The sequence below is a fragment of the Paenibacillus germinis genome (assembly GCF_013141785.1).
GTDB classification, from domain to species: Bacteria; Bacillota; Bacilli; order Paenibacillales; family NBRC-103111; genus Paenibacillus_E; species Paenibacillus_E phytorum.
In genome coordinates, this window is the sequence record NZ_WHOC01000068.1 from 1 (window position 1) to 57671 (window position 57671).

The following is a 57671-nucleotide window of genomic DNA, read 5'->3' on the forward strand; positions in this document are numbered from 1 at the left end:
CACCATATGCGAACATGTATTCGTATTAAATATTATATACCGAACACGTATTCGTTATGCAAGTGAATTTCATGGAATGAACAGAACATTTTTTGGGGCTTCCTGCGCTTCGATGCATAGATTTCTATATTCTTTACAAATTCTTAACTTTATCTATATAATCAAATAATTATATAATAATAAACAAATGGAAGGGGTTGATTATCGTGAAGAAACCTGTACGTATTTACTTCTTGTGCATTCAAAACCGCTGTAGAAGTCAAATTGCTGAAGCATTCGCCAAACATTACGGGAAAGAGAATGTCATTGCTGAAAGTGCTGGACTAGAAGCGAGTGAAATACATCCCCTGACTATAGCGGTTATGAAAGAAGTCGGCATTGATATCTCAGATCATGCTTCCAAAAAGATTGATATGAAGACCTTTTTAGCCTCCAATGTCATTGTTAAATTGTGCGAGAATTTAATTGAACGTTGTCCTGTTGTTCCTTTTGGGATCACGAATGTACAATGGAATATCCTAGATCCTTTAGTACATAGTGATGGAGACATTGAAGAACTGCACAAAACAAGGGATGAAATTGAGAAAAAAGTTATCGATCTGCTAAAAGGCATGAATGTAACATTGTAAGGAGGCTAATGATGATTGAAATTGAAAATATGGTCGATACTTTAAAATTAGTTGGTGATAAATGCAGACTATCTATCCTTCTATTGCTACAAGAAAGAGACCTATGTGTATGCGAATTTGTAGAAATATTGCAGACCAGTCAGCCAAATATTAGCCAGCATATGCGCAAATTAAAAGATGGCGGTCTCGTTAAAGAAACAAAAAAAGGTCAGTGGGTGTACTATTCACTTGCTACCCAAGATAAGCCTTTCCTAACCGAATTATTCAAGTACCTCCCTTCCCAAAAAGATAAAGTAGAGAAGCTAACCTGTGAAGATTCAAATTGCTGTGATTAAGGGGATAATTGAATGTTAAAAAAGAAGTTGATTGCTGAGTTTATTGGTACTTATTTTTTAATTTTTGCAGGTCCAGGAGCGATGGTTATTGACGATATCACGAAAAGCATCTCCCATGTTGGTGTCGCAATTACTTTTGGACTTGTCGTTATGGCTCTGATTTATACGTTTGGACATATTTCAGGCGCTCATTTTAATCCTGCTGTCACTATTGGCTTTTTGGTTAGAGGAGATATCTCTTTGCGAGACAGCATCTTTTATATTGTCATACAATTTGCAGGGGCGCTTTTTGCAAGTTTTACAACGTTGCTTCTTTTTGGCAATGTCGCCAACTTGGGGGCAACTCTTCCCAGCTTTTCGGAAGGGCAATCCTTCATTCTGGAATTCATTTTAACCTTTGTTCTAATGATGGTTATTTTGGGTTCTGCTGTACATGGTAAAGCAATTAAAGAATTTGCTGGTGTTGCTATTGGAGGTACCGTTGGTCTAATGGCTATGTTTGCAGGTCCGATTTGCGGAGCTTCCATGAACCCAGCACGTTCCCTTGGACCCGCTATAGTTTCAGGTGCAACACAACACTTATGGTTATACCTAGTTGCAACAGTTCTTGGAGCTGTCTTTGCTTCACTAGTTTATAAAACAATACAGGAATAAGGAGATGTTCGAATATGGACAAAAAATTAGTATATTTTCTTTGCACAGGTAACTCTTGTCGTAGCCAAATCGCAGACGGATTTTTAAAAGCACTAGGTAGTGACAAATATGAAGTTAAAAGTGCAGGACTAGAAGCACACGGTTTGAATCCACGTGCTGTTGCAACAATGAAAGAAGCAAGAATCGATATCTCGAACAATACATCTGACGTGATTGACACTGAGATTTTAGGCCGCGCTGATTACATTATTACGTTGTGCGGTCATGCTGACGAACACTGCCCTGTTGTACGTAACGATAAGGCTGAAAGATGGCATTGGGGATTTGATGACCCTGCAAAAGCAACCGGAACAGAAGAAGAAATTACAGCTAAATTCAGTGAAGTACGTGATTCCATTAAGAGCCGGATTGAGCAATTCTTGAAGGAAGGCAAGTAATATGATCAAAAGAATGCACGTTGCGATTAACTGTTCAGACCTTCAAAAGTCGCTTGATTTTTATCGAGCTTTCTTTGGTGCGGAACCTTCTAAAGTAAAAGACAATTACGCTAAATTCGAGTTAGACAATCCATCCCTTCACTTCTCTTTAAATGTACGCCCTTTTGAGAAAAAAGGCGTCCTCAATCATTTGGGATTTCAAGTGGATAACACCGAAGAGGTTCTGGCTATGGGTGAGCGTTTGAGACAAAGCGGGCTTCTTCTCATCGATGAAATGAATACGACTTGCTGTTATGCGGTTCAAGATAAAGTATGGGTTTATGACCCAGATGGAAACGCATGGGAAATATTCTACACAAAAGAAGATTCTGAATTTGAATCTGCTGGAGATTTGCAGGATATGTCTTTATGTTGCGCTCCTCCATCCGCGCCCTCCGCACCTGTAACGATTGAATTCACATCTTTTAAGAAAAAATAAGGAGTTCGTTCATTATGCAGAAAAAACTATCAGGCATTAGTCGAAGATAAAATTTATTTGGGCGGAGCTTCTGACGTCGAGGATATGGTTATTAATGAAGGCGTTGAACTAATAGTTGATTTGCGTGGAGAAGCTACCGAGTGTGCCTATCCTGCAGGCAACGTAGAATGGCTCCGAGTCCCCCTAGGAGATAATGCAGAGGGACCACAGGACCAACTATTCCAACAAGCCATTAATCACGTTGTAGAGGCTTATAAAGACGGTAAAAAGGTTGGGTTCCATTGCGGTGGTGGAAAAGGTCGCACTGGCGCCGTGGCCATTGGCACGTTGTTAGCCTTAGGTAAGAGCCAAACTATCGAAGAAGCTGAGAAATTAGCGCAAAGCATTCGCCCTGTTGTTAGTATTAAGCAACCCCAGCGTGAGGCATTAGAGAAATTATTTAACAAATGATCTAAATTGATTTGGCCCCCCGGCAAATAATTTTGCTAGGGGGCCTATAATATTTTAAAGAACATAAAAATTTCTCGAGAAAGTGCATCCATTTGCAAATTCGTACGTCTCTGTAATAAAACAATTCTGGAGGGAAGAGTATGAACACCGAGGAAGTATGGAGATCATTTTACAGTCCTTTGCGGAATTTCATTATTAAACGGGTAAAAAGTGAGCACGATGCTGATGACATTTTACAGAATGTTTTTATGAAAATACACGCTAATTTAGATACTCTAAAGGACGATCAGAAACTGCAATCTTGGATCTATCAAATTACGCGAAATAGCATCATTGATTATTACAGAAGAGAGCAATTCCAACCGAAGGTTGAATTACCAATAGATGTACCTTTAGTGGAAACTGAGGATCTAAATGAGGCTATTAAGGAAATAGCCTCTTGTATCAGACCAATGGTGGGGCAGCTCTCAGATAATTATAAGCATGCCCTTGAACTAACCGAGTTAGGCGACTACACTCAAAAACAACTAAGTGAGCAACTAGGTATTTCTTTTTCCGGGGCAAAATCTAGAGTGCAGCGCGGCAGGGAGAAGTTAAAAGAGCTCTTGCTTAATTGTTGTAATTTTGAATTTGACCGGTTAGGTAATATCATTGATTACACTTCTCGAAATAATAACAAAACAAAATGTAGCACATCCGATTGCCAATGGCTGCCGCGATCAAGACAGCATGATATTCATAGCCGTTGGCTGTTGCCCAGGACATTTGACGTAAAACGGAACCCACAATTATCTTTTACGATAGAGTGGATAAGGAACCGTCGTTGGAACCTTGATGAGAATCAGCCGCATTATCTCTTCGTCCGAGTTCGTAATTGCTACCTCTGTCTCTGATTCAGTAGCAGCAAGGATGAAATCTTTATGATGGAACTGTACAGGTTGCTTCGATGTACCTGACTCACCCCATGTTCCCTGCCCGCGTATGACTAAAGCCGTTAATGAATAACCGGCATCAATCTTATGTTGATAATGGGCGCCGCTATTTATTTCAACATCCCACATTTCAATATCAGTAACCAATTGTACGGGAGCATCTGTACCAATTACCGTTTTCACTTTATACCCTGCTGCATGGCTTACTTGTGGAAATTCTTCATGCTCATACTGGCGATAGGTTGGCTTTCTCCGAACCGCTTCCGTCAATTCAGGTTCAAACCAAATTTGAAAAAGCTCCGCATCGGCACTTATTTTTTCTTGATGACTAACACCAGAGCCTGTTTGCATGACCTGCGCCCCGCCTGCACCCACTGTGCTGTCAGTACCCAAGGTATCCCCGTGAAAGGCACTGCCTTTTACCACATAAGTCATAATCTCAAAGCCTTGATGAGGATGCAGGCCGATCATGGCTTCGGCACTTGAAGTGGCCCATGCCCAATAAAATAAGGGGCCCACTCGCTTGATAACCGATCCTTCACCTGGAAAGCCAATCGGCTTTTGTTCTTTGATTTTCCCACCGTCAAATTCACCAATTCCCTGCATGGCAGGTGTGTACACTCGTGCTTGCATATTGAACAACCTCCTAAATTTTAATTTTATCTCATGCGTCCAGCCTACCCCTCCAGCACTCCTTTTCCCAATTTCTTGAGCAGTTCAATCGCCACTTGCTGCTCCTCTTGCGTAACAGCCTTCATTAAAGAATGGATTTTAGCGGCATGTTCGGGAAAGATCCGATTAAACAATTCATTTCCAGCGTCCGTAATTTCAGCATAGATCACCCTACGGTCTTCATGTGAAGGCACGCGTCTTAGAAGATCTTTTTTTTCCAATTTGTCGATATTGTAAGTGATACTGCCGCTTGTAATTAATATTTTCTCTCCAATTTGCTGCAGAGGAATTTTCCCCTTCGCATATAACACTTCAAGAATCATAAATTCTGAAGGTGACAAACCGTATTGTTTCGCATCCTTTATAGCTTGCTCCGTGATCGCTTTGTAAGCCTTGGAAAGAACAACAAACAGCTTAAGGGAAGTCTCGTGAGCATCATCTAATGGAATAGGCATAAAAATCACCTCCCGAAAATATCTTTGATTAAAATATCTTTAATTTAAGATAAATATATACCTTGAACCTATTATTGTCAACATGTATGAGGAAAATACTTAGCACGTTCCTCACCGGTGTGCTTCCCAACTAAAATAAACACGAAGGAACAGGAACTGTTCCAATTTCGTCGAACCCTAATAAAGAATAACTTCTTTAGGGAGCAAACGAGATGAATGATGAGAAGCACCTGATGATCATAAAAAAATATAAAAATCAGATTATTGCGAAGTGGATTCGTGAGTTCATTCATAGTTATCCTGAATATAACAGAAAAGTTCTGAAAAAAGATGCGGATGTCTTCTATAAATTCATGTCAGACCTTCATATTCCCGCGGCAGAGCATTCTACCTTCCTAGCGATCCCTGAGTCCCAAAAGCTGTTTTTGATGAGAAATGTTTCAATTAGCCATGTTGTGCATAGCGGTCAACTGTGGATTGATGCCATATTATGGTTCATTCAAGAAAACCCTAGAGGAAAAACGATTCCCATGAGTCTGACTAGGAAAATCATTGCTCGGGTCAGCTTATATGAAAGACATTTTCTCCATCAATACAATACCGTTACCAAAGAGCTGCTGTCGGGGCAAGAAAAGACGATCACGGAGCTGCATGAAGCTCGCCTGACGATTATCGGGAAGATGGCGGCAAGCATGGCGCATGAAATCAGAAATCCACTGACAGCCATACTTGGTTTTTTAAAAATCTTACGCAACCAAATATCGATTCAGAATTACCAAAAAATCAACTCCTATCTGGATACGATTGAAAGTGAACTTCTGAGCATTCAAATGCAGATCGCAGGATTCCTCAGTTTTTCAAAAAAGGATACCATCGAGGAAAGATTTGATGAGGTGTCTTCTACATCTATCATCGACAACGTCCTAGCATTGATTTCGCCTAGATTGGTAAACGATAATATTGAGTTAATTTTTCAGCAAGGGGAAGACATTAAGCTCGAGGTTCAAAAAATTGCCATTCAACAGGTTCTTTCAAATATTCTGAATAATAGCTTAGACGCTTTGTCAGAAAAGGAAGGCGAGAAAAGTTTAATGATCGCTTCCAGGCTGGAAGAAGATGAATTCTTAATTATCATTTCCAACAATGGACCTGAAATCCCCCCTGAGATAAAAGACTCCCTATTCATTCCTTTTGTGACAAACAAAAAAGATGGCACCGGTCTTGGACTAGCCATATGTAAGCAAATTATGACCAAAAATAATGGAGACGTCACGTTTGATTCTAGTCCGAATGAAACGTCATTTCGCTTAAGTTTCAAACAAAGGTGAGATCGACTTTTGCTAATATAGATTAAATTGACCATTCGTCAAAAAAAGAATGGAATCGACATCACATTTGGTTCGACCAACCCATGTTATTCATGTATTCTTTCACTTACAATTTATTAGAACGGCAATTTCTCTTAAATTGAAGGAGGGCTATTATGAAGCGTAAGTGGACAACCCTGGTCGTATCCAGCATCTTGGCTGTCTCAACAGTAATGGGTGGCGGCATATCTGCAATGGCTTCATCGAAGAGCAGCACAGGTGGAACAACAGTTTCAGCCAAAACCTATGTAATCGCATTCTCGAACCAGCTTCCGACTGGTTATGCTGCAATGATTCAAGCGGCAGGCGGGCAAGTTGTTCGGGCCATTCCTGAGATTGGAGGATTGGAGGTACGTTCGTCCAGCACCGAATTTATGACCAAGCTGCAGGCATTCAAAGATATCGCTGCTGCCAACGTTCAGATGGTACATAAGCTAAGCGATGGTACCGTAGATCCCTCCGCAGCTGACGGTCAACCAGTTACAGATATTCCCCAGCCGGAAGCAACGAGCAGCTACTGGGATTATCAGTGGGACATTAAGAAAGTGACGAATGACGGAGCTTCGTTTGCGATTGAAACCGGCGGCACAGGCGGCACACATAAGGCCGTTGTTGGCGTTATCGATAGCGGTATTGATGCCAATCATCCCGACTTAAAAGCTAATTTCCTCGGAGGCATGAACTTTGTACCCGCAGGAACAGATACCAGCGAAACCGGTGATCCTAACGATCTACTGGACCGCGAAGGACACGGAACGCATGTGGCTGGATCGATTGCCGGGAACGGTAAAGTAAGAGGGGTCGGCCCAAATCTTGGCATTCGCTCCTACCGCGTATTCCCCGGCGGACAAGGTGCGCCTACGGCCTGGATTGTAGCTGCTATCATTCAGGCGGCGAACGATAAGGTTGACGTCATTAACATGTCGATCGGCGGATTTGACTCCCAAAAGTATTATGTAGATGGAACCAAATATTCGGATGTTGCTGACATTTTGCTTTGGAAACGTGCCATTCAATATGCTGTGAACCATAATGTAACGGTGGTAACGGCAGCTGGTAATGAAGGCCTCAACCTACGCGATAACAAAGCGATGACCGCTTATCTAAACGCTACCTACGGTTCCCCTGGCGTCGTATTTAAAGGGAAAACAACAGAAACACCTGGCCAAATCAATGGTGTCATCAATGTTTCATCCTCGAACAAGTGGTCGACGAACAGTATCGCATTTTACTCCAATTATGGGTTAAATCAAATCGATGTAGCCGCACCAGGCGGCGACAACGGGCCCGTATATGCTGCAACTCTGGATTTGAACCAACGGGATTTCCATTATCGCGCGCTAAGCACATGGCCTACTTATTTGCCTTCGTACTTCACTTCTAACCTGCATAGCTACGCGCTGCTCCACGGTACATCCATGGCAGCTCCGAAAGTGGCTGGTATTGCAGGCGTCATTAAAGCGGCTCATCCGGAGCTGAAGCCTGCTCAAGTAGCTGCGTTAATTGAAAAAACAGCAAACGATTACGGCCAAACCGGCAATGATGCTTTATACGGCGCAGGTGAAGCGAATGTTTTCAATGCTCTAGTCAAATAAGTTCATGATCAAACAAGCCCAGTGCCAAAAACGGCACTGGGCTTGTTTGATCTCATTCATACCTTAAGTATAACTCCCTACTCAATACCAACTTGTAAATACAGAAGAAGTCCCATAAGCTAACGGAATTGCGGCACCGACCATCAGTACAGGTCCCCACCAGGTGAAGAAAGAGATCCCCATGCATAGGCTGATTAAGATCAACGCCGGCATCACAAGGATAGGAATTGCAGTTTGGAGAGCTTGATGTTTAGCTGTGTCCTGTATTGGAAAAAGAGTCAAAAACGGAGCTGTTAATTCATCTTTACAAAATGATTTTCTCCAAAATACCAATAGGCATGCAGCAACGATCCAGACTGTAATTTTAAGGGCGCCCGGCAAAATAAACATAGCTCCACTGATCACAGCGACGAACTGTATCGTTTGCTTCCACTGTGTACCATTTCTAAAAAAGGATTTCGTTAATAAATCAGCGATTCCGTTGCTGGCACCTTTCCCTTTGAACAAGCGCTGCGATTTCCCGAATAAAAGGGGATACTTCCGTGTCGGTTTCCTTTTCCGCTCGATAACACGAATTAACATCAGAGAGACAATACGCATCCGTGCATCTCTTTCTCTGGCGATATCAGCGAAGAAAGCCCCTTTCTCTTCCAGCCGTATTCTGCTTAAGAAAACAACCAGCACTAGTAAAAGAAGAATAGCCGTCCAACTATAGTAAGAGTTATGACTAACCTTCGTAACTAACACTTGATACAAGAAGAATAGACCTCCAAAAACCACAATCCGCAACAACCATAGCACAATGCCATATAAACGAAGTGCAAGCAATTGGCGAAGCAAACCTAAGTTAATTTTCAGCAAATAGGTAAGCAGCCATAAACAAATAACTTGTAACACGCTATAGGAATACGATTGAACTAATAAAGGAAGAAATACGAGCATCAATATTAACGTCGTGATTCCCTGCAGCACAAGAGAGTATCTATAGCCGAGCAGCATGAGATGCCGAAACCATTTTTGGTTCTGACGGAGGAAAAGTTGATCCCCCTCCTCAACAAAGTATCGAATGGTTCCAAGCCAAGAGAATACATAGAAGACCATGGTAACTAAAAACATCGATATCCAACTAAACCAAGAAGGCTGAGTCGCCCACCAAGAGTAATATTGATAACCAGCCACAATCATCAGTGGAATGACAAAATAAATCGCAATAACCCAATCCACAGCCATTCGCAAAGCCCGATACTGGAAATGCCAATCCGAACGCACTCTTCGTGTGAAAACCTGAAAGCTGCTCTTCAACCCATTGTCCCCCTTCATAGTAAGGAATGGAAGCAGTCGAACAATGGCGCTTCAGGCATGCCGCATTGCTGCCTAATATCCTGCAGTGTTCCATTTGCTACCAATCTGCCACCTGAAAGAAGTACAAACGAACTACAAATTCGTTCTGCTGTATCTAACACATGGGTACTCATCAAAATACCTGCACCGCGTTTGCGTTCCTCATCCAACATCCCTAAGAAATCTTTAATCGCTTTCGGGTCCAATCCTATGAAAGGCTCGTCTACAATATACACATCTGGTTTATTCAAAAAGCCGAGGATTAGCATAATTTTCTGCTGCATCCCTTTGGAAAATTTCCCAGGCAGTTGATGCTTTTCATCCAATAGTCGGAACCGATGCAAGAGATCATCTGCACGCTCTAGGAAAACCGTTCGATCCAGATCGTAGACAGAAGCTGCAAATTCCATATGCTCCCACAACGTCAACTCATCATACAGAATCGGATGCTCCGGAATGTAACCATAGGTTTTTCGTTCACCCATAAAGGAGATTTTACCCTTAAAATCCTTCAATAAACCAAGGATGCTCTTAATTGTCGTGCTCTTCCCAGCTCCATTTGGGCCTAATAGACCCACCAGTTCACCTTGTCGAACATCAAAGTGAACATTTTTAACAATATCTGGCACCTCATCATAACCAGCCTGATCGATATGTACTTCTAATACAGCTAATCGTTCTTCTGACATTCTCGGTCACGATCCCTTCTATCCCCATCATATATCACGGATCTACACATTTCCAATATCATATATTGGATTGATTTACGGAATATGAATGTCGGGGCTATACACCAAATCCAAACCTGATGTTAAAATAAAGGAAATGGTTCTTTAGTCCTGGGAGGTTATTATGTTTTCCTTTGTCCGTCTGCTCTGTTTCTCTTTCCTTCAGTACAAACTGCAGACTACACTTCTGCTTGCCGCTCTCCTTGTAGAGCTGGCCTTCGAAACGTTCATGCCGCTCAGCTACAAATTCATTATTGATTTGGCCATCGTTCCGCAGCAGTATAACCTGCTTCTACTTATTCTTTCATTGATGGTTTCAGGCGCTCTAGCATCCGTCGTGGTGGGTATGTACCGCGATCGCATGTTCGCAAGTCTCGGCTCCCGCATCGTGACGAATTACTATAAGCAGCTTTTTGAGAAGCTGCAGAGCCTTTCTACCGACTTCTTCCATCGAATGGGCGGTGGCGACATCGTTTCTAGGTTCAATAATGATCTCATTTCCATCGATACGTTTATTAAGCTGATCCCCTACGCGCTTTTATCTATACTAGGGCTTATTTTGAATGTAGCGGTGCTATTCGTCCTGCAATGGCAGCTTGCGCTGCTTGCGGTGATTGGACTGCCGCTCTGTTTGATCGGTCCGAAATTATTCGGTCAGAAGGCTTATGATGCCAGTTATCAGTTAAAAGAAGAGCAGGCCAGTATTGCCACAACCGTACAGGAAAATGTGAGTGCTCAACCGGTCATTAAAGCGTTCGGGCTTCAGCCGTTAATGATTGGACGCTTTGCCGACCGTATGTTGCAATACGGGAAGTTATCAACCCGATCCAGCTTTTTAAATTTCCTGATCGACCGTACGACCAATTTGGGCACGATGATTTTGAACTTGATGACGATTTGCGTGGGATCGGTGCTTGCTTACTATGGCATCCTCTCTATCGGTTCGCTGCTCGCCTTCAGCGCGATTCTACTGAGCCTGAGCTACTTGGTTGCGGCGATAACCTGGCTTGCCCCTCAATTTATCGAGGCGACATCCGGTATGCAGCGGGTCCGTGAGCTGCTCGATGAGCAGCCGAGCGTTCCCAGCAACGAACAAGCCGATCATCTGCCGCATTTTGAACGCGACATTGAATTTCGCAACGTCACGTTCGCTTATAGCCCGGAGCAGCGCAGTTTGAACGGCATCAGCCTGACGATTCCCAAAGGCACCTTTGCTGCATTTGTTGGAGCCAGCGGCTCCGGCAAAAGCACGATCATTAACTTGCTGATGCGCTTCTATGATCCGCAGATGGGCTCCGTGCGCTACGATGGAACCGACATCCGTCAAATTGCGCTGCCATCGCTCCGTTCTCAAATCGGCATCGTGTTTCAAGAAAGCTTCCTCTTCCGATCCTCCATACGTGAAAATATACGCCTCGGCAAGCCCGAAGCTAGTGACGAGGAAGTGATGGAGGCAGCACGCTTAGCCGAAATTCACGATTTCATCGTGAGCCTTCCAGATGGGTACGATACAGATGTCGGCGAGCGTGGTGGACGACTATCCGGCGGTCAGCGGCAGCGCGTCGCGATCGCCCGTGCCATCATTCGGGGCCCGGCCATTCTTATCCTGGATGAAGCGACCTCGGCGCTTGACCCGTCCACAGAGGCGGCGATCAACAAGACGTTACAACAAATAACGGCTGCTAGAACCGTCATATCCGTGACCCACCGTCTCGCATCGGCCGAGCATGCCGATTGTATCTATGTGCTGAATCAAGGCGAAATTGCCGAGCAAGGCAGTCATCAGGAATTACTCAAGCTGCCGGAAGGACGTTATAAGCAATCGTGGACGAAGCAGACTGGCTTCGACATTAGCGAGGACGGCTATCACGTGGAGGTTAGTTCGGGGCGGCTGAAGCTGTTTCCGATTTTTTCAGAAATGGATGAATCGCTATTACGAGATATATCCCACTTTTTCGTTACGGAATCCTATGCCAAAGAGCGAACGATCATCCACGAAGGGGATCTGGGGGATAAGTTTTACATTATTGTGAGGGGCAAGGTCGAAGTGTTGAAAAAGAACAGCACCGGAACCAATGATCGGCTTGCCGTCCTGTCCGACGGCGATTTCTTTGGGGAAGTGGCGTTACTTCGCAACATTCCCCGTACTGCTACAATTCACACACTAACACCCGTCGTCTTTATCACGCTGCAGCGTGAATTTTTCCAAGACTTAATGAAGCGTGCTCCTCATTTGACAACATTCTTGGAATCACGGTCAAAATGAATGGCTCGAATGGAATCCACCAATCGCTGCTCTTTCGCAGCGATTTCTACTTTATCTTGAAATTCCGGCCTTATGAGATGCGCCAGTGGCTGTACGACCTCATAATAGTGCTGGAAAGCGTCTAACGCCTGAGCATCCCAGACATCAGCGTAGTGTTGCAAATCGCCGGGCATCACTCGCGTTCGGTCGGTCCCTTCCTCCGGGAAGCATTCAAAGGGTTCATCCACATTCAGCGAGCCGTAATCATCCGTTAATTGCTCCCCAGGATGAATGTCACGGACCGCGATTTCAATCTCGTACGCCGTTCCAATACAGTTAGCATGGAAGCTGTGATTCACGTAGCGACCATTATCCCAACAAAGAATGTACTTCCCGTCCTGATTGCGGTAGGAGTACTTTAGAACTAGCTTCTTCCTATCTTCCTCGAGCGTCTGTACCGCTTCCGGCTCCAGAATTTGATCCAAATCATCAAGCGCCCAAGTAATCGTCCCTTTGGGAATGAGCCTGGTAGCGAAAACCCCGAAACCGATCTTGTCATCAATGTATCGCAGTTCCGTATGCGGATGCATCATGTTTGTACACTCCTTGTCGAAAATGGGCGGTATTTGTCTTTTTATATTATATTATCGATTAACACGTCAATTCCTTCTTTTCCCAAGTAATTCATGATTCAAAAATCTCAAGAAGGTTCCGGTTCCCGATAAGCATCGACAAGGAACGCTGCGTGATCTTTGATGCTCTCGCGCAACGATTGTGGCTGTAACACGCGTGCGTACCGCCCCCAACTGAGTACCCATTGCAGAATATCTTGTTCATTTCGACAATGCAGCGTCGCAAGGACGTCGTCCTCTCGTTCTTCCAAATTTGTTAAATAGAAAGAGGGATTTTCTCGAACCCAAGGAAGTGCCTCTTTCGCGAACGATACGGTCACTTCTACTAGAAAGTTTTGTTCTGGCTCATACTCGCTCATCCGAAATTCGGAGGGACGCTCAAAGTTGCTTGTCAACAGAGTAACAGACTCCATACGTTCCAAACGAAATTGACGCAGTTCATTGCGCATGGTGCAATGACCTACAAAGTACCAGATTCCTCTCAGATGAACGAGTCCGTAAGGATGAGCGTTTCGTGCACACGAGGGTTCTTCGGATGCATAAGGGGAAGATCGGCGGCTTCTATACGTAAAAGAGAGCTCACGTTGTTCCAAAACGGCTCTGCGTACAAGCCCTAATATTTCTTGATCGGATTCCGTGATGTTCGGGGCATGAAAAGCTTCGTCCAAGTTCAGAAGATGAATACTGTCACGCAGCTGTTGAACCTGTATCCGTTGCTTTTCAGGCATAATTGCCTCTATTTTCTCTTGTGCTGCATGCGCAACTTCAGCATATGTGCTGTCAAAAGTATTGGCTACATAGTCGCTTCCGAGTAACAGCATAGACGCCTCTAGAGCCGTAAATTGAATTGGAGGTAAAAAGAACCCTTCCATGAGCTCATACCCAATACCTGGTGTTGAGCGGAGTGGTATGCCTGATATCGAGAGGGCCTCCATATCACGGTACACCGTACGGACGCTCGTTTCGAAGCGCCTTGCCAAATCTTCGGCACGCACTACCCCTTTTCTCTGTAGTTCCAGAAGAATCGCAAGCATACGATCAGAACGTTTCATGAAAAAACCTCCGTCTTGCTCCTGACAATACGTTGTCAAGAGCAGGTTGTTATAATGAACATATTCTCACTTCAAGTAGGAGAATCCTACATCAGAAAAGGAGAAATATCTCAAGACAATCAAAATTGGCACCGTTGGCCCGAGAATTTACAGCTGACTAACCATAAAAAGAGGAGCAATTAAAATGTGGAAATTCGAACACAGCGTTACAACCGATGCGAAGGCGGAAACCATTTGGGATCTCTACAGCAACATCGACACATGGAAAGAATGGGATGAATTTGTTCACGTTGAACTATTTGATGAATTTAAAGAAGGAACAAAAGGCACATTACAGCCGAAAGGGCGGGATGCGCTGGCATACATGATCGTGGAAGTAAAGCCTTTACGGTCTTTTTCAGACATAACGCATATGCCTGCAGCTGGCATCAGTATTAGTTTCTCACATGACATCGATTCGAAAGAAAATGGTACGAGGGTAACTCACACGATGACCATTACCGGTCCAAATGCTGAAACTTTAGGGCCACAAATCGGAGGAGAAATTTCACAACGTATCCCTCATACGGCCCAATCACTTGTCCGGTTGGCCAGAAAAATTGAACTCGAGGCTGTGTGATGGATATGGAAAATAATAATCTTCGTTATTGGATCGGAGTCGTCTCTAAATCGCACGTCATGAGAGGAGTAAAAGGCGGCTTTGCACAATTATGTCACGGAAAAGCCGCTCCCTTAAAGCGAATGAGACAGGGAGATTGGCTAATCTATTACTCCCCAAAAACGGATTTAAACGGCGGTGAACCTTTACAAGCATTTACAGCAATTGGACAAGTGAGAGATGACAAAGTGTACGAGTATCCTATGAGTGAATCCTTCATTCCATATCGGCGCAACATAGATTATTATGAGTGTACTGACGCTCCCGCCCATTCCCTCTTGGAGAGAATGAGTTTCACCAAGGGAAACCGAAATTGGGGATATCGCTTTCGCATGGGACACTTTGAAATTGATCTCATGGATTTCACAATTATTTCAGAGGCTATGAGAAAGCAATGAGTTTTCTACAATTGAATGCTCAAATGAATAAAGTGGGATCCCTTATTAAAATAATGGATTCCACTTTTGTGTTTAGAGTTTATCCCTCATACTTGCAAACAAAAAAGGCCCCTCGGGGGCCTTTCTGTTAATAATTATAGATGATAGCAAGATAATAGGATAGATCGATTTATACTGGTTGAGTCTTTTTCAAATACGCACGCCAAGTAATGCACCATTGCTTCGGATCATCTAAGGACGATTCATCGTTCCGGTGAACGGTGCTGTTATGCGGAGCTGACCGAACAATTTCCGGCTGTGTATAGGCTTCATTCGAGATATGCTCCAGCGCATGGATGTATTCGTCCAGATCCTCTTTGGAATACGACTCTGTCGGCTCCAAGGTAAACGGCTGCTTCACGATATACGGGTGATGGGACGTCCAATAATGCAAGCCGAAATCACACATGCGGCGAGTAATATCCTCTGTTGTGACACCAGTCTCATCTGTAAGCTGCTTCCAACTGTAGCGAACCTGCTCGAGGCGGCGTCCTTTGATATAAGGTGCGCTCGCACCGCGGATTTGCAGGATTTTATGATAGAGATAATTGTTGTTCAGAACCGCAATTTGGGCGACATCCTTCAGACCATCTGGACCGAGGCTCATAATCCAAGCATAGGAACGCAGGACAGTCTGTGCAACCCCGTGGAAGCTGCGTACTTTGCCAATGCTGTCTGCCGTCTGATTCTTCAAAACATAACGGCTTCCGTCGTAATCTACAAGCGGTCCAGGTAAGAAACGTTTCAGTTCCTCGCTTACACCAAGAGCACCCGTAGCCGGACCGCCGCACATATGAGGAGCTGCAAACGTCTTATGCAGATTGAAGAAGCACATGTCGAAGCCCGCTTCCTTCGCTCTAGTGATGCCAAGCAAGCCGTTTGCGTTGGCCTGATCGTAGAAGCAGACTCCGCCCGCTTCATGGACAATGTCAGTAAACTCGCGAATGCGGTGGTTATAGATACCCGTATCCTCTGGGTTCGCAACGACAAAACCAGCTGTTCGCTCGGAGATGACACTCTTCAGCTTCTCTATGTCTGGGAAGCCGTCTTCGTCTGGGTGCAGCGTAATGATTTTGTAGCCCTTGACCGCAGCTGTCGCAGCTTGGGAGGGGTGGGAGAAAATCGTCGTAATGATCTCATCCCGTTGATCTCCCTCACCCCGCGAATCATGATAAGCACGAACGATCGATGCCATCGCAAGCAAAGCCTGCGTACCGCTGCTCGGTTGGAACGAGAAGGCATCCATCCCGCTGATCTCACGCATCGCAAGGTCTAGCTTATAGAAAATCTCCAGCATGCCCTGAACGGAGTCTGCTTCCTGTAAGGGATGAAGCTCCATCATATGGGGCGTACGGATAAGCATTTCGTTGATGCGCGGAATATACTTCATCGTACAGGTGCCTTGTCCGATCTCAACATTCATATCGGAGCCAAGAGTCTCCTGGGACAGGCGTAAATAATGCCGAAGTACTTTGGCTTGACCGATCTCGGGTAAAGCCGGCGCTGATTTTCTCTTCATAGAAGAAGGTATACGTCCAATGCCATCTCCCACCTCAGCTGCAATGGCAGCCTCCGTTCCTGGCGGAATTACCCCTCGCTCACCCTGACGGTGAAGCTCAAATATAACCGGCTCATCCCATTTGGCTTGATGAAAATTACGGACTTTATGATCTCTGCGAATTCGTTTCATGGCGTTCCGTCCTTTCTTTATATAAGTCGATCACGGTTTGCGAACGATGGTTTGAATGGTGTCTGCTAAACGATCTAGATCAGCCTGCGAATGAATTTCAGTTACGCAGTAGAGGGCACATTGTCCCCATGCCGGGAAAGAAGTCGATAAATCTTTGCCTCCGAATATTCCCGCTTCTGACAGACGCGCATTAATTTCAGCGACGGTTAGGCCTGTATCGTTGAAATCAACAACAAACTCCTTGAAGAAAGCTGTTTCTGCGAACCGAAGGGAAATGCCTGGAATGGCGGAAATTTTCTTGGCCGCGTATTGCGACTTCTGCATGATGGTCTCGCCGACCTCCTGCATACCGGTTGGCCCAAGCAAGGACAGATAAACACCTGCGGTTATACCCCATAATGCCGTCTGGGTACCAACGGACTCCTTCCCTTTCTCACGAAGCGCGAAGGATGTGCGCTCATAGGCCACGTCGCCGAAGCCATATTCGCCTTCAACCTCTGTCGGCACGATGCCGAACAACCGTGAAGGATATTCCATGACGTAGGTCTCTTCATCTCGCGTCGCGATAAATCCGGCTTGCCCGCCGCCGTAGTTCATGTGCATCCCCAGAGGCTGCAAATCTCCACAGACGATATCTGCGCCATATTGGCCCGGAGGCTGAAGAACGCCAAGTGAAATCGGGTCCACACCAACGATGGAGATGGCATTCACGGAATGAGCAAGCTCCGAAATTTCATGTCCTTGGTCTTCGATGATGCCAAGGTAACCCGGATTCTCGAAGTATACCGCAGCTATTTCACTGGATAGCTTGCTGCGTAAATCATTCAAATCCATCTTGCCGGTTGCCTCGTTGATTTCAACAAAACGCAGCTCCATCACAGGTGTGCAGTAGTTGTTGATGATCATGACTTTGTCAGGGTCGACTGACTTTGGAAGCAGTGCAACACTGCGACCTGTGATGCGGCCCGCCATCCGAATCGCTGTTGAAGCCGCTTGTGCCCAGTCGAAGGTAGGGACATTAACGACGTCCATATCAACCAACTCAGCCATTAGACTTTGATACTCGAACAGGGTTTGGAATCGTCCATGATCTTCATAGGGTTCACCGGCATAAGCCGTAACGAACTCGGAACGCTGATTGATTTCGTCACATACAGCCGGAATAAAATGCTGCCAGCAGCCTGCTCCGAGGAAATTTAAATATGCGGCACCGTGTTTGTTCTTGGCGAGCAGACCATCAATATGACGGCGCAGCTCATATTCCGTCATTGCTGGCGGGAGGTTCATCTCCCGATTCAGCTTCAAGCTGTCTGGAATGGCGTCATGAAGCTGATCCATCGAGGTTAGGCCGATTTCCTTCAGCATCGCATCACGAACCTCAGGCACGGTATTCGGTATATAAGGATGGGCATAAGTTCTGTTATTAGGCAAAGGTAACGCCTCCATTCATCGTTGTATAACTTATAGATTCTTAACTGCAAAGCGGGAGCTGGACGGAATCGCCCTTAAGCAATGCCCCCGCCATCTACAACAAGCACGCTTCCCGTTACCCAAGAAGACATGTCACTCGCTAGAAACAGGACCGCATTCGCGATATCTCGCGGTGTTCCGAGCCTCTCCAGCGGACGGCCACCGGCAGAGGCGATTAAGAATTCGGCCTCGTTTCGCTGAAGCTGCTTCGCTTCATCACGCAGCAGCGGCGTGTCCGTATCGCCTGGCGATACGCAGTTCACGCGAATGTTAGCGACGCCGTGATCGATAGCCATAGCCCGCGTTAAATTCACAACGCCTGCTTTGGCAGCGCAGTAGGCAGCAGCGCGGTCTCCGCCTTTTAGGCCCCAACCAGAGCCTGAGTTAATGATGCTGCCTCCGCCCTCTCGCTCCATGATCGGAATGATATATTTGGACAGGAGATAAACGCCCTTCAAGGAAACATCTATAACCAAGTCCCAATCACGTTCTTCCAGCTCAACGACCGTTTTACGACGAATAATTCCAGCATTGTTGAACAAAATATCTATTCGTCCGTGTGCAGCATCAATTTCTGCTGCAACACGCTGGCAATCAGCAGAGGAAGACACATCACAGCGGTAGAAACTTGCTTGGCCTCCCTGCTGTTTAATTCCAGCCACTGCTTGTTCACCCTGAGCTTCGTTAATATCTAGAAGGACGGAATATGCTCCAAAGCTGGCAAGCAGTTCAGCCGTCGCAAGGCCAATCCCTGAGGCTCCGCCGGTCACAACTGCTATTTTTCCCGTTAAGTTCAATACGTCTTGTGCGTTAAGCATGATTTGTACCCTCCTGTTGTAGATGTTTCACTTTCGCTTCTAGTCTCATTTGATGGCTCAACCGCTCTGGTGAGGCATCTTCGGATAGATAGGGCTTAAGCAGCATCTGGAAACGGAATGCTTCTGATGTGACTGTGTTCTCAGGGGATTGAGCTGGTCCACAGCTGTTGCTGCCCAGACCATTCTGCCTGTAATCCAAGTTGAGTGTAATGAAATCCCGCGGAACAAGATCACTCGCATGTTTGGCTGCTTCTAAGTCAGCATCGGTATAGCGTCGTGCACTGAATTCAAGTGTTGGTGCTCCTACCGCGAGTAGGCCGATTCCAGCACCATCTGTAATGGATACCCACCTTACATCTGTTCGGTTACCGTTTTCCTGCGGATAAATATATGGCGTGAAAAGTTCATCTACAGACTTCCGATACACACCGAACCGTCCTGCTTCTTTACTGTCAGAGTAGTTCTCTCCCGGACCACGTCCGTACCATTTAACAGCTTCCATGTCTCCCGGTATCTCCATTTGGAGTCCAATCTTCGGAAGCATAGCAGGCGGCTTGCCTTCTGGAACGCCATGTACGTCGATCACGATAAGACCCGAGCCCGTTATGGTGTAAGTCGTTTCACATCGGAAGCCCCAGTCGAATACTGGAGGTGCAATGCGAGACGTCCAATTTATCCGAATCGTTCCCTCATCCAGCCGCTCCCAGCGACAATCATCAATGCGTTCGCTGAGCCTATTGAGATGCGCCTTGTACCAATCAGGCAGGACATACATATCGTTATCAATCGGCGCACGCCAAAAGTTAAGTCGCGGCCCTGTATTCACTAGCTCTTGGCCATTCATTCGCAGCGAGATGATTCCTGCCCGCCGGGTGTCGAATGCGATTCGGAAAGAATCGTTTGCGATGACGAGCCGACGCCCTTCCTCTGTGCAGGATAAACTCCGCATAGGCAAACTAGCTGCTTCAGGAGCGGACGAATCATTTGCGTTCCCAACTGCTTCTAGAGCGAGCTGTGCCCAAGCTACCTCATGACCTTGCTCACCCCAGATGCAATTTGCCGCAAGCGTGAAGCCGATATTCAACCAGCGCTCCGCACCCTGATCCAATAAGATTAGCTGCAGATCAGCTCCTAAAGGAACATACAGCTCTGCACTTTCGCCAGGCCCAATTCGCGGCAGAACAAGCACACCGCTTTGGACGGTTCGCCCCTCAACGGTCACGCTCCAATCTGCATAGAGGTGATCAAGCGTTACAAAATCGTAGCGATTCATGATACGTATGCGATTATCTTTTATATACTCGACCCTTACAGGCTCAATAATTTTCTTGTATTCAATAAGACCTGGGGAAGGTGTCCGTTCCGGTCGAACAAGACCGTCAATGACGAAATTGCTGTTGTTCGGCACATCGCCGTAGTCTCCGCCATAAGCGTAGTCGTCTTTACCATCAGCCGTTTTCCTGCGGATACCGTGGTCGATCCATTCCCAGACGAAGCCGCCCTGCAGTCTTCTATAAGTATCGAAGGTATCGAAATACGGCTTGAGTCCGCCTGGGCCATTCCCCATGGCATGGGCGAATTCGCATAGGATATGCGGTTTAGGATGATCAACTAGCTGACCGAAGCCTACCATCTTCTCGACAGAAGAGTACATGGTGCTCACAATATCGCACACTTCCGCTTCGCGATCTTCTTCATAATGAATGAGCCGGGTTGGATCTGCTTGTTTGCACCACGCCGACATTGCTCGGAAGTTGCAGCCGAAGCCGGACTCATTGCCAAGTGACCAGAACAGGACGGAAGGATGATTCTTATCGCGCTCTACCATACGGCGTACGCGGTCGACATATGCTTCCTGCCAAGCAGGATCATCGCTTAGCCGTGAAATATTGCCCAGAGGCTCAAAGCCGTGAGTTTCCAAATCCGTTTCTTCCATGACATATAAACCATATTCGTCGCAAATATCGTAGAACCGCGGATCATTCGGATAATGAGCGGTTCTGACCGCATTAATGTTATGCTGTTTCATCATCTTCACATCTTGAATCATAGTCGACAGCGTCACTGTGCGTCCCGTATCCGGATGGTGATCATGACGGTTTACACCTTTCAGCATGATCGCCTTGCCGTTCACCAAAAACTGGCCGTCCTTCACTTCAATCTTACGGAAACCTACTCGCTGAGCAACCGTCTCCACTACTTTATCGTTCTGATCCACTACGCCTATCGTCAAATGATATAGAGTAGGAGCTTCAGCGCTCCAAAGCGCAGGTTTCGTGACTGGAATTGAAAATTCCAGAATCGTCTGATCAGCAGCGGCGACTGTGATCTGTTCTTCAGCTGAAACCACGAATGAACCTTCATTATCCAGCAGCTGCAGTTGGAGTTTCCCTTGCAAGGCATTTCCATGCAGTTCAACTTGAACTGCTAAAGTCGCATCGCTATAGTTAGCGTCCAGTTCAGTAACGATTCGATAGTCCACGATCCGTGTGGCTGAGGGCTCCGAAATCAGATACACATCCCGGAAAATACCGCTCATATACCACATGTCTTGGTCTTCCAGATAGCTGCCGTCTGACCATTGATAGACGCGCACCGCCATACGATTGATTCCTTGCTTTACATACGGGGTCAGATCAAATTCTGACGTCAATCGGCTTCCTTGGCTGTAACCTACGAATGTCCCATTGACCCATACATGGAATGCACTATCCACGCCATCGAATTTCACGGCCAGTTTTCTGCCGTCCCAATGCTGTGGAAGCTCAAACTCTCGCACATAGCTGCCTGTAGGATTATCGTTAGGCACATGCGGAGGATCTACCGGGAACGGATAATATAAGTCCGTATAATGCGGATTGCCATAACCCTTCAACTGCCAGTGGCTCGGAACTTGGATCTCATCCCAGCCAGACATGTCATAATTCTCTAGGTAAAAATCATCCGGCGCCCATTCAGGCCCCTTCGCATAATGAAACTTCCAACTGCCATTCAATGACTTGAACCAAGGGGAGCTCCCTCGGTCATAGCTTAAAGCTCCGGCTTGATCGGAATGTGGGATGAAATATGCCCGGCTCTTCGCGCGGTTGCGCTCTAACACCGCAAGATTATCCCAATCACGTGCCGCTTTCTCGTTACGCATGGCTGCTTCTCCTCTCGAATTTCTCTCTATATGTCTCTATTGATCTTCTGTTCAAAAAAAACCTAATCTGGTCCACACGACGCGTATCCATTGGAATAAGGAGACCGTCGATTCATTCATCTAATCTTGCTCTGCATTGAGGTGTCTTAGATCGGGTTCAATCTTCAACTATGCTCAATTGAGGTTGCTAGATGAATGAATCCATGTTCGCGGATGAATGATGTTGTAGAAAGTGCAACAATTGCTACCTAAATGTCGCCTTTTTCCATTAGTTGTTGCATCATGTACAACAATTTGCTCCTATACAGGCCATTTCTTAATAAATGGGCTAAAAATGTTGTACAAACTGCAACTTCAAGTTGCAAAATAGCCTTTAGGCGTGTGAATTGTTGTATGAAATACAACATTGGTAATCTCCTGAAGCCTATCTACCTCACGAAAGCTTAACAGTACCGCCACAAGGTACCGGATCTCGTCAAGCTTAAAGTGACCTTCCGCTCCTCAGCCATCTACCCCTTAATCCCCGTACCCGCGATTCCACCGACAATGTAGCGCTGCGCGAAGAAGAACACGGCCAGCGGCGGAATGGAGATCAAACAGGTTATTGCCATAATGGACTGCATATCGACGCCAAACATCCCTTTGAACTGCGACAATCCGAGCGTCAGTGTATATTTCGACTGATCATTGAGGAAAATTAGCGGTCCCAGATAATCGTTCCAACAGCTCATAATCTGAAACACGCCGACTAAGATGAGCGATGGTCCCATGAGCGGAACAATGATCCGCACAAGGATAGCAAATTTGTTAGCCCCGTCGATCGTTGCCGCCTCATCTAACTCGCGAGGAAGCGTCAGAATGAACTGTCTCAGCAAGAAGATATAATAAGCCGAACCGAACCATGACGGAACAATAAGCGGTTTGAGCGTATTAATCCAGCCGAGGTAGTTAAACTCCATATACTGCGGGATCATGGTGACTTCCCAAGGGATCATCATCGTAGCAAGCACAATCAGAAACAGCAGATCGCGCCCTTTAAATTGGAATCTCGCAAACCCGTAGGCTACAAGCGTACAAGATATCAGTTGGCCGAGCGTTGACATCAACGTCACGATGACGGTATTTTTCAGGAATAAGTTAAAAGGCTGAATCGTCCACGCATCGGCGAAATTACTGAATTTCCAAACCGAAGGAATCCATTTTGGCGGGAAAAGGTACAGCTCCGCTGGCGATTTCACCGCCGTCGTCACCGCCCAGAACAGCGGAGCGACGAACAGCAGCGAGCAGATAATCAGCAACATATATACGATTATCCGTTTCATGCAGACCGCCTCCTTCCGCCGGATTTCACTTTCTTCTGTGACTTCTGCTTCATTTCGCCTTCATAGAACACCCAAGCCTCTGACGACTTGAATACAAGGAACGTCAGACTGAGCACAATAAGGAACATGAACCATGCGTTTGCTGCGGAATAACCCATTTTAAAAAACTTAAATGCATTCTCGTACATATACATCGCGTAGAAATACGTCGATTTCATCGGACCGCCTCCAGTGAGAAGGAGTGCAAGGGTCAACTGCTGGAACGCCGCGATAATGGACGTAATAAGATTGAAAATAATTGTCGGGCTGAGCATCGGAATCGTAACGCTGAAGAATTGTCTGAGCTTACCCGCACCATCTATGGAAGCGGATTCGTATAGATCCTTCGGTATCCCCTTGAGCCCTGCGAGAAAAATGAGCATCATCGAGCCTTGTCCCCATAGGCTTGCAACGACCATCGCAACCAGAGACCATTGTTTATCATTCAACCAGTTCGGACCCTGCACACCGAAGATCGACAGAAAATAATTTAGAATGCCGTAATCTCCGCTGTACACCCAGGACCAGATCATAGCTAGCGCCACGCCCGAGATCACAGAGGGCAGGTAGAACGCGGTTCGAAAAATCGCGCTGCCGCGAATTTTCTGATTGAGCAGAATCGCTAGTCCGAGTGCAACCGCTATATTGAGCGGAACAAACAGCGCTGCGAACTTGATCGTCACGCCGAACGACTTCCAGAACAGCGGATCTTTCGTAAACATATCCACATAATTGCCTAAACCGATAAAGCGTACTTTACCTACAATCGGCCAATCAAAAAACGAAATAATAAGCGAGAATAACAACGGCCCTAAAGTGAACACTAGGAATCCGAAGATCCATGGGAAAATGAAGAGGTAGGGAGTTACCCCACCCCAACTTCGTTTCCTTCTAGGCTTGAGGCTGGCCATTGGTTTCCCTGCGTTTGCTTGCTGCGGGTAGGTCTGAGCCATCTCCCTAACCTTCTTTCTGTAGAAATGTTATTTCAAATAACGCTCACTGTCTTTGACAGCTTGATCCAGCGATTCCTGTGCATTACTGCCAAGTACGGTTGCTTCTACGGCCGAAGATAGTTGACGATTCACTTCATTCCACTTCGCATTGAGCAGGAATGCCGGCGAATTGTCGGAGCGCTGTAGCATTGTGTAAAACGGCTTGTACAGAGGATCTTGATCTTTCTTAAGCTCGTTTACGACACTTACTCTGACCGGCAAATCCGCTACGCGCATCTTGATCGCTTCACTTCCAACATAATATTTGATAAACTCCCAAGCGAGATCCTTCTGTTTCGAATCCTTTGCAATAGATAGGGCAGACTCAGCAATCACGCCTTTGACTGGTTTGCCTGGAAACGCAGGCATCTCCACAGTCCCTACATCAATTCCCGCTTCCTTGAACGATTCCAGCGGCCAAATACCGCTTTCCCACATGGCGATTTTGCTTCCTTTGAAGATATCCTCACCGCTTTGTTGTCCTTTGCCTCCGGCCAGCACAGCCGAACCGTTCTTGACCATATCCCCAAACATTTGAATGGCTGCGGCTGTTTCTTTGCTATTCATGAAGCCGTTAATCGTTTTGCCATCATTCGAAATAAAAGAGCTGCCGTTACTCCATACAAATCCTTGCAGATCGTACGTATCGTTCTCTGCTCGAACACCGAAACCATACTGTTTCTTGGCTTTATCCGTCAGCTTCTTGGAGATATCTTGGAAATCATTCCATGTCCATCCGTCCTTCGGATACGGAACCTTGGCATCATCAAACATCTTCTTGTTGTAATACACAACACGAGTCGTGAAGCCAGCTGGAATACCATAGAGCTTGTTCTCGATCGTCGCGTAATTGAACAACCCTTTGTAGAAATCATCCTTTTTCAAGTCCTTGTCTCCGTCAGCGTAGGTGCCGAGCGGCTCAAGCGATTGATGATACGTTGGAAAATCCCACATATACATCACATCCGGAGGATTCGTAGCGCCGAAACCCGCAGCTAGCTTCTGGTCGAAACCGTCAGCGTACGCTTCTACCTGGACCTTCGTTCCCGGATGGTTCGCTTCGAACTTCTTCGCGATATCCTGCTCGATCTTAAGCGCATCCCCGGTATCCCATGTTGCGAATCGAAGCGTCTTCTCTTTGGCAGCATCGTTACCTTTCGCTGGTTCTGTCGCCTTGCTAGTCGTACCTTCGTTATTACTGCTGCATGCTGTAAGCGCAGTCATCGCCATTGCAGTCGTAAGAACAATGAGTGAAAGTTTCTTGATCATTCTGTCAGCTCCCCTATCAATGAATGAGTATATAATAATTGAACCGCTTTCATCATAACTAAAATGAAAGCGGTTCAAAACCGATAACTATTCGAATGTTTGTGCGTTTTTGTTCGATTCACTGAGGTGGGTGTCCATATGTTCGGACGGTACCGTCTTTATGTTCGGCGCGGTACTGGCTTGGCGTTTGGCCTGTGCAGCGCTTGAACCATTTGCTGAAATATTTGCTGTCTCCAAGCCCCGTGCGCTCAGCAATATCCTGCATCGTCAGCGGCGTATCCTTTAATAATCCGTAGGCCAGCTTGAGCTTACGTTTGTATTGAAAAGCCACGAAGCTGTCTCCCAGCGCTTTCTTGAATATGATAGAGAAGTGGCTTCGGCTGAGACCAACCTGTCCAGCCACATCGCTAACAGACCACTCAGCCGCTGGATTGTCATGCAGAAGCTTGACCGCTTTCCAGATCGGCTCAGGCCAATCTGTTGCCGTTACGCCATAGGCTTTCTCCAATTCTGCTGCTTTATGCAGGATTAACAACGCTTCAAGACGTTCCTCCGTGCTTGTGAGCGGCCCTCTTTTGACCCATTGCAGCTTCGCATTCTCGCTCTTTCTCTCCACAAGCAAGCTTTCCGCAGCATTCAGAAGCGATTCTGGCACTATATAGTAGCAGCGCTCATCCCCATAAGGAATGACTGCCCCTTCACATAGCTGGCGATCTTCCTCTAGCGCTTCCTTTAACAGGTCAAGCCATGACGCCTCACACCCGGAAGTCTTGATTAAATAAATGTAAACCGGCTCACCGTGGAAAGACCACACCTCGCGGGTACGTTTCTCCATCTCCCCAACAAGTTTGTCATTATGGCCATTCAGCCAAGCATAGAGCAAGGTTTCCAATCGCTCATCTTCGTCTTCGCTGCCAGCTGTCTGGACGACTAATGGTGCCGAAGGAGTTAACCCAAGCTCATGTTGAAACTTTGCCAGCATGCCTTCCAGCTCTTCATCCTCGAAGGCGGTTTTGAGCAGATAGCCAGCTGCTCCCAGCTTCATTCCCTGTTGGGCGTACTCAAAATCTCGGTGACAGCTAAGCAGAATGATTTTCGTATCGGGAGCTGCTTCCTTAACTCGGCGTGACAATTCAATGCCATCCATTTCGGGCATAACAATGTCGGTAATGACGACTTGAGGCCGATGCTCAAGGAAAGCTTCCCAAGCTTTGCGGCCATTCGGGGCGTCCGCCACCACTTCCATCCCATATTTATCCCAAGGAACCGTGGAACGAAGTCCTTTACGGACGATGCTCTCGTCATCTGCGATGATTACCTTAATGGTCTTTATTGTTTCCATGCGGACTCTCCTCCTTCTTAGGCCATTCCATGATGATTGTTGTCCCTTCACCCTTGATGGATTGCACCTTTAACCCATACTGCAATCCAAAATGTAGTTTGAATTTCTGATCGGCATTTTGCACACCCAGGCCTCCCCGGCCCTTACGCTTCGTATCGCTTGGCCGAAGCAGGCGCTTCAGCTTATCCGCTGAAATACCCACTCCATTATCGGACAGTGTAAGCAGCAAATGATTGCCTTCTTCCTGAACGGTTAAGCGGATCACTCCCTTGCCATCCTCGAAGCCGTGGAAGAATATATTCTCGAACAAAGGCTGCAGTGTCATGCGGGGAATCAGATAACGCTTGAGCAATTCATCGCATGCCAGCTCATACTCAAATACAGGGCCATAACGGACCTCTTGGATTTTCAGAAAATGCTCAATCATCCGCAGCTCTCGACCAAGCGGTATCAGCTCCTGCGAGATATCCAGATTGCCTTCGAGTACCATCGTGAGATGGTACAGCATTTGGCGAATATCCTCCGCTCCCTGAAGCCTGGCTTTCCATTGAATGGAGTTAAGTGTATTGAAGAGCAGATGCGGGTTGATCTGATAATGAAAAGCCTTCAGCTCCGCTTCCTTCTTGAGCCGCTCGCTCCGTTCAACCTCGCCAATCAAAGTCTGTATGCCGCCCACCATATTGTTAAAGCTCGTATCCAAAATGCCCAGCTCATCCTTGGCTTCGACCTGAGTCCTCGTATGCAGCTTACCGAAGCTGACCTTCTGCATCGCATCCTTAAGGCGGCGAATACGCGCGGTGAATCGGGAGGAGAATAGATACGCAAGCCCAAAAGCCAGCAGACATGAAGCTACAGCAACCATAATCGTATTCGATCTTATAATGCTGGAGGAACGATAGAACGACTGGGAAGGCAGCCTCGCCTCGATCGTCCAATGATTAGCAGCAAGTGTTTTGTTCCAGACAATATCACTGGTTTGCGAAGTGAAGGCAGTTGCTGTCTCATATATGATTCGTCCCTGTGGATCTGCTATTCTTAAATGAGCCATCGTATCGTTCTCGAATAACTTGAACATATGAAGCAGATCTTCCGCATTCTCCTCTATAAGAATCTTGCTGCCCCGAAGCGCGCCGTAAGGATTGTTAATCGGTACAGCTAAGCCCAGCACTGGCATTCCGGGATCTTCGGTTTCCGTCATCCCATGATTCTGAGAATAGAAACCCAGCCAGTACTTCCCTTCATTAGCATCCGACATGGATTGCCAAGCTGGAATACGGCTGAGCTTCGACACATCGAGATTATTTTCTCCATAATAGTAGCCAGAACTGGTAATAATGTAGATGCCTGTCGTACGGTCGGTTTTAAGCGCTTTCAGAAGAACTTCAAAATCATTCTTATCCATAATCTCTTTATATGATGTCGGAACCTGGTTCCCTAGATCGACCCTTGCAGGATCAAGTAAATAGGAATAAACCGTCTCCGTCGTCTGATTCATCCGATTCAAATACGAACTCATCTGCTGCTCCAATTGCGCCACAGCATTCTCCCCATATTTGCCAAACTGTGAATTAACGACCTTCGCGGACTGGTAATATGACAAGGCCCCAAGCGATAGCAGCGGAATAATCGTCACAATGAGAAAACAGAAGAGCAGCTTCGTGCGAATGCTCCGATAAGAGCCAGACAAAAGGCGGATGTTGAGTCGCTTAAGCAAATAATCTTTGATGATCGCACCCTCCCTCCAGCATTCTCTGTAAAATCATACACTTGAAGTGTAGCATGGAACACTTTCAGCGAACAATGTATCTTCCATCCATGAGAGAGTCCGCTGACGGCGATGGCTTCACATACCAAATTGAGATCCGACCCCCGAAACCGGAAAAGCACCTCCCCTCTGCTAATTTATAACAGGGAGAAGTGCAGGTTTTATTTAGGTGGTTGAATATTCATGACCTAGAATCAAGAACACACTGGATGTCCATGTAAATGCACGATCTCGCAAGCCTTGTCCCGTAATCGCGTCAAAATTCTCCGCCATTCCGCTGCGATCCAGCATGGTGCAGAATCGGCGTGCTACTTCTTCTGCCAATTCACGATCACCCGCTGCGGCCACTCCTTCCACGAGCAGCATGGTCGATGGAGCCCAGATTGGGCCTCGCCAATAGCCGTCAGGATTATAGAAAGGACTATTCACGCTCTCTGTCGCCCAACCATTACTGGTTAAGAAACGCTCTTCATCCCTTAGCCCCTTGAGCAAAGCTGTACGGATCGGCTCAGGCAGGCGTTTGCCTAGAAGAATGGGAACGAACAAGAGGAGACTATCCCCTTCAGATAACTCGTGCGTGCCGGAGCGGCAAGCCGTGAAGCGGCCATCCTTCCAGAAATGAGAAATCATCTTCTCAAGTAGGCCCTCAGCAAGCTGCCGCCATTCTTTCGCTTCTTCCGCATGCCCGAGCAGTCCAGCAATCTCAGCAAGCAGTTCTGCTTGAAGAATGAGAAAGGCCGCTAAATCCGGGCTTTCTACTGGAATACCATTATTGAAGGCTGTGCTGTTATCCCAGCCAGAGTCATTGCCGTGATTGTATTGCGGAATGCCATCTCCATCGCCGTCGCGATATCGGAACCACCATTTCGTCCATTTGGAGAGTGGTTCATAGACCTCTCGAAGTTGGGCATCCTTAATATAGTCCGTTCTGGCCATCATCCAGGAAAGCGTCCATCCATGAATCGGCGGTTTGTTGCAGTTCCAGAGCTCATACTTATCATTGATGAAATCAGGAATCAAGCCGCTCTCATCCTGGCGGTCGAAGAAAATCATGAATTGATCCCACGCCAACTTCGGATCATGGCGAACAAGCGCCATTGCATTGAAGCAGTGATCCCAGCTCCAAATATTCGTCATCCAGTTCTTCGACATATACATCGCCGGCCTGGTCAGGCACCCCTCTGCCGGAACGAGGCAGGACCACGTGATATAAGCTGCAAGTTCCCGACTTTCATGCCAACGTTCTGGCAGAGGCAGGGTACGATCTAGCCACAGGTTAAACTCTTCCTTCACTTGCTTGACAGCGTCATCGAAAGATTCCCAAGCAGCGCGCGGCTCCCATACGGTGCGGAATTCCTCTACAGCAAACTCGGATACACCCGATTTGCGGTCAGGCAAGAAGTCTGCAATTACATAGGAGCTTTTAATTTTGTCCCATGGCACTTCCATCTTCAAGTCGCCAACCAGCGCTGTCAGCATGAATCGGCATTCATGGGTGAAGCTGTTCACTTCCCAGCTGCTGGTGTCTGCTTGATACGCGTAATCGTAAGCAGCCGTGCGGAAGGTCAAGCGGATTCCACAGCCTTTCGTGCGAATCCGAAATGTTCGATTATCGGAGATACACATCTCAGCCGTTAAGCCTGCAGTCGATTCAAGCCGAATCAGTTCCGGGCAAGCTATTGCCTGGAATGGTACGGATTGACCGCTTTCATCTAGCATATCAATATGGAACGCCTCGCCGAATTTATCGTCGCCGCCACGAACGGTGCGCAGATACAGGCCTTGTTGTCTATCTTGGGCTTCAGGCAGAATCGAAATCGCTAGGAAGGATTCTCTCCGGCTGAAAGGTACAACATTAAGGTCAAAGTTCATGAGTAATTCTCCTTTACGAAAACAGTATGCGCTTTCATTGTACCGAATGGAGATCGGGGGAAGAACCGACAGTTGTTTGTGATGGGTAGGTAATTTGTTGCGTGTTGAGGGTTGCGAGGGGGTGAGGGGGAATTTTGTTCGGCCTGATTCGTCATATTGTTTGAAAATAAAAAACCTCCCATCGTTGGAGGTTAGTTTTGTGAATATCGCTTTAAGAATGGATGATAGCTATTGCCTCTGTTGAACCTTTACACCCTTAATCAGAAGCCAGAATGCTAATGATAGCTCTCCAATTACACCAGGTACGGCTACAATCAATAGGAATATCGTTTTGTAATCGGTATAGTTGGGTAGAAGAAAATGTGCAATACTATCTATGACATATCCCGCAGATGCAAGGATCAAGAAGATCCCAATTATTCTTGGTATATAGCCCCCTGACTTGATTATTAAATAACCAACGACCAACAAATGGCATCCAAAAAATACTAATCCAATAAGCCATCCATTGTTAAATGCATCGATTAGTAACATTACCTGAGCGTGTAACTGATCTTTTGTGAACACCGTCAAGTATTCAGCACCACTTAGAAGTGGTAGAACACTTAAAAAATTAGACAAGGCGATTCCAAAAATAGCGGTGTAAACCAACCTAAAACACGCCGCGAGCATGGCTAGATTCTTATTAACGGGTTTGAGTAGAACATACAGTGCCCAAGCTACCAGCACATCAAGAATAAGCACGATGACAAAGCTAATTAATCCACTCCGAAATAACATCTCATTGGCTATAATGTTACTAGCAGTTTTTGCTGCATCATCCGGTATAATAAGACCCTCAAGAACAGAAAAATTAGAGAACATAGCAAGTATGGCCATAAGTAGAAGCCCGAACCCTGCGACTCTAGCATAATAAAGCGGTGAGGCTCCTGTGTTAAGGTTTGTCATTTCTAACCCCTCCTAATTTTCCTCAAAAGAGAACACTTCTTCCAACGTTAAACCGAAGACGCGAGCAATACGAAAAGCCAATTCCAAAGAAGGGGAGTAATTTCCTTTCTCGATAGCGACGATGGTCTGTCGTGTCACCCCCGCTTTGTCCGCTAATTGTTGTTGGGTCATTTCATCATGATTAAAGCGTAAAGTTCGAATCTTGTTGCTAATATGTGCTTTGCCCATCTTAGACTCCTCTCCGATAAAGATACAGCTTTGTGATGACTCCAATCACCTCTGATAATAAGCCTGAACTAATAAGTATGATGAACATAACATAGGGTGGTTGATCCATAACCAGCGGTATCATTGCTAGAAGAAAACCAATAATAAATACATAATGAGAATTTCTCGTGGATTTCAATTCAATTAATTTGTCCAGCTCATCCGTGATTCGAGGTTCTTTCTCCTTCGTTGCTATGGTATTGATCATACTGAAAACGATATGAATGATAATTTTTGCTAAAATCGAAACCGGGATTAAGATTAAGATGAAAGCTCCCCAGAAGCTGAATGCGTTCGATGTATGAAAGCTCCCTTCTTGGTACTTTTGAAACACATACATACTATAGAGAGAAAAAATTAATAAAGTGGATATTAAAGATACGATGTTTCTCTTTTCTTGAAAGGACATATTCACCTCTCCTTTTCTGTTAATATTTATAAATAAGTAAAGTATTATTTACATAGTATATTATCAGCCATACATCGTGTCAAGTATTCTTTACATGTGATTACACAAATTTATGGCCTAGACCTATGCAAAAAGAGCAATGGCGTTATGCCTTTGCTCTTTTTGTTCAATTAATCTACTGTTGGATCCAACTGGCATTCTTCCAGTTTTAACACTTTTGTTTTGTATTTCCACTTGTAGCCCAGCCACAACACCAAGAAAAATGGAATTCCAATATAGGAAGCGAGTAAGAACGTCCAGTCCACCTGACCGTCCGAAAACGCGCTAATGCTTTGGCCAATAATGACAATCATACACATTACACCTGCCAAGATCGGCCCGAACGGGAACCACATGGAGCGGTATGGAAGATCAGCTACTTTGTTCCCTTGTGCAACGTAAGCTTTACGGAAACGGTAATGGCTAATTGCAATACCAAGCCATGCGATGAATCCAGACATACCTGATGCGTTCAATAGCCAAATGTACACTTGACCATCGCCAAAGAAAGAGGCAAGAAACGTAAGCATTCCGATTGCAGCTGTCGCGAGCAGGGCGTAAACTGGAATCCCGCTTTTATTTAATCTAGTGAATAATTTAGGTGCTTTACCTTCTTTCGCCAATACCCACAGCATGCGTGTGGAAGCGTACATCCCTGAATTACCCGCGGATAAAACCGAGCTTAGGATAACGGCATTCATCACAGAAGCTGCTATGCTTAAGCCTGCTTTTTCGAAAATAATCGTAAACGGACTTGCCGCTACGCTGTCGCTAGCCAATGTATCTGTGGAATACGGAATCAGCATGCCAACAACGAAAATAGCCAAGATGTAAAACAATAGAATTCTCCAGAACACGCTGCGGATCGCGCGAGGCACGCTTTTCCGAGGATTCTCAGACTCCCCTGCTGCAATACCGACGAGTTCTGTTCCTTGAAAAGAGAAGCCGGCAGCCATACAAACGCCAAGTACGGCAAGCAATCCTCCCGAAATCGGCGCATCACCTGCTGTAAAATTACTGAATCCAATCGCTTTTCCGCCCCAGATGCCGACGATCATTAGCAATCCGATACCGATAAACACAGTAATTGTTACAATCTTTATCATTGCGAACCAATATTCCGACTCGCCATAGCTTTTAACAGACAATAAATTAAGACCAACCATCAAAGCAAGGAATAAAGCACTCCATAAGAACGACGGGCTGTCAGGCAGCCAGAACTTAATAATTAACGTCGCCGCGGACAACTCTGCCGCAATTGTAATTGCCCAGTTGTACCAATAATTCCACCCTAGCGCGAAGCCAAAGGATGGATCCACGAATTTCGTTGCGTAGGTACTGAATGTTCCAGATACCGGCATATATGTCGCCATTTCTCCTAAGCTTGTTACCAAAAAGTAAACCATAATTCCAATGATCAAGTATGCTAACAGCGCGCCGCCTGGTCCTGCCGTATGAATCGCCCCGCCGCTGGCTAGGAACAACCCTGTTCCAATCGATCCGCCAAGTGAAATCATCGTCATGTGGCGCGACTTTAAACCTCTACGTAACTTGTTCTCTGTCAATTTTTGTACGCTCCCTTTACATGTTTTCCATTAGCTTTCTTTAAATAGAAGACTAACAACGCAAAAAAGCCGCCTCTTTTCATAAATAAGTCAGGCAGCTTCTACCCCCTCATTTATCCTATTTCAAGATAGCACAACACACTGTTTTGGATAAAACAGTATGACAGTTCCGCTCCTTTCGGAAACGGCCCCAGCCAGGCGCGGTCAGTATACCGTGCGGCTTCGGCAATGTTGCCTTTTCATCGGAATCAACAGTCTTTACTGGACTTCCTCCGATGTACTCTTCAACATCGCGACCTCTACCTCATCTAGGTTGATGAGGGTTCATATTTAGTTTTAATAACTTTTACTATTTTAATTAGCTTTAGGTTAATAATCAATAGATATTTATTCCAATTTGAAAGGGATAGCTCTAAACAATTATATTGTGTTTAACTGTCACGTGCTTCATATTTATATGGATAAGCCATTATTTTCAAATTAATTCGACTGGTTGAGGTGAACTGCTATGAAAGAACAGAAAATACATACGTATGAAGAGGCCGTTCAACTTATTCATGAAGTCGGTATTCTACCTTTAGCTCCCTTAATCCCAGATCACCCGTCACTCTATCAGGTCACTCACGGTGAGCCGTGGTTAACTGGCACTGATTTAGATCCTTGGGTGTGGCGAGCACGGTTTCCGAGCGACGGTACGGCAGCCTATGGCAAATTCCTTAAAAAAAAATCGGTTTTCATTTCACAAGAACTGTTTCCATGGGTCAAAGCCATATTAGGAAGCCCTCTCCCCATTGAAGACCGTTATAAGAACGGCCTTGTTTCCAACGCTTCCTTAGAGCTCTTCCGGCAAATCAAAGAAGAAGAAGGGATTGAAACAAGGTCGTTAAGAGTTAAAACGGGGATGAATGCCAAAGAAATGAAAAAAACCTTTGGACAAGGTTTATTGGATTTACAAGGCACGTTGGATATCGTTATTTCCGGTGTCAAAGAAAGTAGAATTTCATTAGATGAGAAAAGCGCATGGCAAAGCACTTCATTCGAAACAGCGGATCATTGGATGGAGAGCGTTGGACTACACGAATTCGACATTGACCCCAAGATTGCTAAACAAGAATTGCACGCTCGATTTAAAAGCAGTTGTAGTCCCGATTCAATGAAATTTTTCACTAAACTGTTTCAGTTCGAAGCCTGATCTTAGGTCAACATGTTTAATTATTAATCAATTAAATAATATCGATGTATCCTGTGACTCATAAATTTGAGCTGCACAATTATCCAATAAGTTGTTAACCTTCCGATATAACGCTCCTCCAACACTTAACCGTTTGACTCCAAGCTCTTTGAGCTTATTGCAGTTAGTTAGTCCCGGCAAAGACATAATATTTAGCGGCGCATTTGTTTGTGAGATAATTACTCTGATTTCGTCATCTTCTTTCAATCCGGGAACAAAAATACCGCTTGCGCCGCTTTCGACATAGGCTTTTGCTCTGTAAATCGTTTCATTTAGAGGATCTTGATTTTGTAAATATGTATCAGTCCTTGCGTTGATATAAAATCCTTGATAGCCATTCTTCTCTAATGCAGTTCTAATTTTCGATAAAAGATGGCATTGTTGGTCCAATGGTTTGAGCCCCACTAAGTTCTTGTGCGAATCCTCTATATTGATTCCTGAAGCACCTAAATCGGCAAGTTTTATCACATTATCGACTATCGTTTGATCATCTTCTCCATAACCGGACTCAATGTCTGCAGTAACAGGTATTTTCACATGATCTACGATCATTTTCACAACGTTTTGCTGTATTGCAAATTCAATCATTTCGCCGTCAGAATATCCTAGGCTTTTCGCTACTCCCCAACTCGTTGTACCGATTGCTTTGAATCCGGCTTTCTCAAGTGACAGAGCGGAGAGTAGGTCCCAGGCGTTCCCCAGCAATAAAACTTCATTTGATTCATGCAGCGCGTTAAACTCTTGAATTTTACTCATGTTAGCACATCCCCTTCAGTCTTTTGAACTTATGATTCTCTAATAATAATGTAATAAATAGTTTTAAAATAGAAGCTAGAAATCGATTTTAATTAAAATATCCCGCTCGATTATATGGGAGAGGAGAAGCACCCCAACTCATCTCGTAGATAGGTTGGGGTGCCCCTTCAAAACTTAACTATTTAGTTACATTGACAATCATCTTTTCGCTAGAGGTGGCTCCTGCATAGTTAATAAGCTCAGCTCGATACTCATAGTTGCCTTTTGCTCTATTTGCCACGGTCATTACGGATGATTGGGCATTCGGTGTATGATTCGCCAGTGCTTCAGTATAGATGAGAATACCATTCTCATATAAATGATACGTTGCCCCATTGGTTCCCCACCACATGTTCATACTGACTTTAAAATTGCCATCACCATCCCAGTTATCGCCCGACAGAACCGGTTTTTCTGGTGCTGCTTTCGTTACGGTTACCACATGTGCAGCGCTCGTTGTTGTGCCGAACGCATTGATAAGCTCTGCATAGTAACGATAAGTCCCATTCTGCTTGTAGGTAATGGATGTTACGGTGGATTGAGCTGATGGTGAATTGTCAGTGAGAATTTTCGTATCCATTAATACATCATTCTCGTAAAGCTTGTAGATTCTACCGTTTTCTCCATACCACATGTTCATCGTCACATTGTATGTACCGTCCAGAAGCCCGGTATCATACCCATTATCATCAGATATTACCACTGTACCCGGTTTAGCTTTACTTTTTGCTGCAATATTGTTCACAGTTGCCGTTGCCGTTCCGTGATTTCCTGCTGCGTCGACGAATTCGAAGGTAAAGCTGCCGTTAAAGATGAATATGTAGCTGCTTGAACCCCCATTATTCGTGATCGTTACTGATTCGCTCGGTGTGATTGTTGCAACCACACCTTGTACGGTTACCAAGCTATAGGCCACTGTTGCGGTTGGAAAGGCATGATCGATATTACTGACTACATAATGGGTTACATTGGATATGTTTCCTGCGGCATCCGTTCCTTTTGCGTACACCGTGTTATTGTCTGAAACGAAGATAGGGTCTGTGTACACTGACCACGCACCGTTTGCACCCACTTTGTATTCTTTCAAAGCTGCGTCAGCCGGATAGCTGATCGTTATGCTAACGTTGGTATTGGTTGGTGCTGTAATTTCTGCTGCCAAGGCTGCATCCTCCGGAGGCGTCCTATCGATCTTAATAATTGTCGTGTGATGGGCTTCGATATTCCCCGCGTTGTCAACACTCCAATAAACAAGCGTATGAATACCTTCCGCTGTCAATGTAACCGTCGTACCGGTTTGTTGCGGGCCGCCATCTACGGTGTAGTTTGTAGCTGCGATCCCTGATTCGCTATCACTTGCGTTCAAGCTTACGGTTACATCATGGTTTACCCAGCTTGCCTGCGCATCATCTGTTGTCATTGGAGCTGTCTTATCATTCGGCGTCACTTTCACCTCAGTCTCGGCATAAAGGGACGTCAATGGATTCGTGACACGGATCACGGCGCTGCCAACAGCCAGAGCACGCAGCTGTCCTTGGGCATCAATGGCTGCCACATCGCTATTCGTGCTGCTCCAATGCAGAATTCGATCCGTTGCATCGTTCGGAGTTATCCCTGCCGTAAATTGATGCGTATTTCCTATTTGCAAATTAAGCGCCTGAGTATCCAAGTTGATGCCCGTAGGAGGGATGAACTCGAACTTGACCACATCCGCGCGAAGCGGTCTGTCATGAGCTGAATTCGCATCCTCGACCGTGATGTAGCTAGCACTTCCTAGCGGCAAATCATAGATGCCCAGTACCTGCCATGAGCCTTGCAGTGTAGATTGATCGACGATCTTGGAATCACTCTTCGTGCCATCGATATAAATCGAGTATTCGGCTGCTTTCGTCGTATACGCCGGAGTCGCGGGCGTTCCTGGCAAATAAACCGATACCTTATATCGTCCGGGCTGGGTAATCGTTGGCGTCCATTTGGCCGATGCGCCTGTTGGGTTCGTAATCGCTCGCGAGATACCGCCGTTATAACCTTGGAGAACCGTGGAAGTCACCCACTTATTCGTAGCAGTTCCTAGTGGTCCGTTGACTTCTGTGTATCCTCCGTTTGTGCCATAACTACTATAGATTGTAACCTGCTGTATGACGGGCATCGTTACTTGGATCTTCGCTTCGGCATACAGGGAAGTTAACGGATTCGTGGCACGAATCACCGCTTCTCCAACTCCTGTCGCATTCGCATGCCCCTCGACATCAACAGTCACGATTTGACTGTTCGAACTGCTCCAAACCAGCGTCTGGTCAGTAGCCCCAGCAGGCGTAAACACAGCCGTGAAGGCATGCGTATCTCCTACCCGCAGGTCAAGTGAATCGGTATCCAGAGCGATTCCTGTCGCCGGGATGGCCTCTAACTTGATGACATCCGCCCTAAGTGGTCGATCATGAGCGGGGCTTGTGTCTTCGAGCAGGATATAACTGCTTGTTCCCCTTGGAAACTCATAGGTACCCAATACCTGCCAAGATCCCTGCTGAGAGAATTGATCAACAGCTTTCGTTTCCTGTTTTACTCCGTTGATATAGATTGAATACGCAGCCATCTTCGTGGTATTCACCGGAGTGGCGGGCGTTCCAGGAAGATACGCTGAAACCCGATACCGTCCGGACGCAGACACATTCGGTGTCCATTTAGCCGATGCGCCTGTTGGGTTCGTAATCGCTCGCGAAATACCGCCGTTATAGCCTTTGAGTACGGAAGATGTTACCCATTTATTGGTAGCTGTTCCAAGCGGTCCATTGACTTCGGCATAGCCTCCCATGCTGTAACCACTATATAAGGTGATCGGATTGGTAATCGTAGGCGGAATCTCTTCGATATAAGGAGCCTCCAACCCACCTTTTACATAAATCGGATTCTCATCGAGACGCAGCCGCACATAACCATTCGTTGGCGTATACGTTAACATATTCCCCATGATATCTGTGATATTAAGGGGGCTGCTAGTATAAAGCTTGAGGTCGGCTCCCGCAGGAGCGTACATGACCCGAATATCTTCTGTTGCATTATGAAACTTATGACTATAAATGCCAGGTCCAACATCCTCGGTGTTCTGGAAATCTGCTCCTGTTAGTTCCCGGGCCATCGTAGCATAAGCGGCGTAGGCCGGCTTAGGCACATAGGCCCCTTTGGCATCGTCAGGATTCCGAATCAAACCGAACGTTCCCTCAAATTCATTCGGAACCGTAGATTTATTTTGCAAATTATAAATATTGATTTTTTGAATACCGTTTGCCAAGGCAGTGACAATTCTTCGAGCCACATAGTTGGCTTGGACATGCTCGTCGAAATTAAAATTGCTAAATCCTGTCTCCGAAAGATTGATTGGGATCGTTTGATTGTTGTTATAGGTTTTCATTATATTTTTGTGCCTGTTGATATCTTTAACGAAATCTTCTGGATTCCTCGTATACGAATGGAACGAGTACTCATCCATATAATTCAGCGCACCTTTTTGATAAAGCGCTTCCAAAAATGCGTCTGAACCCAGTTCACCAAAGACAAATCCTGTTATTTTCACATTCGGAAAAAGGGGATGAATTTGTTCATAGGAGGTTTTTAACAAATTGAAGTAAAAATCCGCTTTCTCTGCCTCAGTGCTAAGTCCCTTCCCAAACGAAGGAATATCCGGCTCGTTCCAAATTTCCACCTGACCAATTTCCGGGTATCTGCTTAATACTTGCTTGCCATATTCAGCAAATGCCATTCTCCCCTCCAAACTTGTGGGTGCATTTCCTTCGTCATACAAATTATTATATAACGCCAGAGTAATATAAGGCTTGAGATCATTCGCCGCCACACGCGACATGAAATCGTCATGGAAGGTTTTAAAGCTAAATACCCCCTTCGTCGTATCCTCGATATCCCCCCAGCGCAAGGCATCCCTGACATACTTAACCCCCATTTTTTTAGCAATCGGTATCAGCGCCGCCGAGTCTTGAGCAATTAGATCGGTTCGAGCAGCGTGTGTTTGTACAGAGAAATGCGAATCCGCCACTTGGCTCAGATCGAAATTCGAGACGACCGCGAACGAGGTATCTTTCGATGCCAGAACATTCCCGTTCTGCTTGGCTGTAATAACTAAGTTGAACCATCCCTTTTTCCCGGGATTAACGGTTAGCAGGGTCGTTCCATTGCTTACGGCTTGGCTTCCGGACTGTACAGTGTTATTCCAGTAATCGGAATACACCCAATCAATCGAGTCTCCATCCGTACTGATTTTGAAGCTCTTGGCGTCATTTTCATAGAAAATGTTCCCTATTGTGTTTTGCTCAATGGTTAATGCTGCCGCATAAGCCACTTGGTTACCTAAAAACAGGGTGAACCCGTACGTTGCTAGTAGAGAAAATACCATACATACAGAAATAATACGACTTAACGTTTTTTTCATTGCCTTACATCTCCCCTCAATTGTAAATATTTTTCAAAAAAACTTTTGACACTTCGTTTATAATGTCACCTCCCCTCACCCTTTAGCGCCACGTGTGTACCTTTTTACGTTATTTATTTAAAACATGTGTTTCCTTAACAGGACCTTCTACGAATTGGCCTCGAGTTTGCAGGATATAACGTATCTCTTCGGCAGAAACCATCCGAACATCGTTGAAGCCAGACTTGACAGTTAATGCCGCGGCGGTTCCTGCTGCTTCGCCGATGGCGCTAATTCCTGACATTACACGGTAAGAAGCGTGAGCCTCAAATGTACCGCTAATACAGCGTGAGCTTAACAGCAGGTTGCCCAATCCTTTAGCGATAAGGCTGCGATAAGGAATATGATAATACCCCGGACTTGGCAAAATCGTCATATACTCCTGGTGATTTTTATTTCCATCCGGATCATGGACATCTACATCATAAGCACAAGCAGCCACCATATCATCAAACTTGCGTACTTGCAGACAGTCTTCTCCGGTTAACATGTAATCTCCGATAACTCTGCGGCCTTCACGTACCCCTAGCTTCGTAAAAATAGTCTCAATCTTCGCATCCCGAAAAGCTGGGTGCTCCCTGATCGCTTCAACTAATTCATACACTTGAACTTTGCCGATTTCAAACGCACGTTCAACGGATCCTGGAATCGTGGGATCTACATCGCTTATCGCAGTCGAATTAAACAGGAATGCTTTCCCATCTGGATAAGGAAATGCTAATACGCCTTGGCGCATATTCGTGCTGTTCGTTCTCTGCTTCATCGCTATATAATAGGGCTTGAGCGTCTCTTCCAGCCAAAAAAAGCAGCCCCAGCTTGTGACATCCTTTACTTTAAACAGCGAGGGGTCGAATCCAGTCAGCTTGAAAGTAACCGTCGCCATCTGCATCTTTCCATCTTTTTCTCGCCCCTTTTGAAACTCTGCTCCTGCCAATGCAGACAAATTTCCATCTGCCGTGCCGTCAAGGAACACACGACCGAATACACGCGTTTGCTTAGATCCAGTGATCGTCACTGAACGAATATTCCCATCTTCCACCTGTACGGCGTCCACTTCGCAGTCCGTCCATACAGTCAGATTTTTCTCTTTTTGAATAAGGCGATGATACGTTTCTTTTAATTCCTGTTCGTCATAGCTGGATACCGTTTCCTCGTCAAAGGTCAAGCCCGTATTCTGGTAAGCCTGCGGGAATAATTCCTTATGAATCCCCGTGTTCACACACCGTCCATGATGATCACGAAATTTACAGACTAAAGCAATAGCCGCATGGACGCCCGTTCCGCCAATCTCACTCATTTTTTCAATAAGCAGCACCTTACTGTTTAATCTTGAAGCAGCTAAAGCTGCACAAATGCCACCTACTCCTGCCCCAACAATCACAATATCAAAATCGTTTATCAAATCATTCATGGATATCACTCCTTTAATAAAATTAGGTTTACCCCTTCAGGCCGCTGCTGGCAATGCCTTCAACAAAGAATCTTTGGAAGATGGCTACGACGATGATGAGAGGAAGCAGCGCCGAAACAGAAGCAGCCATAATCAACGAATAATTCGCACCGTATTCATCTACAAAGCTGGAAAGACCTATCGGTAGTGTGAACAATTCACTTGAACGCAGGAAGATCAACGGATTCTCATATTCGTTCCAATGCCATGTAAAGGTAAGGATGAGAAGTGTCACGATGGCAGGCTTCGTTAATGGCAAACAAATTTGCCAATAGATCCGGAAGAATCCCGCTCCATCCACTTTTGCCGCTTCAAGAAGCTCGTTCGGAATCGTACTGAAAAATTGTCTCATCAAGAATGTTCCGAATACGGTAAAAATCCCAGGTAAAATGACAGCCCAATGGGTGTTCACCAAGCCAATGCGATCGAACAGGATAAACCTAGGGACAAGCAGCACCTGAGCGGGGATGATCATCGTAGCCAAATACATAAGGAAGATAAAATCTCTTCCCTTAAAGTTCAATTTAGCGAACGCGAACCCAGCCAACGAGCTGGTGATGATGGAGCCAACAACCGTAAAGAAAGTAATTTTGGCCGAGTTCCAATAAAACAAAGCAAATTTATATTTGCCGCCCCAAACCTCTTCATAGTTCGAGAGAATCGGATTTTTGGGAATCCAATTGATCGGGTATTTGAATAAATCAGCTTGGATTTTGAAGGATGAAGAAATCATCCAGAAGAACGGAATCAAAACCATGACACCCAAAACCAACATGACAAGGGTAACGCTTAATTTTCGCAAAGATATCACTACGAACCCACTCCTCCATTAAAAATGCTGCTGCCACTTCTTCTGACTGCGCCACTGAACCAAAGTAATCGAAAAGATGATGATGAACAAAACCCAGGACATCGCTGCCGCATAACCCATTTTGTAATTTTGGAAGGCAGTGAGATAAATATGATAAGCAATAACCATCGTAGAGTTGACCGGTCCGCCTTGTGTCATCACATTCACAACGGCAAAGACCTGGAAGGTGGAAATAATCAGTGTAATAGCAATCAAAAAGGTCGTAGGCTTCAACATGGGGACCGTGATTTTGAAAAACTGCCTCAATCCTGTGGCTCCGTCAATCGAAGCCGCTTCATATAAATCTTTCGGAATCCCTTGTAATCCCGCCATATACAGCACCATCGTGTATCCGATGTAAGTCCAAACGACCATAATGATGATAGCCGGCAAAGCCCACGCCGTACTCCCCAACCACCCAGGAGGATTGGCAACCCCCAGTGATCTTAGGAAGGCGTTGATCGGGCCATCTTGGGCATTGTAAAGCACGCTCCATACCACAGAAACAGCCACCAAACTGCTGACATAAGGCAGGAAAAACAAAGTTCGCAATAAACCTTTGGCATAAACATGTCGATTCAGCAGCACAGCTACAACCAAACCAATCGCCATTGCACTGGGCACCGTTACGCCAGTTAGAATAAAATTGTTCCTCAGTGCGTGCCATAAGTAAACGTCATTCACTAATTTTTCAAGATTTCCTAGTCCAGCAAAACTTAGCCCAGCAAAGCCCTTTAAGTAATCCCAATCTGCAAAAATCAGCATAAAACTGAACAGCAGAGGTAGAATGACGAAGAAAAAAACGCCGAGAAAGTTCGGCAAAATAAACAAATAACCCGCCAATTGTTCCTTCATGTTATGTTTGGACACTCGTCGCATGATGCCACCTCATTTAGCTATATTAAATCCATACCCGTATCATAATCAGTAGCGAATCAGAGTGGAATGGCGTGATTTAGGTTGTTACAGCGTTGATTTTAAGATGTAGGAAAACAACTCAGACTCAGATAAACCTAGCCTGCAGCATCTAGGTTCTCTACCATTATGTGCTCGGGAATAAATAAGCACGCTAGATGTGCTTATTCCCATAACTATCGCGGCATCTCGTGAGATAAGACCACAGATCGTGCTTATCTGCTGCATTTCCTTACTTTCCGGGCGTATGAACGAATAATAAGCACCCCTAGCTTGCTTATGTCTCCCTAGCAGGAGCCATTCGAACAAGTAAGCACTCACAGTTGCCTTATTTTCTGTATCGAACCATTTTGGGGATATGGATATAGGCTCAGCACGAAGAAAAGGACCTAGCAGACTTCAAATTGAAGTCCGCCAGGTCCCTTTTATAACACAACCGTTATTTTTTCTCAGCCTTAATCGCTTGATCCGCTCTTGTCTTCATATTCTGAATGGCTTTGTCTAAGGGCTGCACACCCATGACATATTTCTCTGTTTCTTCGTTAATAATTTTGGTCATTTCCGGTAAAGCGGTGGAAATCGTTTGAACCGGGAACGTATAATCGCCTTTGATTAGAGCTTTCAGAGAATCCACGTTTATTAGGTTTGCTGCATCTCCCACCATAAGCTCAGCCACTTTATCCACATCAATCTTCTTCGACGAAGGCAAACGTCCCCCCGGAATCATGAGAAGATTCCCTTCGGTTAGATACCACGAGATAAATTGAAAGGCTTCGTCTTTGTTCGAAGACGTATTGTTTATCGACATAAAGTCGTTGAAGCCTGCCGTATTCACTTTGCCGCCTTTCTCCAACTGAGGTACCGGTGCAAATATGGTTTTGAACTCATGCGGGAAGCTTTTCGTATCTTTCACATTCCTTAGCAAATGTGTCCCTCCGAAGATCATCGCCGCTTTACCGGTCAGAAGCTCATTTGGAGGAAGCAGTTTGTTGGCGATAATTTCCGGCCACTTGACCGATAATCCTTTGTCCTGCAGCGCTTTTTGATATTCCAAGCCCTTCTTGACGGCAGGACTGTCGAAGGTGGACAATCCCTCCGCGGTATAATAGGAATCTACCGGCTTATTCTCAAGAATGGAAAAACGAACCATATTATCATCTGGAACCTTGATAAAGCTGCCCTTCTGGTCCGGTGTATGCAGCTTCTCGGCAAGCGCCATGTAGTCATCCCATGTCCATCCTTGAGCCGGAATCTTCTCTCCCGCTTTCTCCAAGGCCGTTTGATTAATCATAACGGAAGATAATAGCTTCATAGCCGGTAAATAGTGCGTTTTCCCTTTATACGGGACGACATTATCTTTGCCGATGATATCATCCACATTAAGCTTATATTTGCTAATCAAATCATCCAACGGAAAGGTGACCCCCGCGTTCGCCCGGCGATTGTAATTCGTTTCTCCATAACTGAAGAAAATGTCCGGAGCATCGGAGTTGCTGATAAGAGCCGTATCGAGCTTCGTGTTGCCGCTATCATCGTTCACGTAACGTGTATACTCCACTTGGATATCAGGATGTGTACTGTTCCATTTCGTGACCACATCCTTGGGTCCGTTCTCTTCAGGAATGCCGCCCCACATCTTAAGTTTGACGGCTTTCTTCGGAACTGCGGAGCTGGCAGTAGTCGCTGCAGCGGGAGATGAGCTTGTTTGGTTGTCACCTTTTGCACAGCCGGAAAGCATCAAACTAAATGCCATTGTTAGTGATAGTGCGGAATAAATCGATTTCTTCATACAGGTAAAACCCCTCTCTTACTTGTTTTCATCCGTTTGGAACATCATTAGCATAGCAAAGTGATCATTCCTGCGTAATGAATTCATTTAAGATCTTACCTGTCTTGTTTTATCCACTTTTAGTGAATATAGCGCTTACGATATTCTTGCGGGTATATGCCTTCAATTTTTTTAAACAACTTAGCGAAATAATTAGGGTCCGAATAGCCGATCGCGTCCGCGACTTCATAAATTTTAACATTGGGATCCTTGAGCAGTTCCCTGGCTTTCTTCATTCGTATACGGATCATGTAATCGATCATCGTTTCGCCTGTTTCTTTCTTGAATAAGGAGCTTAAATACGGTTCCGTAAAATTAACTTCTTTTGCCAAGTCGGACATTTTAAAGGAAGTGCTGTACTTTTCTTCGATCATTCTTTGAACGGCCCTAATTTCCGGGCGAGGCTGATGAACCGCGCTTGAGCGCAAATGCTCGAGGAAGACTGCAATCCATCCCATCAACCACTCGCTTATTTCTTGTATGGATTCCGCTGTCCTCACGACATGATGAGGATAACTTCCTTCGTAGGGCTCAATCGAGTAAAGGTCTCCTCCTTTATGTTGAAGAAAAACCTCGAATAGATGTACAATATGCAGCCAACGTTCTCTGACCAGATCAGGATAAGGTCTCGGTACTCCTTCTTCTAAATAGGTCTCAGCCATATTCCTTATGGCATTCTCAAGCGCTTCTTGATCTTGCCGAGCCATCGCATCGAGCCAGTCATCTTGTGACGTAATGGGTAAAGCATGATCTGCAAACATTTGCTCGCTATAATGAATGACACGATTCGAGTCATTGTAAAATCTCTCCAAAAGAGCTTCATCGGCAAACTTACACGCTTCATGCAGGTCGTATGCTCGTTCAACAGGGGAATAAGTACCGAAATAGACAGACAATTTGAGATAGCGTTGTATACATTCCGTCATCTCCTGAAGCATCGGCTCCGCCCCCGTACTGGATATCATACCGAAACGCCCCCCACCCAATTCCACGATGTGTCCTGCCTTATATTTGCGCATAATTTCCCGGAGTATATTCATTACGGAAAAGCGCAGCAACTTTTCACTCTTAAAGCGATTCTCATCTACTACAGACTCGTATCGTTCGATTTTCATCACCGAAACCGTCCATGGAAATGGCGGAAGCAGATTCGCATATTCCTCTGAGAGATCATCCGCTTCCCTCTTTGAATATTGCATGGTCAAGAGATCACGCAAATGCTTTTCAATGGTTATTTCTTGGCGAAATTGAACAGCATTCCGATTAAGCAGTAACGTTTCCTCCTGCTTTTTACGCTCGTTCTCGATTTCCGCTTGCATTTGCTGCAGCTTGGTTTGAAGATCTTCCGGCTGCATGGTCAACTTCAATATATAGTCGGAAGCGCCAAGCTGCAAGGCTCGCCTTACATACCCAAAATCATTATAATTGGATAAAATTAAAATTTTGATGTGCGGATATAACTCCTTCACCCGTTCCATTAACGAGATTCCATCCATATTCGGCATGGAAATGTCGGTAATCAACAGGTCACATGGCTTTTCAGCAAGAATGGCAAGCGCATCTAATCCATCCACCGCCTCGCCAATCAATTCAAAGCCGAATTCCTCCCAAGGAATAAACGTCTTGAGTCCCAGCCTCACCAGAAATTCATCTTCCACTAATAAAAGCTTGGTCATGCTGGCTCCTCCATCCTGTTCCAAGGCAGCTTGATAACCGTCTCCACCCCGACATCCATGCCATTGTGCATAAACAGCCCATAAGGTTCCCCGAAATGCATACGAATCCGACTTTGCACATTCTCAAGCCCGATTCCACTATATTTGCCTTGTCTGATGGGATTGGATTCCTCAAGAGCATCGTCTGCAAACTTTCTCTCTGACAGCCCTTGACCATTATCTGTAATTGTGACAAACAACAAACCATCTTCCTGATGTGCCGCAATACGGATGATTAAAGGCATACGGTTCCCATGGATAATGCTGTTTTCCACAATAGGTTGAAGGGTGAATTTAAGCATGCGCGCAGACAACAAACTTTCATCGACATGAATGAACAAATCGATATTATCGTTAAACCGAATTTTTTGCAGCGAAAAATAGTGCTCTATAAAATCAAGCTCATCTCGCAGTGTGACAACTTCGCTTTCCTGCTTCATACTGTAGCTGAGCATAATGCCTAAGGAAGTAATCATATCCCCAACGTTTTTGGCACCCGAGAATAAAGCCAGCCACTTAATAGAATTAAGGGCATTAAACAAGAAATGGGGAGAAATTTGAGCCTGAAGAGCATGAAACCTTGCTTCCTCTTTCAGCTGCTGCTCTTCGCGAAGAGTCGTAACCATTTCCTTCAAGCTCGACAGCATACGGTTGAAATGATGGCTCAGCAGTCCAATTTCATCGTTCCCTCCGGCCAAAGCGGGCTTCTCGAAATTTCCGGATGCTGCTTTCCCCATTGCCTGCACAAGAGAGCGAATAGGCTTCATCAAACGGAGGGTAAATAGGACATAGATGAATAGAAAGCACGCGAATAAAACGATAACGCCCCATGTCGTTGCAGTGCGCACGTTCTTCAACTGCTGCATCCATTGCTCCTGCATGGGTATCCAACGCAATTGCCAGCCTGTTGCTTTTAAGCTTTGTGTAAATATAGATCCTGCTTCTCCCGCTTCAAACTTATTCCACAAATCATCCCTGCCCCAGAGCAAACGATTGTTATCGGATATCAGGAATTGGGCAGGAGAATCCTCCTCTAAACCATTGGAAACGAGAAACATTTCCTTGATTGGAAAGGCGATAAAGACGAACCCATAGCCTTTTGTCGTCTCCCCCCTGATTAACCGGACCATAGTAATAAAGCCCCCTTCTTGGTTCCCTTCAAGGCCTTTCACTTTCAAAGAAGGGTTCACATCCCAAGCAGGAGCTCCATTTTTTTCCTTGGCTTGTTTCGCATAATCTGGCATCACTTTAAGTATCTCTTCGTCCTGATTGGTCGCATAGATGCTGCCATTAAATCCATAAACCGCAACAATGGCGTGGTTGTCCAAAATATAAGAGATCAAGTTGTCCATCTTGCTCTGCAGACCAATAACCCTCTGGTAGGTTGGATAGTCATTTAGGTCGGACTGCCCCGAACTTCTTAGCAATTGCAAAACATCATAGTCGTTGGTAAGCAAATTCGACACATTTAAAGTCCGATTGAGCATGTCGTCGGCTCTGTCCGTAACCCTCTTTAGAACCTCAGTTTGTGTGTCGGTCATTTGTCTCATAACTATTTTGTCAGATTGAACGAAGTAAAGAAACAACATTAATAAAAAAGGAACCACAATAAACAATGTAAATACAAGTAAAAACTTGAGTCGAAGCGAGAAAAACAGCTGCCTTTTGTTTATTGTCATTCCTCTCTCCCCTTCGAAACCAATGTGCAATGGCAACCGTCCACTGAACGGTTGCCATGATGAGGTATATATGTAGTATTATAACTCACAGATTACTTTTATAACTAGGTGCTGTTTAATGTTTATACAGGGTTATATTTAATGCAAGATCAGATTGATTACCCGGATTCTTATTACTGCCACATAAAACAAAAAGACTGAATTCATCAAAAAACGGAGTCGCGTATGCTACGCGTACTCCGTTTTTTATTTTTCCTATACCAAGCTTACTTAGTTACTTTTACAATCATCTTATCGCTGGATGTGGCTCCAGCATAGTTAACGAGCTCAGCTCGATACTCATAGTTGCCTTTGGCTCTATTCGCTATAGTCTTTACGGATGATTGGGCATTCGGTGTATGATTGATCAGTACTTCTGTATAGATGAGAATACCGTTCTCATATAAATTGTACGTCCCGCCATTCGTACCCCACCACATGTTCATGCTGACATTAAAGTTGCCGTCGCCATCCCAGTTATCGCCCGACAGAACCGGTTTTTCTGGCGCTGCTTTCGTTACCGTTACCACGTGCGTAGCGCTCGTTGTTGTGCCGAATGCATTAGTAAGCTCTGCATAGTAACGATAAATCCCATTCTGCTTGTAGGTAATGGATGTTACGGTGGATTGAGCTGATGGTGAATTGTCAGTGAGAATTTGCGTATCCATTAATACATCATTCTCGTAAAGCTTATAGATTCTACCGTTTTCTCCATACCACATGTTCATCGTCACATTGTATGTACCGTCTAGAAGCCCGGTATCATACCCATTGTCATCGGATAGTATCACTGTACCCGGTTTAGCTTTACTTTTTGCTGCAATATTGTTCACAGTTGCCGTTGCCGTTCCGTGATTTCCTGCTGCGTCGACGAATTCGAAAGTAAAGCTGCCGTTAAAGATGAATGTGTAGCTGCTTGAACCCCCATTATTCGTAATCGTTACCGATTCGCTCGGTGTGATTGTGGCAATTACACCTTGTGCGTTTAGCCCGCTATAGGCCACTGTTGCAGTTGGCGCCGTATTATCTACCGTTATCTCTATGCTGCCGACGAAGGGACCGTACGATGCTTGAATGATCGCTCTGCCTTCCCCAATTGCCTTCACTACGCCATAAGTATCCACAGTTACGGTTGATGGATCGGATGAATGCCACGCAGCTTTGCCAGATAAATCTACAAACCCGCTTGCCGTCAGTCCGTGGGCACCCAGAGTCTGTGTTTGTCCCTCCGTCATATTCGTTTGAGCCGCTTCAACAACTAGCCCATTCAACATCCACACTTTTCCATATTTCGCCGGATTTTTATCACTGCCAATCCCGCTGCTCCACTCAAGCCATCCAAGCCGACCGCTTCCGTTATTGTCGTTGACCAGCACAGACAGTCGCAGTGGATTTTTCGGATCATGTACATATGGATACAATTCAGAAGAATTCACATGGATATAATAAGTCGTTTCATTGGGGACCGTTTGATCTACCTTTAGGGACGCGTACTGTGCTACGCTGTTACCCGGTGTCCAATTGGTCGGTAAATTGCCGCCAACATAAGGCACCGATTGTTTATAAAGCACTGGGCCTTGCGGTGTCAGTGCTGCCTGGAACTCCACCTGATCTCCCGTAAATCCCTGTCCGAATGTGTCAATCGCGAACTGTACGCTGTCCCCTTTCCAGAAGCTTCCGAGTGGATTATCCTGAACAAATGTCCCATCCTTCACGCGAACGATCAGGTCTAGCCCGCTATCCGAATACCCCGCCGCAAACGAAGCGTCAAAATCCGCTGGTTTCGTCGACTGGGCAGCTGCTTTATACGCCCAATTATCGGTAGTCCAAACAGCATGGTCAGCGACTTCTAATGTGGCAGGATTGAACAGTTCTCCACTGGTTCCCTTCGACTCAGGGACAATAATATTATTCGTATTACGGTCGAAATCCGAGATCAAAAACGGCTCTGAGATCGGTAGTAGCGCTAATGCTGCGCTATCCGCATTACTTATCCAATATACCTTGCCAGGATGTATGTTAAGTAGGTTATTGGCACTTTGCGTTTTGCCCTCCCAGTCCGTAACGAGGGTCTCTCCCGTGAAAGCAGCCGCTAGACGCGCATCGATCGGAGCTTCGGAGGATGCGTCAGTCCACAAACCTATGAGCCGGGTTCCGTCGTTGTCAATTACAACTGCTTTTTGTCCGTCCTGGAGAACGTACTCCCCTTTATAAACGAGCGATTGGCCAGCAAGATCGAGAAAATGATGGGCTACTGACGCTGCGAGTCTCGGCTCCACTCGCGGCTTAGAGCGGAATAAACCCGATGCGTGCGTTACAGTTCCTGTGCTCTTGGCATAAGATAAAGTTTCCATCTCCGATAAATTCAACATATGAAATAAGGCAATTTTTTGCGTTCCCCATTTGAGCTGCGACAGGAAGTCAACGATCATCCGCTTAGCGATCTCAGATTCCGTAGGCACTGTGCCTGTTACTGAATTCGAATTGACCAGAATCGCATGACTCTCCGAATCAGCCCACTGCTTGGATGCGATTCCAAAAGCCTGATCTATACGCTGGAATTCGCGAGGATCTGGCAGGTAACCATGCAGCGAGAGCTTATCAAAATAGGACGCTCCGCCCAAGCTGAGCAGCTCTTTATAAAATGACAAATAGTTGCGTCCTGCAAGTCCTCCAATCCATACATCTGAATCCGGCTGCTCCTCTTTAATTGTCTGATACGCCGTTTTCAACAGCTCAACGAAACGTTCCGTCGAATCCAGCCAAAACACGCTCAACCCCGGCAAATTGGGCTCATTCCATACTTCCCACGTCTTAATCCGAGTATCGTACCGGGTAACGACGGCACGAACAAAATCTTCCCAGTCCTTCATATCCACAGGAGCATAAGCGGAATATGCCGGTACACTAATATTCGCCTGCGTTTGCTCCGGATGCGGCGACGCCCACTGCGGCGTGTATAACAGATTTCCAGTCAGATCGAAACCGTAACTTGTCAGCTTGTTGACTTGGTCATCGAATCTCGACCAATCATAAACACCGCGTGACGGTTCAATCGCCCAGCTCGTATCGCGGAACTGCGATCCCCATGGCACTGCATGAATCCGCGCAAAGCGAAATCCCACTAAATCAGCTAGTTTCATGGCATTCTCGCCTTCCGAAAGCTGATAGCTAAAGCCCATGGTCGGCCATCTTTGCGATATTGGCTTCGTTGGCCCCTTACTTACTACCAATGAATATCTCTCACGCGAAAACGTAGTCAGATCCGTCTGTGAATACGTATATTTGACGGGCAGATCCGTTAAATCCGTAGAACCATTCTGTTGATACGCAAAAGCAATTTCGTAGTACCCCGGCTCCGAAGGCGTCCAGCTCCAGCCTTGATCGAGAAATGTCTGTCTCGATACAGGTACTTGTGCTATCAATTCGTTATCAGAATTGTAAACGCTACCAATAATGGTATTAACGGAACTCGCTACTGCTCCGGCGTTCAATTGATACACTACTGGGTCCCCTAGATTCCACCAGCTAGCAAATTTACTTCCTTTCAACGTAAAAACAACGGGTCCCAGCGATTGATTCGACGCTTCCGCCTTCACATCATCAAAGTAAAGTCTGCCGCTGGCCGGTGTCGCAGCATTTATGCTGGTGGTCGTCAAATTCAGTACAAGCGTGTTGGTGCCGGCTGGAAATTGGCTTCGATCCACAGTAAACGACACCTCCGTCCAATCCGTAAGCGACAACCCCTCCGTTTTATCCGTCGTGTAGGACCCTAAGAACGTTCCGTTGTTCTGGAAGGAGACCCACAAACGCGCTTTATTGCCCGAATAATCTTGCGACGCCTTCAGCTTGGTTGTTATTCGGAACGATGTCATATTCGAAGGAAGCGTTATGGGACTCGACACCCATCCGGCGTATCCGCTGCTGACACTGTTGACATACACCGAGCGCAGACCGCCACTTTTATCATTCTCTGTATAATTCGCCGCCGAAACCGGCGGATTGTTCGCTGATCCGTTCCACCACCACGTTTTCCAATCTTTTGGACTGTTAACGCCATTCGTTACGGTCAATGTCTCAAAGCCCGGATTCGAAACAGGCAATTGCTGAACAACCGGAATCGGTTCATCCGACGCCTCCACCCTCACATCATCGTAGTAAAGTTTGCCGCTTGCTGGTGTCGCCGTATTTATGCTGGTTGTCGACAGGTTCAGCACAAGCGTATTGGTGCCAGCCGGAAATTGGCTTCGGTCGACGGTAAACGACACCTCCGTCCAATCCGCAAGTGACGCCCCCTCTGTCTGATCCGTCGTGTAGGACCCTAAAAAAGTCCCGTTGTTCTGGAAGGAAACCCATAAACGCGGTTTGTTTCCCGAATAATCCTCCGATGTCTTCAGTTTGGCAGAAATTCGAAACGACATCATATTCGAAGGAAGCGTTATGGGATTCGATACCCACCCCGCGTATCCCGTGCTGACACTGCTGATAAATACGGAGCGCTGGCCGCCACTTTTTTCATTCTCCGTATAATTCGCTGCCGAAATCGATGGATTGTTTACCGGCCCGCTCCACCACCACGTCTTCCAATCTTTCGGACTGTAAACTCCGTTCGTTACAGTCAGCGTTTCAAATCCCGGATTCGAAACCGGCAGCTGCTGTATAACCGCTGCATGAGCGGCGCGTGCACCAATTACCATAAAAAATAATAGCCCCAAAACACAAACAAATTTCTTAAACTTCCTCATAATCCCCCTCCTCGTATTCATGCATGGATAAAGTAAAGCTGAGGACCGCAAATTCGTATAACGGCCCCCATCGTGTAATACAAGCGCGTTGCTTACTTCTTCATTTGTGCTTGTTTGGCAACGGTCTCCCATAAATCTTTCATCATGAAACTGCTGTCCTTATTGGTTTTATACCACTCGATTATGAAGTCGTCCATTTGTTTGCCGCCCGCTTTATCCCATGAAGTCTGAACGTCCTTAAAGGCTTGATCAACCGAATATTTATCCCCGCTTAAGACTGCTTTCAACCATGTATCCGTAATTTGCTTTTTGACGGTGTTAAATGACGTTTGCATATCTTTGGGGAAAGAAGGTATCAGCTCTTGCAAGGTGACGAAACGGTATTTTTTAGTCGAATCGAGATATAAGGACTCGGCTTTTTTGAACATGTCAAGTGCGGCTTTTTGTTCCGGAATCTCAGGATTGAATTGATTTTGTAAGAACGCACACTTCCCGAGCAGCAAACGGGAATAGAAATGAGCGTAGTCGCCCGCCCAGCTAACTTCTGCTTTCGTTTTATTCGGATCGATGATTTGCGGACATCCGTTTGCATCCTTCTTATAATGCGTGCCTTCCAATCCGAAAAGCAGGCTGGTACCCGTCGAGACACGATTGATAAAGTCGATGTATTTGATCGCTGCAACCGGGTCTTTAGTCTTTGCATTAATCGCAGTTGTCATTTGCACTGGGCTTTGTACGTCCGGAATAAATTCACCTACTGGACTTTTTGGCAGTGCGATAGGAATCACATCAGCTTCTGGGACAGCCTTTTTCAAGGTTTGTATATCCGTTACTGTCGATTCGAACCAATTTCCTACAAAAGTCGGGTAAATACCCATCTTGCCATTTAAAAAGTCTTGTTTGGCCTTTGCCCCATTTTTGTCATTCACGAAGTCTTTATCGATTAGCCCCTCATCAAACAAGCGTTTTTTGAACTCCGTTGCCAATTTCGCATGTTCAAATGCACGGCTCGGTTGATCGTTTACAAGACCATACAGTTCAACAGGGTTCCCGAACATCATATCGATCGCAAACTCCGAACGAAAACTCAATGCCATTCCGTATGTGTCCTTCTTTCCATTGCCGTCAGGGTCTTGCTCCGCAAACGCTTTTGCTACTTTATACAAATCCTCGGTCGTTTTCGGAACGTCCAGATTTAATTTTTTCAACCAATCTGCACGAACGAAGACCGCATAACTTGGAACTGATTCCAGTACCCGTCCAACTTTGTACATCTTCCCGTCGGGACTGGTCGCGACTTTCTTCAATGCGGGATAATCCTGAAGCACCTTCTTGTATTCAACGCTGTTCTTCTCGATCAGGTCATTTAGCGGCATAAGCTGCTTCTGATCGATGAGCGGGTTAAGTATATTCGGATCAAACTCGTTAATAATGTCAGGCGCCGATCCCGAAGCAAACAGCACATTGAATTTTTGTGCCGCATCGTTGCGCGGAATTGGCACATATTTGACATTCGCAGGGCCGTTTTCATTAACAAATTTTGTCCAACGATTATCTTCTAATGTTCCTTCTGCAGCAGGAATATTTCCACGGTCATAAACCGATACGGAGATATCTCCTTTCTTAGCTGGAGTTGTTGATGCTGTTGGGGTTGTTGAATTAGCAGAGGAACTCGGTTGTACGGTAGGTTTCGTACTGCATGCCGTTAGAACCATTGAAGTCGATAATGCCATCGTTAGTGATGTCGCAAACCATTTTTTCATGTTTGATAAACCCCTTTTGAATTCGTTATTTGTTTGCTTAAGCTTACCTCATCGAATCTTTGGGAACCATATTTCTCTTTGTAACACCACCTCCTTATCGCTCTCATGCTTCCCTTAGCCTTTCACGGAACCAAGCATAACGCCTTTGACAAAGTATTTTTGTAAAAATGGATAAACCACCAACATCGGGGTAATCATGACGATCACGCCTGCAGCTTTGATTCCTTCCTCTACCACATGAACCTGGTCGTCAGGCTGCACCATCATGGTTTGCTGCAGTATGTTCTGGCTTTGAATCATTTGCTGTACGAGCACGGTTAAGTTGTGCTTATCCGTATCGTTGATGTAAATCAGCATACTCATAAAAATATTCCAGTACGCAACACCATAAAAAAGCGTCAATGTCGCGAGAACAGGCATAGAAATGGGCAATACAACTTGAAGTAGAAGACGTACTTCGCTGCAGCCATCCATGCGTGCCGCATCGTCAATTTCTGACGGGATGTTCTCGAAATACGTACGTAGTAGAAGCATGTTATACGTACTTACTAAACCAGGCAGCCAAAGAGCCCAATAGGAGTTAACTAGTCCCAAACTTTGAATAACCAGAAAAGTAGGGATAATGCCTCCTGTAAAGATCATCGTAAAGATCATCGAAAGCGTAAAGAAACGTCGTGCATAAAAGTTGGGACGCGATAAAGGATATGCGGCCATAATTGTGGTGAGCATACATAACGCAACACCTACGAACGTGATCAGAGCACTGTTGCTGAATGATCGAATGAGTGGTGTTCCCTCGATCAAAACGTTAAACGTATCCCAGGTGAAGCCGATGGGCCATAGATTTACTTTCCCGGTTTCGATAGCAGACGAACTGCTAATGGAAAGCGCAATCAAATGCAGAAGTGGAAACAAGCTTGAGCAGGCAATTAAGGCTAGAATAATATAGTTCGTGATGTAGAAAATTTTATCTCCATTGGATGCACGCATCTCGATTCCTCCTTTCTAAAATAGACCCTTCTGAAAGCGACGTGCAATCCAATTGACAGAAAGCAGTAGAATTAAAGCGACGACTGATTCAAACATTCCCATTGCTGTAGTTAAGCTAAATTGCGCGCCTTGCAGTCCAACGCGATAAATATACGTGCTGATTACATCCGAAACGTCGTTCACCGCAGCATTTTGTAAGACATAAATGGGGTCAAATCCGACTTCCATCACGCGTCCCATAGAAAGAATAAAGAGCAAAATGATGGTCGGCGCAATTCCAGGAATTGTAATATGAATAATCTGTTTCCATTTATTAGCCCCATCCATACTTGCTGATTCGTACAGCGACGGGTCGATTGTCGTCATTGCCGCCATATAGATGATGGCATTAAAACCCATATCTTTCCATATTCCTGCACCAACAAAGATGGTGATCCATGATTTGATATTGTATAAGAACGGAAATGGTTCAATGTTAAAAAGGGTCATCCAATGACTTAACCAGCTTCCTTCGATTCCAAAAATACTAAAGACGATCCCACCGACAATAATCCATGAATAAAAGTAAGGTAAATAAACAAGCGTTTGAACGATCTTCTTGAACCACATTTTTCTCACTTCGTTCAAAAGAATAGCTAATAGAATAGGGAATGGAAACCCCACGAATATATTTAGACTGCTAAGTAGAAGCGTGTTTCGGATAATTTTTAACGAATTTTCGTTATTGAACAGCTTTTGAAAATTATCAAGTCCAACCCAAGGACTGTGAAACACCCCATCAAAAAAGTTGTAATCTTTAAAGGCAATGATCAGTCCAGCCATTGGCGCGTATTTGAAGATTAAGTAAAATAAAATGACGGGTATGAACATAAGGAGAAGTGGAATATTCTCCCTTAATCTCTTCATGTCGACTCCCCTTCGGTCTATTGCTTTCATATCGTTCCCTCTTTCTTTGTTGTAGCCTGCAATCCAACTGTACAACTGAAAAGTGAGGTAGAACAATCGTTCATTTTCCCTTGATCAACAATATTCGCAAATAAAAAAAGAACCGTCATCCCTGGCTTTTTCACCAGTGAATCCGATTCTAAGGCAATCCAAATCCTATTAATCAACAAAAAAACACCAATCAACAAAGTTCATCTTTATGA

46 protein-coding genes and 1 riboswitch (1 of these 47 running past the window's edge) are annotated in these 57671 nt (G+C 45.5%); of the genes, 13 read left to right on the top strand and 33 right to left on the bottom strand.

The window, feature by feature from the left end:
• Positions 1-206 precede the first annotated feature (206 nt).
• The 7 genes from GC102_RS12150 to sigZ all read left to right on the top strand — a co-directional run bounded on the left by GC102_RS12150 (position 207) and on the right by sigZ (position 3876).
• A complete protein-coding gene (locus GC102_RS12150) occupies positions 207-629 on the top strand; it encodes an arsenate reductase ArsC (RefSeq protein WP_171689773.1) in 423 nt (140 codons plus the stop codon).
• Between the two features lie 11 nt (positions 630-640).
• Positions 641-964, top strand: coding sequence for an ArsR/SmtB family transcription factor (locus GC102_RS12155; protein ID WP_029198553.1), 324 nt, complete (start codon positions 641-643; stop codon positions 962-964).
• Between the two features lie 12 nt (positions 965-976).
• On the top strand, positions 977-1618 hold the full coding sequence (locus tag GC102_RS12160) for an MIP/aquaporin family protein (protein WP_171689774.1): 642 nt from the start codon (positions 977-979) through the stop codon (positions 1616-1618).
• A gap of 14 nt (positions 1619-1632) precedes the next feature.
• A complete protein-coding gene (gene arsC / locus GC102_RS12165) occupies positions 1633-2055 on the top strand; it encodes an arsenate reductase (thioredoxin) (RefSeq protein WP_171689775.1) in 423 nt (140 codons plus the stop codon).
• A gap of 1 nt (position 2056) precedes the next feature.
• Complete coding sequence (locus GC102_RS12170) at positions 2057-2533, top strand: ArsI/CadI family heavy metal resistance metalloenzyme (RefSeq protein WP_171689776.1); 477 nt, start codon at positions 2057-2059, stop codon at positions 2531-2533.
• 57 nt (positions 2534-2590) lie between these two features.
• A complete protein-coding gene (locus GC102_RS12175; protein WP_246320879.1) occupies positions 2591-2983 on the top strand; it encodes a protein-tyrosine phosphatase family protein in 393 nt (130 codons plus the stop codon).
• Positions 2984-3123: 140 nt separating this feature from the next.
• Positions 3124-3876, top strand: a complete 753-nt coding sequence (gene sigZ / locus GC102_RS12180; RefSeq protein ID WP_246320880.1) for an RNA polymerase sigma factor SigZ — start codon at positions 3124-3126, stop codon at positions 3874-3876.
• On the opposite strand, the gene GC102_RS12185 is transcribed toward sigZ, so the two are convergent.
• Positions 3772-4548: a pirin family protein gene (locus GC102_RS12185; protein ID WP_171689777.1), complete on the bottom strand. Its 777-nt coding sequence runs from the start codon at positions 4546-4548 to the stop codon at positions 3772-3774. The two genes, sigZ and GC102_RS12185, sit on opposite strands and share 105 nt — an antisense overlap.
• A 44-nt stretch (positions 4549-4592) precedes the next feature.
• Positions 4593-5042, bottom strand: coding sequence for a MarR family winged helix-turn-helix transcriptional regulator (locus GC102_RS12190; protein ID WP_171689778.1), 450 nt, complete (start codon positions 5040-5042; stop codon positions 4593-4595).
• Positions 5043-5254: 212 nt separating this feature from the next.
• Between GC102_RS12190 and GC102_RS12195 the strand changes: the two genes are divergently transcribed.
• Together GC102_RS12195 and GC102_RS12200 are read left to right on the top strand one after the other, a co-directional pair.
• Positions 5255-6370 carry a sensor histidine kinase gene (locus tag GC102_RS12195; RefSeq protein WP_171689779.1) on the top strand — a complete coding sequence of 372 codons (1116 nt, stop codon included), beginning with the start codon at positions 5255-5257 and terminating at the stop codon, positions 6368-6370.
• A gap of 155 nt (positions 6371-6525) precedes the next feature.
• Positions 6526-8004: a S8 family serine peptidase gene (locus GC102_RS12200; RefSeq protein ID WP_171689780.1), complete on the top strand. Its 1479-nt coding sequence runs from the start codon at positions 6526-6528 to the stop codon at positions 8002-8004.
• Positions 8005-8085: 81 nt separating this feature from the next.
• Here GC102_RS12200 and GC102_RS12205 read toward each other — a convergent pair whose 3' ends face one another.
• Together GC102_RS12205 and GC102_RS12210 are read right to left on the bottom strand one after the other, a co-directional pair.
• Positions 8086-9306, bottom strand: coding sequence for an ABC transporter permease (locus tag GC102_RS12205; protein ID WP_171689781.1), 1221 nt, complete (start codon positions 9304-9306; stop codon positions 8086-8088).
• A gap of 14 nt (positions 9307-9320) precedes the next feature.
• Positions 9321-10034 (bottom strand): ABC transporter ATP-binding protein, encoded by a 714-nt coding sequence (locus GC102_RS12210; RefSeq protein WP_171689782.1) that lies wholly within the window; start codon positions 10032-10034, stop codon positions 9321-9323.
• 163 nt (positions 10035-10197) lie between these two features.
• On the opposite strand from GC102_RS12210, the gene GC102_RS12215 reads away from it, so the two are divergent.
• Entirely contained in the window at positions 10198-12339 is a 2142-nt protein-coding gene (locus tag GC102_RS12215) for an ATP-binding cassette domain-containing protein (RefSeq protein WP_171689783.1), read from the top strand.
• Here GC102_RS12215 and GC102_RS12220 read toward each other — a convergent pair.
• Both GC102_RS12220 and GC102_RS12225 read right to left on the bottom strand, forming a co-directional pair.
• Positions 12303-12911, bottom strand: coding sequence for an SET domain-containing protein (locus GC102_RS12220; RefSeq protein ID WP_171689784.1), 609 nt, complete (start codon positions 12909-12911; stop codon positions 12303-12305). The genes GC102_RS12215 and GC102_RS12220 overlap by 37 nt on opposite strands.
• A gap of 107 nt (positions 12912-13018) precedes the next feature.
• A complete protein-coding gene (locus GC102_RS12225; protein WP_171689785.1) occupies positions 13019-14002 on the bottom strand; it encodes a helix-turn-helix transcriptional regulator in 984 nt (327 codons plus the stop codon).
• 184 nt (positions 14003-14186) lie between these two features.
• Here GC102_RS12225 and GC102_RS12230 point away from each other — a divergent pair, with 184 nt between their 5' ends.
• A complete protein-coding gene (locus tag GC102_RS12230) occupies positions 14187-14621 on the top strand; it encodes an SRPBCC family protein (protein ID WP_171689786.1) in 435 nt (144 codons plus the stop codon).
• Complete coding sequence (locus tag GC102_RS12235; RefSeq protein ID WP_246320881.1) at positions 14621-15058, top strand: EVE domain-containing protein; 438 nt, start codon at positions 14621-14623, stop codon at positions 15056-15058. The genes GC102_RS12230 and GC102_RS12235 overlap by 1 nt, the downstream gene beginning before the upstream one ends.
• Positions 15059-15227: 169 nt before the next feature.
• Here GC102_RS12235 and gcvPB read toward each other — a convergent pair whose 3' ends face one another.
• The 14 genes from gcvPB to GC102_RS12305 all read right to left on the bottom strand — a co-directional run bounded on the left by gcvPB (position 15228) and on the right by GC102_RS12305 (position 34004).
• On the bottom strand, positions 15228-16787 hold the full coding sequence (gcvPB, locus tag GC102_RS12240) for an aminomethyl-transferring glycine dehydrogenase subunit GcvPB (protein WP_171689787.1): 1560 nt from the start codon (positions 16785-16787) through the stop codon (positions 15228-15230).
• A 30-nt stretch (positions 16788-16817) separates the two neighbouring features.
• Entirely contained in the window at positions 16818-18218 is a 1401-nt protein-coding gene (gene gcvPA / locus GC102_RS12245; RefSeq protein WP_281367657.1) for an aminomethyl-transferring glycine dehydrogenase subunit GcvPA, read from the bottom strand.
• A gap of 74 nt (positions 18219-18292) precedes the next feature.
• The gene (locus GC102_RS12250) at positions 18293-19075 is read right to left on the bottom strand and encodes an SDR family NAD(P)-dependent oxidoreductase (protein WP_171640172.1); all 783 of its coding nucleotides are present in this window, start codon (positions 19073-19075) and stop codon (positions 18293-18295) included.
• Positions 19068-22217 carry a beta-galactosidase subunit alpha gene (ebgA, locus tag GC102_RS12255; RefSeq protein WP_171689789.1) on the bottom strand — a complete coding sequence of 1050 codons (3150 nt, stop codon included), beginning with the start codon at positions 22215-22217 and terminating at the stop codon, positions 19068-19070. Before ebgA ends, GC102_RS12250 begins: the two co-directional genes overlap by 8 nt.
• Before the next feature lie 509 nt (positions 22218-22726).
• Positions 22727-23539: a carbohydrate ABC transporter permease gene (locus tag GC102_RS12260; protein WP_171689790.1), complete on the bottom strand. Its 813-nt coding sequence runs from the start codon at positions 23537-23539 to the stop codon at positions 22727-22729.
• The gene (locus GC102_RS12265; RefSeq protein WP_246320886.1) at positions 23536-24489 is read right to left on the bottom strand and encodes a carbohydrate ABC transporter permease; all 954 of its coding nucleotides are present in this window, start codon (positions 24487-24489) and stop codon (positions 23536-23538) included. The genes GC102_RS12260 and GC102_RS12265 overlap by 4 nt, the downstream gene beginning before the upstream one ends.
• Before the next feature lie 69 nt (positions 24490-24558).
• Positions 24559-25839, bottom strand: coding sequence for an ABC transporter substrate-binding protein (locus GC102_RS12270; RefSeq protein WP_171689792.1), 1281 nt, complete (start codon positions 25837-25839; stop codon positions 24559-24561).
• A gap of 118 nt (positions 25840-25957) precedes the next feature.
• Positions 25958-27181 (bottom strand): response regulator transcription factor, encoded by a 1224-nt coding sequence (locus GC102_RS12275; RefSeq protein WP_171689793.1) that lies wholly within the window; start codon positions 27179-27181, stop codon positions 25958-25960.
• Positions 27159-28895 carry a cache domain-containing sensor histidine kinase gene (locus GC102_RS12280; RefSeq protein WP_171689794.1) on the bottom strand — a complete coding sequence of 579 codons (1737 nt, stop codon included), beginning with the start codon at positions 28893-28895 and terminating at the stop codon, positions 27159-27161. Before GC102_RS12280 ends, GC102_RS12275 begins: the two co-directional genes overlap by 23 nt.
• Positions 28896-29111: 216 nt before the next feature.
• Positions 29112-30818: an amylo-alpha-1,6-glucosidase gene (locus GC102_RS12285; protein ID WP_171689795.1), complete on the bottom strand. Its 1707-nt coding sequence runs from the start codon at positions 30816-30818 to the stop codon at positions 29112-29114.
• 228 nt (positions 30819-31046) lie between these two features.
• On the bottom strand, positions 31047-31766 hold the full coding sequence (locus GC102_RS12290; protein ID WP_171689796.1) for a DUF4386 domain-containing protein: 720 nt from the start codon (positions 31764-31766) through the stop codon (positions 31047-31049).
• A gap of 12 nt (positions 31767-31778) precedes the next feature.
• Positions 31779-31994 carry a helix-turn-helix transcriptional regulator gene (locus tag GC102_RS12295; protein ID WP_171641852.1) on the bottom strand — a complete coding sequence of 72 codons (216 nt, stop codon included), beginning with the start codon at positions 31992-31994 and terminating at the stop codon, positions 31779-31781.
• 1 nt (position 31995) lies between these two features.
• Complete coding sequence (locus tag GC102_RS12300; protein WP_171689797.1) at positions 31996-32442, bottom strand: hypothetical protein; 447 nt, start codon at positions 32440-32442, stop codon at positions 31996-31998.
• A gap of 170 nt (positions 32443-32612) precedes the next feature.
• Positions 32613-34004, bottom strand: a complete 1392-nt coding sequence (locus GC102_RS12305; RefSeq protein ID WP_246320887.1) for an amino acid permease — start codon at positions 34002-34004, stop codon at positions 32613-32615.
• A gap of 163 nt (positions 34005-34167) precedes the next feature.
• Positions 34168-34356, bottom strand: a riboswitch (Lysine riboswitch).
• 198 nt (positions 34357-34554) lie between these two features.
• Between GC102_RS12305 and GC102_RS12310 the strand changes: the two genes are divergently transcribed.
• Entirely contained in the window at positions 34555-35238 is a 684-nt protein-coding gene (locus tag GC102_RS12310) for an AlkZ-related protein (RefSeq protein ID WP_171689799.1), read from the top strand.
• A 27-nt stretch (positions 35239-35265) separates the two neighbouring features.
• Here GC102_RS12310 and GC102_RS12315 read toward each other — a convergent pair whose 3' ends face one another.
• The 13 genes from GC102_RS12315 to GC102_RS12375 form a co-directional block, all read right to left on the bottom strand.
• Positions 35266-36033 (bottom strand): isocitrate lyase/PEP mutase family protein, encoded by a 768-nt coding sequence (locus tag GC102_RS12315; RefSeq protein ID WP_171689800.1) that lies wholly within the window; start codon positions 36031-36033, stop codon positions 35266-35268.
• Positions 36034-36211: 178 nt separating this feature from the next.
• Positions 36212-40510, bottom strand: coding sequence for a golvesin C-terminal-like domain-containing protein (locus GC102_RS12320; RefSeq protein ID WP_171689801.1), 4299 nt, complete (start codon positions 40508-40510; stop codon positions 36212-36214).
• Between the two features lie 109 nt (positions 40511-40619).
• The gene (locus GC102_RS12325; protein ID WP_171689802.1) at positions 40620-41960 is read right to left on the bottom strand and encodes an FAD-dependent oxidoreductase; all 1341 of its coding nucleotides are present in this window, start codon (positions 41958-41960) and stop codon (positions 40620-40622) included.
• Positions 41961-41988: 28 nt separating this feature from the next.
• On the bottom strand, positions 41989-42810 hold the full coding sequence (locus tag GC102_RS12330) for a carbohydrate ABC transporter permease (protein ID WP_312883239.1): 822 nt from the start codon (positions 42808-42810) through the stop codon (positions 41989-41991).
• 18 nt (positions 42811-42828) lie between these two features.
• A complete protein-coding gene (locus GC102_RS12335) occupies positions 42829-43719 on the bottom strand; it encodes a carbohydrate ABC transporter permease (RefSeq protein WP_376769365.1) in 891 nt (296 codons plus the stop codon).
• 484 nt (positions 43720-44203) lie between these two features.
• Positions 44204-45553 carry an ABC transporter substrate-binding protein gene (locus tag GC102_RS12340; RefSeq protein ID WP_171689803.1) on the bottom strand — a complete coding sequence of 450 codons (1350 nt, stop codon included), beginning with the start codon at positions 45551-45553 and terminating at the stop codon, positions 44204-44206.
• Between the two features lie 119 nt (positions 45554-45672).
• Entirely contained in the window at positions 45673-47268 is a 1596-nt protein-coding gene (locus tag GC102_RS12345) for a response regulator (protein ID WP_171689804.1), read from the bottom strand.
• Positions 47265-48986, bottom strand: coding sequence for a sensor histidine kinase (locus tag GC102_RS12350; protein WP_171689805.1), 1722 nt, complete (start codon positions 48984-48986; stop codon positions 47265-47267). The genes GC102_RS12345 and GC102_RS12350 overlap by 4 nt, the downstream gene beginning before the upstream one ends.
• 266 nt (positions 48987-49252) lie before the next feature.
• The gene (locus tag GC102_RS12355) at positions 49253-53770 is read right to left on the bottom strand and encodes a beta-galactosidase (protein WP_171689806.1); all 4518 of its coding nucleotides are present in this window, start codon (positions 53768-53770) and stop codon (positions 49253-49255) included.
• A 92-nt stretch (positions 53771-53862) separates the two neighbouring features.
• A complete protein-coding gene (locus tag GC102_RS12360; RefSeq protein WP_171689807.1) occupies positions 53863-55533 on the bottom strand; it encodes an extracellular solute-binding protein in 1671 nt (556 codons plus the stop codon).
• A 114-nt stretch (positions 55534-55647) separates the two neighbouring features.
• Positions 55648-56523, bottom strand: a complete 876-nt coding sequence (locus tag GC102_RS12365) for a carbohydrate ABC transporter permease (RefSeq protein WP_171689808.1) — start codon at positions 56521-56523, stop codon at positions 55648-55650.
• Between the two features lie 15 nt (positions 56524-56538).
• Positions 56539-57429 (bottom strand): ABC transporter permease, encoded by an 891-nt coding sequence (locus GC102_RS12370; RefSeq protein ID WP_171689809.1) that lies wholly within the window; start codon positions 57427-57429, stop codon positions 56539-56541.
• A gap of 236 nt (positions 57430-57665) precedes the next feature.
• A protein-coding gene (locus tag GC102_RS12375; RefSeq protein ID WP_171689810.1) for an AraC family transcriptional regulator crosses the window boundary here: on the bottom strand, positions 57666-57671 show its end. 2247 nt of this gene lie beyond the right edge of the window; only the last 6 of its 2253 coding nucleotides appear in the window; the start codon falls outside the window, past its right edge; the stop codon is at positions 57666-57668.

Coding starts and splice junctions, on each gene's coding strand:
- arsC (WP_171689775.1), top strand. CDS start 1,633: ATGGACAAAAAATTAGTATATTTTCTTTGCACAGGTAACTCTTGTCGT.
- GC102_RS12220 (WP_171689784.1), bottom strand. CDS start 12,911: ATGATGCATCCGCATACGGAACTGCGATACATTGATGACAAGATCGGT.
- GC102_RS12215 (WP_171689783.1), top strand. CDS start 10,198: ATGTTTTCCTTTGTCCGTCTGCTCTGTTTCTCTTTCCTTCAGTACAAA.
- sigZ (WP_246320880.1), top strand. CDS start 3,124: ATGAACACCGAGGAAGTATGGAGATCATTTTACAGTCCTTTGCGGAAT.
- GC102_RS12310 (WP_171689799.1), top strand. CDS start 34,555: ATGAAAGAACAGAAAATACATACGTATGAAGAGGCCGTTCAACTTATT.
- GC102_RS12295 (WP_171641852.1), bottom strand. CDS start 31,994: ATGGGCAAAGCACATATTAGCAACAAGATTCGAACTTTACGCTTTAAT.
- GC102_RS12200 (WP_171689780.1), top strand. CDS start 6,526: ATGAAGCGTAAGTGGACAACCCTGGTCGTATCCAGCATCTTGGCTGTC.
- GC102_RS12210 (WP_171689782.1), bottom strand. CDS start 10,034: ATGTCAGAAGAACGATTAGCTGTATTAGAAGTACATATCGATCAGGCT.
- GC102_RS12265 (WP_246320886.1), bottom strand. CDS start 24,489: ATGGCCAGCCTCAAGCCTAGAAGGAAACGAAGTTGGGGTGGGGTAACT.
- GC102_RS12195 (WP_171689779.1), top strand. CDS start 5,255: ATGAATGATGAGAAGCACCTGATGATCATAAAAAAATATAAAAATCAG.
- GC102_RS12370 (WP_171689809.1), bottom strand. CDS start 57,429: ATGAAGAGATTAAGGGAGAATATTCCACTTCTCCTTATGTTCATACCC.
- GC102_RS12325 (WP_171689802.1), bottom strand. CDS start 41,960: ATGAATGATTTGATAAACGATTTTGATATTGTGATTGTTGGGGCAGGA.
- GC102_RS12360 (WP_171689807.1), bottom strand. CDS start 55,533: ATGAAAAAATGGTTTGCGACATCACTAACGATGGCATTATCGACTTCA.
- GC102_RS12285 (WP_171689795.1), bottom strand. CDS start 30,818: ATGAACTTTGACCTTAATGTTGTACCTTTCAGCCGGAGAGAATCCTTC.
- GC102_RS12365 (WP_171689808.1), bottom strand. CDS start 56,523: ATGCGTGCATCCAATGGAGATAAAATTTTCTACATCACGAACTATATT.
- GC102_RS12345 (WP_171689804.1), bottom strand. CDS start 47,268: ATGACCAAGCTTTTATTAGTGGAAGATGAATTTCTGGTGAGGCTGGGA.
- GC102_RS12320 (WP_171689801.1), bottom strand. CDS start 40,510: ATGAAAAAAACGTTAAGTCGTATTATTTCTGTATGTATGGTATTTTCT.
- GC102_RS12315 (WP_171689800.1), bottom strand. CDS start 36,033: ATGAGTAAAATTCAAGAGTTTAACGCGCTGCATGAATCAAATGAAGTT.
- GC102_RS12230 (WP_171689786.1), top strand. CDS start 14,187: ATGTGGAAATTCGAACACAGCGTTACAACCGATGCGAAGGCGGAAACC.
- ebgA (WP_171689789.1), bottom strand. CDS start 22,217: ATGCGTAACGAGAAAGCGGCACGTGATTGGGATAATCTTGCGGTGTTA.
- GC102_RS12355 (WP_171689806.1), bottom strand. CDS start 53,770: ATGAGGAAGTTTAAGAAATTTGTTTGTGTTTTGGGGCTATTATTTTTT.
- GC102_RS12260 (WP_171689790.1), bottom strand. CDS start 23,539: ATGAAACGGATAATCGTATATATGTTGCTGATTATCTGCTCGCTGCTG.
- GC102_RS12290 (WP_171689796.1), bottom strand. CDS start 31,766: ATGACAAACCTTAACACAGGAGCCTCACCGCTTTATTATGCTAGAGTC.
- GC102_RS12225 (WP_171689785.1), bottom strand. CDS start 14,002: ATGAAACGTTCTGATCGTATGCTTGCGATTCTTCTGGAACTACAGAGA.
- GC102_RS12350 (WP_171689805.1), bottom strand. CDS start 48,986: ATGACAATAAACAAAAGGCAGCTGTTTTTCTCGCTTCGACTCAAGTTT.
- GC102_RS12160 (WP_171689774.1), top strand. CDS start 977: ATGTTAAAAAAGAAGTTGATTGCTGAGTTTATTGGTACTTATTTTTTA.
- GC102_RS12155 (WP_029198553.1), top strand. CDS start 641: ATGATTGAAATTGAAAATATGGTCGATACTTTAAAATTAGTTGGTGAT.
- GC102_RS12305 (WP_246320887.1), bottom strand. CDS start 34,004: ATGACGATGATTTCACTTGGCGGATCGATTGGAACAGGGTTGTTCCTA.
- GC102_RS12250 (WP_171640172.1), bottom strand. CDS start 19,075: ATGCTTAACGCACAAGACGTATTGAACTTAACGGGAAAAATAGCAGTT.
- GC102_RS12170 (WP_171689776.1), top strand. CDS start 2,057: ATGATCAAAAGAATGCACGTTGCGATTAACTGTTCAGACCTTCAAAAG.
- GC102_RS12340 (WP_171689803.1), bottom strand. CDS start 45,553: ATGAAGAAATCGATTTATTCCGCACTATCACTAACAATGGCATTTAGT.
- gcvPB (WP_171689787.1), bottom strand. CDS start 16,787: ATGAAACGAATTCGCAGAGATCATAAAGTCCGTAATTTTCATCAAGCC.
- GC102_RS12185 (WP_171689777.1), bottom strand. CDS start 4,548: ATGCAAGCACGAGTGTACACACCTGCCATGCAGGGAATTGGTGAATTT.
- GC102_RS12190 (WP_171689778.1), bottom strand. CDS start 5,042: ATGCCTATTCCATTAGATGATGCTCACGAGACTTCCCTTAAGCTGTTT.
- GC102_RS12270 (WP_171689792.1), bottom strand. CDS start 25,839: ATGATCAAGAAACTTTCACTCATTGTTCTTACGACTGCAATGGCGATG.
- GC102_RS12300 (WP_171689797.1), bottom strand. CDS start 32,442: ATGTCCTTTCAAGAAAAGAGAAACATCGTATCTTTAATATCCACTTTA.
- GC102_RS12235 (WP_246320881.1), top strand. CDS start 14,621: ATGGATATGGAAAATAATAATCTTCGTTATTGGATCGGAGTCGTCTCT.
- GC102_RS12275 (WP_171689793.1), bottom strand. CDS start 27,181: ATGGAAACAATAAAGACCATTAAGGTAATCATCGCAGATGACGAGAGC.